A 57671-nucleotide genomic window follows, 5' to 3' on the forward strand; every position below is an offset into this window, starting at 1 on the left:
CCCCGCGCGGCTCAACTGCCGTGCGGGGCTTCTGTGTTCCTGGGGTCTTGTTAGCTAGACTCTGCATAGAGGGGATTGGCGGTCGGCGACCTTGAAGTACCGGATCTCCTCGACGTCGTCGCCCCAGAACTCCACCCGGAGGGGGTGCTCCTCGGTCGGCGGGAAAACGTCCAGAATTCCACCGCGTACGGCGAACTCGCCACGCTTCTCGACCAGTTCCACCCTCTGGTACGCGGCCGCCGCGAGCGCGTCGGTCACGTCCGCGAGGTCGGCCGTCTGCCCCGACCTGATGGACACCGGGACCAGGTCCCCGAGCCCCTTCACCTGCGGCTGGAGCACGGACCGTACGGGGGCGACGACCACGCTGACGGGACCTGCGGCCGGGTCGTCCGTGCTCGGATGCGCGAGCCGGCGCAGCACCGCGAGCCGCCGCCCGACCGTGTCCGACCGGGGCGAGAGCCGCTCGTGCGGCAGCGTCTCCCAGGCCGGGAACTCCGCCACGGAGTCCTCCGGCAGCAGGGTCCGCAGGGTGGCGGCCAGCTCCTCGGCCTCCCGGCCGGTGGCGGTGACCGCCAGCACGGGCCGGCCGGCGTCACGGGCGAGGGCGGCGAGGGCGAAGGGGCGGGCGGCGGAGGGTCCGACGAGGTCGACGTGCATGCGGTTGCCGTCGACGGCGGCCTTGACCGCTTCGGCGAGCGCCGAGTCTCGTACCACTGCATCCAGCAGGCCGTGCAAGCTCATGAAGGGCATCCATCCGAACGCTTGGATCACTGAGGTGGTCGCGCGGGCCCGTGGCCGGGGGCCGAGCGGGCAACGCGAGCCGCCCGACACGTCGCACGGGCCGGGGGCTCCCAGCCTACGACGCGCGCAGCGGGGCCGCTGGCTGGAAGGGTGCTGCGAAGCAGCCCCTTCCAGGGGCGCGGGGAACTGCGCGAGCAACCAAACAACAAGCCGCGCGGCGAGCGCTTTAGGGAATGGGGCGGGACCGGGGCCCCAACCGGGGGTCCGGGGGCAGAGCCCCCGGCCTGAACCGCAACCCGGCACCGGACGTGCGGGCAAGGGCCGGAACCGGGGTGGCCCGGTATCGGGCGGGCCGCCCCCTTGCCCGCCCGTTCCGCCCCCCCGGGGGGGGCGGCCCCGCCGCCCAAGGGGACGGGGGGGGCCGCCCCGTACAGCCCCTCAGTCCGTCGCGATCGCGTTCAGGATGTTGAGCCGCCCCGCCCGGAACGCCGGCACCAGCGCCGCCAGCAACCCCACCACCGCCGACGCCACGAACACCACCCCGATCGTGCCCCACGGAATCTCCAGAATCGTGATCCCGTCCAACGCCATCAGCTTCTGCGCCGCCGTCCCCCACGCCAGCCCGAGCCCCAGCCCCAGCACTGCCCCGAACAGGGCGATCACCACGGACTCCAGCCGGATCATCCGCCGCATCTGCCGCCGCGACAGCCCGATCGCCCGCATCAGCCCGATCTCCCGGGTCCGCTCGACCACCGACAGGGCCAGCGTGTTGACGACGCCCAGCACGGCGACCACGATCGCCAGCCCCAGCAGCCCGTACACGATGTTCAGCAGCTGATCGATCTGCGCCTTCAGGTCCTTCTTGTAGTCCGTCGAGTTGAGCACCTTGTACTGCGGGTACGGCTCCACGGCCTTCTTCATCGCCGCGTAGGCCGTGTCCGCCTGCCCGTCGGCCGCCTTCGCGAAGAGCATCACGTCCTGCGGCATGCTCGCCGCCGGAATGTGCTGCACAGCGGTCGCGATGCTCAGATACATCGCCCCCTTGTCGACATTGACGTCGTCGGACGTCACCGCCGCCACCCGCAGCTTCGCGCTCTTCCCGCCGGGGAAGACGACCCCGACCGTGTCGCCGACCTTCACCCGGTGCTGCTTGGCGTACTCCTCACCCACGGACATCGCCCCGGGTTCGTACGCATCCGCCAGCTTTCCGCTGACCGTCTCGCGCTTCAGGTCCTGCATGTACGAGGGGTCGGTGGCCGACAGCATGCGCCGCCCCGAGGTCCCGTCCGGTGCGGTGACCTTCGCATCCACCCCCTTGTAGTGGGTCACGTGGGCCAGCCCGTCCACCTTCTCCACGGCCGCCCGCGCCTGCGGAAGCACCGGCTGCCCGTTGTTCGCCCGTACGGTGAAGTCCGCCCCCACCGAACGGTCCAGCTCGTCCGTCGCCGAGGCGACCATCGAGGACGCCCCCACCGACAGGCAGGCCACCAGCGCGAGCCCGATCATCAGCGCGGAACCGGTGGCCCCGGTGCGCCGCGGATTGCGCAGCGCGTTGCGCTCGGCCATCCGCCCCACGGGCCCGAACACCCGCAGCACCACGGCGGACAGCCCCTTGACCACGAACGCCACCAGCAGCGGCCCGAACACCACGAACCCGACCAGGCTGCACACCACACCCACACCGAGCAGCAGCGCACCCTGCCCCGCCTGGGTCGCCTGCGCCGCCGCGTACAGACCGGCCGCACCGGCGAGCGTCAGCACCGCGCCGAGCACGGCCCGTACCCGCCCTGACTTCCCGTCCGCCGGGACTCCGACGTCCCGCAGCGCGGCCATCGGCGACACCTTCCCCGCCCGCCGCGCGGGCAGATAGGCCGCCACCACGGTCACCACAACCCCCAGCACCACACCGATCACCGGGGTCGGCCACCGGAACGTGAGATCCGCAGTGGCCAGGTTCATGCCGATCGCGCCCATGAACTTCATCAGCCCGACGGCCAGCCCCACCCCCGCGGCCACCCCGAGCACCGACCCCACCACACCCAGCAGCAGCGCTTCGAGCAGCACCGACCGGTTGACCTGCTTGCGGCTGGAGCCGAGCGCCCGCATCAGCCCGATCTCGCGGGTGCGCTGGGCGACCAGCATGGAGAAGGTGTTGATGATCAGGAAGATGCCGACGAGGAGGGCGATCCCGGCGAAGCCGAGCATCGCGTACTTCATGACGTCGAGGAACGAGGCGAGGTCGCTCTTGTTCGCCGCCGCTTCCTCCGTCTTGGTCTGGTACGTGTACGTGCCCGCCCCGAGCGCGGCACTCACCCGGTCCTTGAGCTGTGTCTCGCTGATCCCCTCACCAGCGGTGACATTGATCCCGGTGAACAGCCCGATGCCACCGAGCAGTTGACGCTGGGCGGTCGCGGTGTCCAGGAAGACGAGGGTCGCACCGGGGTTGGTCGTACGGAAGGTGGCGATCCCGCTGATGCGTGCGCTGTGGTCGCCGGTGACGGCGATCGTGCGCAGTTCGTCGCCGAGCTTCAGCCCGTGCTTGTCGGCGGTGTCGGCGTCGACCATGACCTCGGTGGGCCCGCGCGGGGCGTGCCCGGATGTGATGTCGAGGGAACGGGCGCTACTGGAGGACCAGTTGCCGGCGAAGGTGGGGGCGCCGTTCTCGGTGCCCATGTTCTTGTTGTCGGCGTTGACGACGGTGACCGACTCGCTGCTGACGGTACCCTCGGCGTCCTTGACGCCGTCCGCCTGCTTCAGCGTGCCGACGGCGGCGGCCGGAATGGTCAGCGGGCGGCCGGAGTTGCGCGCCGACTGGTCGTCCTTCTCCTTCTTCGGCGTCACGGTGACGTCGGCGGAGGTGGTCGCGAAGAGCTTGTCGAAGGTGGTGTTCATGGTGTCGGTGAAGACGAGGGTCCCGCAGACGAAGCCCACCGACAGCAGGACGGCGACGGCGGAGAGCACCATGCGTCCCTTGTGCGCGAAGAAGTTGCGCAGCGACGACTTCCAGACGGTCATGACGTCCGCCCCCGGCCGTCGAAGGCGGGGGTCTGGGGGTGTCCCCCAGAAAGACGCAGCATGCGGTCGAGTACGAGTTCGGCGGTCGGCCGGCGCATCTCGTCGACGATCCGGCCGTCGGCGAGATACAGCACACGGTCCGCGTACGAGGCGGCCACCGGGTCGTGGGTGACCATCACGATGGTCTGGCCCAGCTCGTCCACGGACAGCCGCAGGAAGTCCAGCACCTCGGCGCCGGAACGGGAGTCCAGGTTCCCGGTCGGCTCGTCACCGAAGATGATCTCGGGCCGGGCCGCCAGCGCCCGCGCCACCGCCACCCGCTGCTGCTGACCGCCGGACAGCTCGGTCGGCCGGTGCTTCAGCCGGTCCCCGAGCCCCACCGTCTCCACCACCCGCCGCAGCCACTCGGCGTCCGGCTTGCGGCCGGCGATGTCCATGGGCAGCGTGATGTTCTCCAGGGCGTTGAGCGTGGGCAGCAGGTTGAACGACTGGAAGATGAACCCCACCCGGTCCCGCCGCAGTTGAGTGAGCCGCTTGTCCCCCAGCCCCGTGATCTCGGTGTCGGCGAGGTGGATCTCGCCGGAGGTCACCGTGTCGAGTCCCGCGAGGCAGTGCATCAGCGTGGACTTCCCGGAACCCGAAGGGCCCATGATCGCCGTGAACTCCCCGCGGGCGATGTCCACGTCGACGTGGTCGAGCGCGACGACACGGGTCTCCCCCATCCCGTACGCCTTGACGACCTGCCGTGCGCGCGCCGCGACGGCCGCGTTCCCGTGTGCGCCCCCGTGCTGGGGAATGCCTACCGCCGTTGTCATGCCAAGTCCCCTTATTCGGTCCCGTACTTCCCCGTGCTTCACCTAAAACCAAGCTAAGGACGGGACCGTCCGGGCACGTCGCCCCTGGGTACCAAGCGGGCACGGCACCGAAGTAGGGGAATTCCACCCGCGGTTCTCAACCCTGGGGTGGAGCGCGGGCGGAGGGCTCTCCACCCGCTGCGCGCCCTCCCCGGCCCGACCTGCGGGTGAGACGCTGTGCCGAGAAAATACGTGCAGGGGGAAGGGATTTCGGTGGCCGACAAAGATGTAAGTGGCACGGGCGAGGAGGGCGCTTCGGGCGCGGGCTCCGGGAACTCGGGCGCGGGCTCCGGCACCGGCGCGGGCTCCAATACGTCCGGTACGAGTGGGCAGGCCGCCCCCGCGACCGTCGCGCGCGCCGCGGCCCGTCGCGGACCCGTCGTCGCCGCACTCATGCTGGGCATGGCCCTCGCCGCCCTCGACGGCACGATCGTCTCGACGGCCGTCCCCCAGATCGTCGCCGACCTGGGCGGGTTCACCGTCTTCTCCTGGCTCTTCTCGGGCTACCTGCTCGCGGTGACGGTCACCCTCCCCGTCTACGGCAAGCTCTCCGACACCTTCGGCCGCAAGCCGGTCCTGATCACCGGCATCGCCCTCTTCCTCCTCGGCTCCATACTCTGCGCGCTGGCCTGGAACATGCCGGCGCTGATCGCGTTCCGCATCGTGCAGGGCCTGGGCGGCGGTGCGATACAGGGAACCGTCCAGACCATCGCCGCCGACCTCTACCCCCTGAAGGAACGCCCCAAGATCCAGGCCAAGCTGTCGACCGTGTGGGCGGTGTCGGCGGTGGCCGGCCCGGCTGTGGGCGGTGTCCTCGCCACATACGCCGACTGGCGCTGGATCTTCCTGATCAACATCCCCGTCGGGGCGGTCGCGATGTGGCTGATCGCGAAATTCCTACGCGAGCCGGGACGCGTCCGGGAACCCGGGTCGTCTCCCGTACGTTCTCGTATCGACTGGCCCGGAGCACTTGCCGTGTTCGCCTGCGGCGGGCTGCTGTTGACGGCGCTGGTGCAGGGCGGGGTCGTCTGGCCGTGGCTCTCCGCCCCGTCCCTGACGCTGCTGGCGGCGAGCGCCGTGCTGGTCGTGGTCGTCGTCCTGGTCGAGCGGCGCGCCGCCGAGCCGATCCTCCCCGGCTGGGTGTGGCGCCGGCGCACGATCGCGGCGGTGAACGTGGCGCTGGGGATGCTCGGGCTGCTCATGGTCGCCCCGATGGTCTTCCTGCCCACGTACGCCCAGTCGGTCCTGGGGCTCGGCCCGACCGCCGCGGGCTTCGTGCTGTCCATCATGACGCTGAGCTGGCCGGTGTCGGCGGCGCTCAGTCAGCACGTGTACGGGAGGATCGGCTTCCGCCAGACGGCGATCATCGGCATCTCCCTGGCCACGCTCATCCTGCTGGCGTTTCCGTTGTTGCCCTTCCCCGGCTCGGCGTGGATGCCCGCCCTGATCATGCTGCTGCTGGGCGGGGCGCTCGGCCTGTTCCAACTCCCGCTGATCGTGGGGGTGCAGTCGACGGTGGGCTGGTCGGAGCGGGGGACGGCAACGGCGTCGATCCTCTTCTACCGGCAGTTGGGGCAGAGCGTGGGGGCGGCGGTGTTCGGGGCGGTGGCCAACGCGACGCTCACGGACCGGCTGTCCTCGGCCCCGCCCGGGCTCCGGGAGGGCCTCCCGGGCGACCTCGACGCGGTCTCCCACGCACTCACCGACCCGGACTCGACGCTGGGGGCCGGGGCGGCGGAGTACCTGCGCAGGGCCGTGGACGCGGCGGTGGACCACGTCTACGTGGGCGCTGCGGCCGCGGGCTTCCTGGCCCTGCTGGCCCTGGTGCTGCTGGCACCGAGACGCTTCCCGGTCCTGACCGATCCGGCGGTGGACGCGCCCCTTCAGGAGCGCGGGGAACTGCGCGAGCAACCAGAGAACAAGCCGCGCGGCGAGCGCTTTAGGTGAAGGGGCGGGACCGGGGCGAAAACGGGGGCCCGGGGGCAGAGCCCCCGGCATGAACCGCACCCCACCACCGGCCCGCACGGAAGACCCTCCCCGCCAGACCGAGACACCGGGCAACGGCACGTACCCGCACCCCCGCCCCGGAGGGGGGCTACCCCTCCGCCACCGCCCGCCCCGTCAGCGCCGCCAGGCTGTTCCGTACATGCGCCATGTGCGCCTGCACTTCCTCCCGCGCCTCCTCGTGCTCCCTCAGCACCCGCTCCGTCTCCCGCTCGACCCCCGCCTCGACACCCCGCGCCTGCGCCACCAGCTCCGCGCCCCGCGCCTCCGCGTCCTCCTGCCCGTGCCGGGCCTCCTCCTCGGCCTCGGCCAGACCCCTGCGGGCCGCGGCCAGCACCGCCTCCGCCCGCGAGGTCAGCGCCGCGAAGTGCTCGTCGGCCTCGGCCTCGCGCTCGGCGAGGGCCCGCTCGCCCGCCTCCCAGCGTTCGGCGTGCTCCTTCTCCTGGTCGGTACGGATGCCCTCGCTCCGCTTGCGGGTCTCCTTGAGGGCGGCCTGCGCCCTGGTCCGCCACTCCTTGGCGTCCCGGCGGGCGGCCGTCCGTACCCCGTCCGCATGCGCGGCCGCCTCCGCGAGCAGCCGGGACGCGCTCTCCTCGGCCTCCGCCCGGACCCGCTCGGACGCCGCACGAGCCGCGTCCCGTACCGAAAGCCCCTCGGCCTCCGCCGCCGACATCACCTCGGACGCCTCGTCCTCCGCCCCGGCCCGCAGCTCGTCGGCCGCCTCCCGGGACAGGGCCAGGATCGTCTGCGCGCGCTCGCCCAGCGCCTCGTACGTCTGCGGCGGCAACTGCGCGACCCGCTCCCGCAGGGCGCCCGCCTCGGCCTCCATCTGCTTGGCCAGCACGGTCAGCCGCGCCGCCCGCTCCCACGCGTCGTCGCGGTCCCTGAACAGAGCGTCGATACGGCGGTCCACCTGCTCCGGGCGGTAGCCGCGGCCCCGCACCGTGGTGAAGCCGTGGGGTGACGTCGATGCGTTCATCCTGTTTTCCCCTTCTCTGCGGTTCTCTGCGGTTCTCCGCGGCGACCAGGAAACGGGCCGGAGATTCCGGCGGATCCTGATGTATCGGACTCAAGTGTCCATAACCGAACACTCTGCCTGATGGCCGCCCCCGTTCGGGGCAGGAAAACGGCCGGGGCGCACGACCTGAATCAACAGGTCGTGCGCCCCGGTCCAACCAACGGATCCGCCGCTACAGCAGCCCGTCCCACATCTGCTCCAGCAGCACCGACCACCAGCTCTCCGGCGACGCCAGCGCCGCCGGGTCCAGCGCCGCGAGCTGCGCCTGGAAGTCGACGGTCCAGCGGCCCGCCTGCTCGGGGTTGAGCCCGAACCGCAGCCGCCACATCCGTCCCAGCAGAGCCAGCGACCGTACGAACTCGGGCAGACCGGTGTTCACGAACTGCGGCGGCACCGGCGCCCCGCCCGGACCCGCCTCGACCGGTACCGCCACGATGTTCGCCGTGCCGTACTGCACACAGATCGCACGCCCGAAGTCCGAGCCCATGACCAGGTACGAACCCGCGTCCGACGCGGGCTGCACCCCGCGCTGCTGCGCCAGCTCGGCCAGCGTCGGCACCGGCTGGCCCGGCACCGCCTGCGCCCAGAAGAACGGCCCGAAGTCGACCGGCAGACCGGCCCACATCAGCGTCACCGCCACGGCCTCCGGCACGCCCTGGCGCGAGACCGCGTTCTGGTCGTACCGGAAGATCGCCTGCGGACCGAACGCCGAGACCAGCTCGTGCGCCACACCCTCCGGCATGGCAGGGGGGATCTGCGGCAGCTGGCTCGGGTGCGGCAGCGGCGCCCGCACGGGAGCGGGCCGCGCCGGACCGTCGGCGACCTGGTGCAGCTCGCCCTGGTGGGTGAGCAGGTGCCGCATGCCCTGCTGGCGCGAGGTGTGGTCGGTGCCGTACGGAGCCACGCTCGTGATCCGCACCTGCGGCCAGGTCTCGCGGATCATCCGGGCGCAGTAGCCGCCGGGCAGCTCGCAGGACGCCAACTCGGTGTGCAGTTCGAGGACTTGCTGCGGCGGGACCTGCATCGCGCGCAGCTCGTGCAGCATCTGCCACTCCGGGTGCGGCGTGCCGGGCGCGCTGCGGCGGATGAGCTGCTGCTCGGAGCCGTCCTGGGCGCGGTAGCGCAGCACCGCCTGGTAGCCGGGGCCGACCGTGGGCAGCCCGGGCGGGGGCTGCTGCGGGTAGCCGTAGGCGGGCTGCGGCTGCTGCCCGGCGTGCGGGGGCGGCATGTTCGGCGGCGGCATGTTCGCGGGCGGCGGCGACATCTGCCCGTGCGGGGGCGGCATCGCACCGGGCGGACCGGGCGGCTGCGGAGCCCCGGGACCGCCGGGCGGCGGACCGGCGAGCATGGTGGCGGCGTGGTGCACACCACCGCCGGGCGGCGGGGTCGCACCGGGCGGACCGGGCGGCTGGGGCGCACCCGGGGCCCCGGGCGGGCCCGGGGGCTGCACGTTCCCACCGCTGGACGGCGGACCCGAGAGCATCGTCGCCGCGTGGTGCACCCCGCCGCCGGGCGGCGGCGGGGTCGAGCCGGGGGGCCCGGGCGGACCCGGCGGCTGCGGGGCACCGGGACCGCCCTGCCCCGGGCCGGCCAGCATGGTCGCCGCATGGTGGACACCACCGCCGGGGGGCGGCGGGGTCGAACCGGGAGGCGCCGGCGGACCGGGCTGCTGCGGGGCGCCGGGACCGTCGCCGGAGCCCAGGTGCGGAACCATCGCAGTCGGTACGTAACCGCCTGCCGGAGCACCGGGCGCGCCCGGCCCCGAGGGTGGGGGCACCGCGCCGGGACGCGCGCCCGGGGTGCCGGGGGCGCCGGGCGGCGGAGGGGTCGTCGAAGCGCTGCCGCGCCGGGCACCGGGCGGCAGGGTGGCCTTGCTGGTCGCCGCGTCGGCGATGTCCTCGGCCCCGGCGGAGAGCCCGGGGCGGCCGGGAGAACCCGGGACACCGGGGGCCGCGGGCGGCTGCGCACCGGAAGCACCAGGGGCACTGGGAGCGCTGGGAGCACCGGGAGCGCTGGCGGCACCAGGCCCCCCGGGAGCCCCCGGAGCTCCAGAACCGGAACCCGCTCCCGGCCCCGAAGCGGAATCCGCCCCCGGAAGCGGCTGCGGCGCCGACGGGTCGGGCAGCGCGGGCGCGACGGCGGTGCGGGGAAGCTGACTGCCGCCCTGGATCAGCGAGGTCTTGGCCTCGGGTCCCACGCCGGGCGGCGGGGTGTCGTCGTCGTCCGCCCCGACGAGCGGGGGCGCGAACACGGTGGCCGGCAGCGGAACACCGCCCGCGTCCGAGGAGTTGGTGTCCGTCCCGGCCCACGGGGTGGCCCCGGCGGGCGGCGGGGTGGGGGCGGGAGCGGCACCGGGCCCGGGAACACCGGCGGCACCGGCCCCGGGGGCCGGGCCCGACCCCGTACCGGAAGCCGACCCCGACCCCGTACCGGAACCAGACGCAGCCGAGGAACCGGACGCACCCGAAGAACCCTCCGAGCCGCCCCCCGACGTCCTGCGCCCCGCGAGGCCGACCTTGTCCGCCGCCTCCTGCAACCACTCGGGGGGCGTCAGCAGGAAGGAGGTCTGTTGCAGGTCGACGCGTTGCGGCGGAGCCTGAGCAGGTTCCTCCGGTTCGCCCGCCGGGCTTCCGTAGGCCTCCTCGTACCGCCTGATCACCTCGCCCACCGGCATCTCCGGCCACAGCGTGGCCTCGCCGCTGTCGCGGGCGATGACCAGGCGCTGACGCCCTCCGTCGGAGACCGGACCGTTCTCCCGGTCCTCCGCCCACACCACGAAGCCGAGGTCGAACTCCCGCACCCGCACCTCACGGTGCTGGTACGCGGGCACGTCCCCGTTGACCCACTCGTCTGCGCGTTCCTGCGCCTGCGCGAAAGTCACCATCGGACCGTCACCCCCGTCGTACTCGTACACATACCCGTCACGTCACACCTCGTCGGAGACGGGGACCGCGCGGGCGAAGCCGCCGTCCACCATCAGGTCCGCCACCGTCTGCAACTCCGGCGGGCTGCCCGCCAGCCGCTGCAGGAATTCGTCGAAGTCCTCGCCGCAGGGCAGCAGCAGCCGCTCCACCCGCTCCTGCACCGACCAGCCGTCCTGGTCGCGCGCGTCGTCGTACGCGCAGAACCACACCGAACCGGCACTCTCCCCGCGCACCTTCACGGCGAGGATCCCGCCCTGCACGAAGGTGACGCCGAGGTAGTCCTTGGTCAGGTGATCGCGCAGACACTTGTTGACGTACACCAGATCGTTGACGCCCGCCTCGTCGCGGACGGTGAAGAACGGCTGGTCGACCAGCAGCCCCAACTCCGCGTCCAGCGCCGCCCCGACGGGCGCGCAGCCGCCCGCCGCCTTCAGGAACGAGCGGTACGCACCGGGCAGCCGGTAGCCCAGGTCCTCCTCCACGCCCAGCACCTGCGACTCCGACACCGCGACCGTCCCCTTCGGCAGGCCGAAGTGCACGGGCCGGGTCTCCTGGAGTGGGCGGGTGCCGCGCTTGTCCTGGTCGACCTCCGTCGTCGCGAGCCCGCCGTGGTGGCGCAGCAGCGCCTTCACCTCGACCGGGATCAGATGCATACGACGGGTGTGCGGTACGTGGTGCCAGGTCCAGCCGTGCGGGGTGGCGACCGGGTCGAGCGTCTCCCACAGCTCGTGGCCCTCGGCGTGCAGCGCGGCGTTGGCCGACACGTAGTCGGTCAGCCGCAGCTCGTCCACGCCGAAGCCCTCGGGGGGCTCGGCGATCTCGGCGGCGGCGCGCGCGTAGGGCGCGAAGTCCGGATAGCCGTCCCCGTCCACCCGCACACCCTGGGGGTGGCGGGCGGCCCGGACCGGGTCCGGGAAGTTCACGAGCTGCCCGGCGTAGGCCGCGTTCGGTGGCGCGGCCTCGTGCCCGAGCCGACCTGTCGTCATGGCTGTTGCCCCCTGCTGCGTCCGGCGGATTCACCACAGCCTATGCGGTGGTGCAACAGGGGGTCCTGCCCCTGCCGGGCTGCCACGACGCACGTACGAAGGGGTCGTGACCGGTGGTCGACCACCCCTCCACGGGCCGTCACTCGCAGGCGTCCCGGCCCTCACTCGCGCACCGGAAGCGGGCGGCGTATCGGGGGGACTCGCCCGAAGCGGTGCCCCAGCTTCCCCACGACAGGGCACATTTGGCAGGCTGTCCCCGCAACTCGGGGGATTGCAGGGAGGGAACGCACCACCATGCACACTGCACAAACAGGAAAACCGCCCACAATGCGGGCAACGGGGACAACAGAGGCGACAGGAGCCGCGGGCACACCAGCAAGCAGGACCGGAAGCACCACCACCGAAAGCTCCGCAGGGAACACCACCCACCCCACGCTCCACCTCTCGGGCGACCGCGACGAGGCACCCGCTGCCTCCCCCGCGGACCGCCCCACCGGCGACCCCCGACTCAGCTGGAGCAGCACCGCCACCCAGGCCGCGCCGCCCACCCTGCGCCACCGCCGCGACGGCATACTGCCCACCGTCGCCGCCGCCCTCTCGGTGCGCGGCGCGGACACACTCACCTGCACCGCGGGCAAGGGCGACCAACCGCCCGCGCTGCACCCCCTCGTCCAGGACTTCCTGGACACCCTCACCAGCAACCAGCGCACCCGCTCCACCGGCCGCTGCCCCGAAGCGATCCTGCTCTCCCGGCACATCACGGCCGCCGAATCGGGCCGCTCCAAACGCGCCGCCCGCAAGCCGCTCACGGCCAACGAGGCGCGCCGCTCACTCAAGCACTCCAAGCTCACCGCACGCCGCATCCGCGAGGACGGCGACCCGCTGCACGGCAGTTACGCACCCCCCTGCCGCTCCTGCGCGCCGCTCCTCGCCCACTTCGGCGTACGTCCGGTGGACCCCACGGCCGAGAAGGGCTGACCCGCACCCCATGCCCCCCACCACCCCCAACGGGCCCGCCCACCTCAACACCAGCACGACCCGCTTCCCGGTCGCCGTCGACGCGGCACTGCGCGAAGCGGGCTGGCAGCCGGGCCGCTGGGACATAAAGCAGGCCGAACACTGGGCCGACACCCTGCGGGCCCACGAGTCCCCCGCAGGCCACCACCACAGCGTCTTCCCCGCGGCGGTCGAGGCCTGGGCCGAATTCGGCGGCCTGCACATCACACCCCCCGGGGCGGGCCGCCAGATCGCGCCCACCGCCGTCCACCTGGACCCGCTCCACGGGCTCCACCTGGCCCGCACCCTCGCGGACCTGGGCCGCGCCCTGGACACCCAGATCTGCCCGCTGGGCCAGGAATCCACCCCGGCAGGCGACCCGCAGGCCACCCTGGCGATCGACGCGGAGGGCCGGGTCTACAGCCTGGACCACACGGGCGACTGGTTCCTGGGCCACACGGTCGACGCGGCCCTCGCCACCCTGATCACGGGCACACAGCCACCCCGCCTGACCACGGGCTGACCCGCCACGGGCGACGGGGACGCCTTCCCTTTCCGCCGAGCCCCCCTGGGCGGCGGGGCCTTTCCGCCGAGCCCCCTTGGGCGGCGGGGCCGCCCCCCGGGGGCGGAACGGGCGGGCAAGGGGGCGGCCCGCCCGACACGGGCCCAGCCCCGTTCCGGCCCTCTCGCCACCGGCCCACCGGGGCACCCCCCGCCCAACCCCCGCACCGGACGCGCGTCACCGCAAGAGCCAAGCCCACCCCGTACCGCCCCCAAAACCCCCTACACCGGCAACACCGCCGACACCCGAAACCCACCCGCCTCCGTACCCCCCGCCACAAACACACCCCCAAGCGCAGTCACCCGCTCCCGCATCCCCACCAACCCATTCCCCCCGCTGGGCAGCCCGACCTCCACCGCCCCCGCATCCGAGACCCCGTTCTCCACCTGCATCGCGACCTCCCCCTCCCGATAGGCCAGCCGCACCCACGCCTTGGCCCCCGCCGCATGCTTGTGCACGTTCGTCAGGGCCTCCTGGACCACCCGGTACGCCGTCTGCTCGACCAGCGCCCCGCACTCCACCGGCTCACCGTCCACGGACAGCTCCACGACCATCCCCGCAGCCCGCGACTGCTCCACCAACATCTCCACATCGGCCAGACACGGCCCGCCCTCCGCCGCCGCAGCCGCAGCCGCAGCAGCCGCCCCGACCGCCTCCAACGGCTTCGGCCCGGCAGCCGCCGCCTCCCGCACCACGGCCTCCCCCGACCGCAGCACCCCGAGCATCTCCCGCAACTCGGTCAACGCCTGCCGCCCCATGTCCCCCACCAACGCGGCGTTCTTCACCGCCTTCTGCGGATCCTTCAACGCCACCGCCTGCAACGCCGCCGCATGCACCACCATCAAGCTCACCCGATGCGCCACGACGTCATGCATCTCCCGCGCGATCCGGGTCCGCTCCTCCGTACGCGCCCACTCGGCCCGCTCCTCGGCCCGGTCCGCGAGCAGGGACAACTCCCGCTCCAGCGAATCGGCCCGCTCCCGCAAGCTCTCCATGAGCCGCCGCCTGGCACCTATGTACAGCCCGAGCAACACCGGCGGCGCGGCCATCCCGAGCGACAGCACGAACGCCATGATCGCCGTGGCCCCGGCCCCCGGGTTGAACTCCGCCGCGTCATCCCCCGCCAGCGTCCGCATCCGCACCCACGACGCCACCAGCGTCCCCACGAACGACATCGACGCCAGCAACGCAGTGATCCGACGCGGCACCTCGGACGCCGCCAGGGTGTACAGCCCGATGATGCTCATCAGGAAACCCATCTCGGCCGGCGTCACCGCAATCGACACCAGCACCACAGCGATCGGCCACCGCCGCCGCACCAGCAACGACGCCCCGACCACCACCCCCAACAGCACCCCGAGCACCATCGGCACACCGGTCTCGCCCGCGAACGAGACCCCCTCGACCGCGCACTCCGCCGCCGACACCGCAGCCAGCCCCGCATCGAGCACGACACTGCGCCGCCGCTCCCACCACCAGAACCGCGGACTGGTCAGGCCCACGTCGCCCCGGATTTCCCCCGTAACGGTCATACGAACCAGCCTACGGGCGACCCCCGCCCCATTTCCTGCGACTTCCCCAGCCCCCGCCGCAGCACGGAAGAGATCACACCGCCACCGTTTCGGCCACAGTCCACCCGAATCCCTGAATCGCCCGCATTTTCGGCACACGCGTCCGCTTGGCGAACAAAGCTGCCCGCATGACGACCACCCCGCACTCGAAGTACGCGGACTTCGAAGCCCTCCGCGAGCAGGCCGTCGCGCTGCGCCGCGAGGGGCTCAGCCTCAGCCAGATTCGTGACCGCCTGGAGGTCTACAACAACGACGTGCTCACCCAGCTCGTCAAGGGTGAACCCGCCCCCGAGTGGACGAAGCGTCCCAGGGCCAAGGACGAGCTGCGCGAAAGGGCACGCGAGCTGCGGCTCAGAGGGATGACGTACAACCAGATCCAGACCGAACTGGGGTGCTCCAAAAGCTCGGTCTCCCTCTGGGTACGGGACCTCCCTCAACCCGATACAGAGACTTCCACCGACCGGGCAAAGCGTGCTGCCAGAACACGCTGGGACCGCGAACGCCCTCTCCGCGAGGCCGAACGCCAGCGGACCAAGCAGGATGCAGCGCAGGAGTTCGACCCGCTCAGCGAGCAGACGCTACTCGCCACAGGTGTAGCCCTCTACTGGGCCGAGGGAACAAAGGACAAACCCCATGCACGACGGGAGCTCGTCGAGTTCATCAACAGCGCCCCCGACGTCATCCGCCTCTTCCTGCGTTGGCTGACCCTGGTGGGTGTTGAACCCGACCGCCTCCGCTGTCGGGTCTCCATCCACGAGACGGCCGACCTATCGGCCGCCGAGGACTTCTGGGCCGAGCTTGTCGGCATTCCGCGCGCATCATTCGGCAAGCCCGTGATCAAGAAGCACAACCCAAAGACCGTCCGCAAGAACACCGGAGCCGCCTACCGAGGCCGCCTGGTCATCCGCGTGACCAAAAGTGCGGAGCTATACCGTCGCATTGAGGGCTGGTGGTGCGGCATAGTGTTGGGGTCGCAGCCCACAGCCTGACGCAATGTCCGGTTTGGGTCACTATGGTCCCCCATGGTGTAATTGGCAGCACTGTGGCTTTTGGTGCCATCTGTCCGGGTTCAAGTCCTGGTGGGGGAGCTGTCGCATTTGTCGGGTCCCGACCTCACCAGGTCGGGACCCGCCCTCGTTTCCCCCTCGTAACCCCCCGGTATCCTGCGAAGGTCCACCCCGGAACCCCCGCGAGTCCCCGTACTCCCCGGAGCGTCCGCCGGAAGATCCCCGAAGTAGCCGAAGGGCACCACCGTGAGCGCCAATAGCCCGGCAGCCGTCGTCGTCCTCGCAGCGGGTGAGGGCACCCGCATGAAGTCGGCCACCCCGAAGGTCCTGCACGAGATCAGCGGGCGCTCGCTCGTCGGTCACGTCGTCGCCGCCGCGCGCGAGCTGGACCCGGCCGACCTGGTCGTCGTCGTCGGCCACGCCCGCGAGAAGGTCGTCGCCCACCTCGGCGAGATCGACTCCGACGCGCACACCGCCGTGCAGGAGCAGCAGCTCGGTACGGGTCACGCGGTGCGGATGGGCCTGGAAGCCCTCGGCGGCAGCCCCTCCGGCACGGTCGTGGTCGTCTGCGGCGACACCCCCCTCCTCACCGGCGCGACGCTGACCGCCCTCGCCGCCACGCACTCCGCCGACGGCAACGCCTGCACGGTGCTGACCGCCGAGGTTCCGGACTCCACCGGGTACGGCCGTATCGTGCGCGACCCGCAGACGCAGGCCGTGACGGCGATCGTCGAGCACAAGGACGCCTCCGAGGCCCAGCGCGCCATCCGTGAGATCAACTCCGGCGTCTTCGCCTTCGACGGCGAGCTGCTCGCGGACGCGCTGGGCAAGGTCCGTACGGACAACAGCCAGGGCGAGGAGTACCTGACCGACGTCCTCGGCATCCTGCGCGAGGCCGGTCACCGTGTCGGCGCGTCCGTGGCCGCCGACCACCGCGAGATCCTCGGCATCAACAACCGCGTGCAGCTCGCGGAGGCGCGTCGCCTGCTGAACGCGCGTCTGCTGGAGCAGGCCATGCTCTCGGGCGTGAGCATCATCGACCCGCAGTCGACGTTCGTCGACGTGACGGTGACCTTCGGCCAGGACGCGATCGTCCACCCGGGCACCCAGCTCCTCGGCACCACGCACATCGCCGCGGACGCCGAGGTCGGCCCGAACACCCGCCTGACCGACACCAAGGTCGGCATCGGCGCGCGTGTGGACAACACCGTGGCGGTCCAGGCCGAGATCGGCGCGGCCGCCAGCGTCGGTCCGTTCGCGTACCTGCGTCCGGGCACGAAGCTGGGTGTGAAGTCGAAGATCGGTGCGTACGTCGAAGCGAAGAACGCGTCGATCGGCGAGGGCTCCAAGGTCCCGCACCTGTCGTACGTGGGCGACGCGACGATCGGCGACTACACCAACATCGGCGCCGCCAGCGTCTTCGTGAACTACGACGGCGAAGCCAAGCACCACACCACCATCGGCTCGCACTGCCGCACGGGTTCGGACAACATGTTTGTGGCGCCTGTCACTGTCGGGGACGGTGCCTACACCGCTGCCGGGTCCGTGATCACGAAGGACGTGCCGGCCGGTTCGCTGGCCGTGGCCCGGGGCCAGCAGCGGAATATCGAGGGTTGGGTCGCTCGCAAGCGTCCCGGCAGCGCCGCCGCGCAGGCCGCTCAGGCGGCCTCTTCCGAGGCGAACAGCGAAAGCTGACCGGAAACGGGTGCTCCGTGCACCGCGTACCGTGATAGATGCACACCATTTCGGCTGGCTCGCAGGCTGCTGGCGGCCAGAAACACTCTGAGGAGACCGTGCTGTGACCGGGATCAAGACGACCGGCGAGAAGAAGATGATGCTCTTCTCCGGCCGCGCACACCCCGAGCTGGCCGAGGAGGTCGCACATCAGCTGGGCATCGGCGTCGTGCCGACGAAGGCCTTCGACTTCGCCAACGGTGAGATCTACGTCCGCTTCCAGGAGTCCGCGCGCGGCGCCGACTGCTTCCTGATGCAGAGCCACACGGCTCCCATCAACAAGTGGATCATGGAACAGCTCATCATGATCGACGCCCTGAAGCGTGCTTCGGCCCGTTCGATCACGGTGATCGTCCCGTCGTACGGCTATGCCCGTCAGGACAAGAAGCACAAGGGCCGCGAGCCGATCTCGGCCCGTCTGGTGGCGGACCTGCTGAAGACCGCGGGCGCGGACCGCATCCTCACGGTCGACCTGCACACGGACCAGATCCAGGGCTTCTTCGACGGCCCGGTCGACCACCTCACCGCGCTCCCCGTCCTCGCGGACTACGTGGGTGCGAAGGTCGACCGCTCCAAGCTGACGATCGTCTCCCCGGACGCCGGCCGCGTGCGCGTCGCCGACCGCTGGTGCGACCGTCTGGACGCGCCGCTGGCGATCGTGCACAAGCGCCGTGACAAGGATGTCGCCAACCAGGTGACCGTCCACGAGGTCGTCGGTGAGGTGAAGGGCCGTGTCTGCGTCCTGGTCGACGACATGATCGACACGGGTGGCACGATCTGCGCCGCCGCCGACGCCCTGTTCGCGCACGGCGCGGAGGACGTCATTGTGACGGCCACGCACGGCATCCTGTCGGGCCCGGCCGCGGACCGTCTGAAGAACTCCAAGGTGAGCGAGTTCGTCTTCACGAACACGCTGCCGGACCCGTCGGACCTGGAGATGGACAAGATCACGGTGCTGTCGATCGCGCCGTCGATCGCCCGCGCGGTGCGTGAGGTCTTCGAGGACGGTTCGGTGACGAGCCTCTTCGAGGAGCAGTCCTAGTACGACGCCTTAGCTGTACGAGGAGGGGCCGCCCGGTGGTGCACCGGGCGGCCCCTCCTGCGTATCCCGGTGTCCCGGTGTCCCGGTGTCCCGCACCGAAGATCGATTGGGCGAGTGCGGACCACCCCGGGTACAGTGGCGAAGTTGCTCGGCGAGGGAGGCTCGTACCTCCGTTATCGACGCGCTCTTCGTAGCAGGCTCCGCAGCGGGCCGTTCGTGTGGCCGGGTGACGACCAACCCCGTTTCCACCATTACGAGGAGTGCAGTCATGGCTGAGGTCAAGCTCACCGCTGAGGTCCGTACCGTGTTCGGCAAGGGCGCTGCCCGCCAGACCCGTCGTGAGAACAAGGTTCCCGCGGTCATCTACGGTCACGGTGCCGAGCCGGTCCACGTCTCCCTGCCGGGCCACGAGCTGATGATGGCGCTCAAGACCCAGAACGTGCTCATCTCCCTCGACATCGAGGGCCGCAACGAGCTCGTCATCCCGAAGGCCGTCCAGCGTGACGCCATCAAGCGCACCCTGACCCACGTCGACCTGCTCGCGGTCAAGCGCGGCGAGAAGGTCACGGTCGAGGTCGCGGTCATCTCCGAGGGTGACCTGGCGCCGGGCGGCAACCTCCTGGAGAACGTGCTCAACACCCTCTCCGTCGAGACCGAGGCCACCCACATCCCCGAGTCGGTCACCGTCTCGGTGCAGGGTCTGGACGCCGGTGACGCGATCCACGCCAAGGACATCACGCTGCCCGAGGGCACCACGCTGGTGACCGACGCCGACGCCGTCGTCATCCAGGTCGTCTCCGCGCAGGCAGAGGAGCCGGCTGCGGACGCCGACGCCGAGGGCGCCGAGGCCTGAGCCTCGTAGCTTTTCGTTGTACGGTTTCGGCCGCCGCCCGGCGCCCTTCGGGGTGCGGGGCGGCGGCTTCCGTATGTGCGGGCCACCGGTAGGTACGAAGGAGACATGCAGATGACGACCCCGAGCCAGGCCGCCTCTTCGGCCGACCCGGATCCGTCGGCCCCCTGGCTGGTCGTGGGCCTGGGCAACCCGGGCGGCGAGTACGCGGCCAATCGCCACAACGTGGGCTGGATGGTCGCCGACCTCCTGGCTTCGCGGATCGGCGGCAAGTTCAAGTCGCACAAGGCGCGTGCGCAGGTGCTGGAGGGCCGGATCGGTCCGCCCGGCCCGTACAACCGCCGCGTGGTCCTCGCCAAGCCGCTGTCGTACATGAACCTGTCGGGCGGCCCGGTCACGGCGCTGCGCGACTTCTACAAGATCCCGACGGCGAACATCGTCGCCATCCACGACGAGCTGGACATCGACTACGGGGTGCTGCGCCTGAAGCTGGGCGGCGGCGACAACGGTCACAACGGTCTGAAGTCGATGACCAAGTCGATGGGCCCCGACTACCACCGTGTCCGCTTCGGCATCGGCCGCCCGCCGGGTCGCATGCAGGTCGCCGACTTCGTGCTGAAGGACTTCTCCTCGGCGGAGAAGAAGGAGCTCGACTACTTCGTGGACCGCGCGGCGGACGCCGTGGAGGCCCTGGTCATCGAGGGCCTGGAGCGCGCGCAGTCAACGTACAACTCGTAGGCGGGCGTTCGTAGGACCGGTTGTCGGTCACGTGCATGGCGACCGGTTGTCGGTCACGTGCATGGTCACCGGTTGCCAGTCGTACGCATTGCCACCGGTCGTACGAGAAGGGCGCCCCCGGAATGCTCCGGGGGCGCCCTTCGGCATGTCACCGTGTGATCAGCCGGTGTTGCGCAGGCCCGCTGCCACACCGTTGACGGTGAGCAGCAGGGCGCGGGCCAGCAGCGGGTCCGCGTCCTGGCCTGCGGCGGCGGCGTCGCGCTGGCGCTTGAGGAGGGCGACCTGGAGGTAGGAGATCGGGTCCAGGTAGGCGTCGCGGATGGCGAAGGTCTGCTGGAGGACGGGGCTGGTGTCCAGCAGTTCGTTGCCGCCGGTGATGCGCAGGACTTCCTGCACGGTGAGTGCGTGCTCGGCCTCGATGTCGGTGAAGACGTGCTTCAGCTCCTCGGGGACGAGGGTGTCGACATAGTGACGTGCGATGCGCAGGTCGGTCTTGGCGAGCGTCATCTCCACGTTGGAGAGGAAGTTGCGGAAGAAGTGCCAGTGTTCGTGCATCTCCTCCAGGACGCTTTCGAGGCCGGCTTCGCGCAGTGCCTTGAGGCCGGAGCCGACGCCGTACCAGCCGGGGACGATCTGCCGGGACTGGGTCCAGCCGAACACCCACGGGATGGCCCGCAGTCCGTCGAGGGAGACGCCGGAGCCGGGGCGGCGGGAGGGCCGGGAGCCCAGGTGCAGGTCGGCGAGCTGGTCGACGGGGGTGGAGGCGAGGAAGTACGTCGGCAGGTCGGGGTCCTCGACCAGCTTGCGGTACGCGGTGTGGGCGGCCTCGGAGACGGTGTCCATGGCCGCGTCCCAGCGGGCGAGTGCCTCGTCGGACTGGCGGGGGGAGGTGTGCAGGGCGGAGGCCTGGAGCGTGGCGGCGACCGTCAGTTCCAGGTTTTCGCGGGCCAGTGACGGCACGAGGTACTTGTCGGAGATGACCTCGCCCTGCTCGGTGACCTTGATCTCGCCTTCGAGGGTGCCCCACGGCTGGGCGAGGATCGCGTCGTGCGAGGGGCCGCCGCCGCGGCCGACGGTGCCGCCGCGGCCGTGGAAGAGGCGCAGGCGCACTCCGTACCGGTGGGCGACGTCGCGCAGTCGGCGCTGGGCGCGGTGGATCTCCCACTGGGAGGTGGTGATGCCGCCGAACTTGGAGGAGTCGGAGTAGCCGAGCATGACCTCCTGCACGTCACCGCGCAAAGAGACAAGTCGACGGTAGGAGGGGTCGGCGAGCATCTCGTCGAGGATGACGTCGGCGGCGCGCAGCTCGTCGGTGGTCTCCAGGAGCGGCACGATGCCGATCTTCGCCCAGCCGGCGTGCAGGTCGAGCAGCCCGGCCTCGCGCGCGAGCACTGCGGCGGCGAAGACGTCGTCGGCGCCCTGGCACATGGAGATGATGTAGGACTCGATGACCTCGGGTCCGAAGCGTTCGAGGGCTTCCTTGACGGTGAGGAACACCCCGAGGGTCTTCTCCCCCGCCGCGTCGAGCGGTGCCGGTACGGGTGCGAGCGGTCGCCGGGAGCGGAGTTCCTTGGCGAGGAGCTTCTGCCGGTAGTCGCGCGGCATGTCGGCGTACCGCCAGGACTCTTCGCCGAGGCGGTCGAAGAGCTGGCCGAGTGCGTGGTGGTGGGCGTCGGCGTGTTCGCGTACGTCCATGGTGGCGAGCTGGAGGCCGAACGCGGCGAGCGTGCGGATCGTACGGTCCATGCGTCCGTCGGCGAACAGCCCGGCCTTGTGCTCGCGCAGCGAGGTCTGGATGAGGGTGAGGTCGTCGATGAGCTGGCCGGTGCCGAGGTAGTCGCAGCCGGGCTTGTGGGCGGCGCCCTTGGCGAGGCGCTCGCGGGTGTTGACGAGCTTCTGCCGGATGCAGGTGGCCTTGAGCCGGTAGGGCTCTTCGGCGTTCAGCCGCTTGTAGCGGGGGCTGATCTCGGGGAGGTGCTCGAGGTCGGACTGGAGCGATTCGAGCAGTTCGTCGGTGGCGCCGGTGTAGCGGATGGAGTTCGACAGCTGGCCGCGCAGCTTGTCGACGAGCTGGAGGGCGTCCTCGATGCCGTGCTCGTGCTGGAGGATCAGGACGTCCCAGGTGACGGCGGGGGTGACGTTCGGGTTGCCGTCGCGGTCGCCGCCGATCCAGGTGCCGAAGGTGAGGGGGCGGGTGCCGGCGGGGAGCTCGACGCCGACCCGGTCGAGCTCGGCGGCGAGGTCTTCGAGGACGTCGCCGACGGCGTTGGCGTGCAGTTCGTCGAGGTAGTAGATGGCGTTCCGGGCCTCGTCGGCGGGCTCGGGACGGACGACGCGCAGTTCGTCGGTCTGCCAGATCAGGTCGATGTTCTCGGCGAGACGGACGTCCTGGCGGCGCCGGTCGGAGGCGATGACCGGGGTTTCCAGGAGTTCGGCGATGCGCCGCAGCTTGTTCAGTACGGAGCGCCGTGCGGCTTCGGTGGGGTGCGCGGTGAAGACGGGCCGTACGTTGAGGTTCTTGACGGTCTGCTTGAGGTGCTCGGGGTCGGCGTCCTTGAGCAGGTCGGCGGTGCGGGCGAGCAGCCCGCCCTCCTGGGCGCGCAGTTCGCGCATTTCGCGGCCACGGTGCACCTGCTCGGTGACGTTCGCGAGGTGGAAGTAGGTGGAGAAGGCGCGCACGAGGCGTGCGGCGGTCTCCAGGTCGGTGTCGCCGAGCAGCTCTGCTGCGGCTTCGCCGTCGGTACGGGTCAGGGCCCGGACCCGCTCCACGAGCTCCAGCAGCTCGGGGCCCTCCTGCCTCACGAGCGTCTCGCCGAGGAGATCGCCGAGTCGGCGGATGTCGGCGCGCAGCTCGGGGCTGGTGTTGGGGGTCTGGTCGGCACTGCTCACAGGTGCGGCTCCTTGCAGTGGGGAGATACGCGTACGGCAGGAACTCGGACCGCGCTGTCCGACGGGTCCAGGATATGTGTCCCCTCCTGGGGGTACTCGCCGCCCTGGTGTGGCGGGCCTCATATTCGCGGGGTCGGGGGACCTGGGACTGGCGTAGCCACAGGACCTCGGATTCCGGGCTCCGCCGCCCTCGTGTGGCGGGCCTCACCGCTGCCATACTTACGAGGCCGTAGGTTACGGAACCGTAGCCAGGCGTCACCCGCTTTCTCACCCCACAGGGGACCTTCATGACCATCAGCCCCGATCTACTCAATGAGGCTCCGGAGTCTCCCGACGGCCGTAAGCCGTCCGCCGCCTCTCCCGCACCTGCCGTCACTCCGGTACCGCTGGCGACGCGCGGCGGCGAGGCGAAGCGCTCCATCGAACAGATCGCGTTGCTCCTGTTCATCACCGTCCCCTTCGTCGCGCTCCTCGCGGCGATCCCGTTGGCCTGGGGTTGGGGGGTCAGCTGGCTGGACCTGGGCCTGATGATCTTCATGTACTTCCTGGGCTGCCACGGCATCACCATCGGCTTCCACCGCTACTTCACGCACGGCAGCTTCAAGGCGAAGCGCCCGCTGCGCATCGCGCTCGCGATCATGGGTTCGATGGCGGTCGAGGGCCCCCTGGTCCGCTGGGTGGCCGACCACCGCAAGCACCACAAGTTCTCCGACGCGGAGGGTGACCCGCACTCGCCGTGGCGCTTCGGCGAGGACCTGCCGTCGCTGATGAAGGGCCTGTGGTGGGCGCACATCGGCTGGATGTTCGACGAGGAGCAGACGCCGCAGGAGAAGTACGCCCCGGATCTGATCAAGGACCCGGCGATCCGCCGCATCTCCCGCGACTTCATCTACTGGACGATGCTGTCCCTGGCGCTGCCGCCGCTGATCGGCGGTCTGGTGACGATGTCCTGGTGGGGCGCGTTCACGGCCTTCTTCTGGGGTTCCCTCGTCCGCGTCGCGCTCCTCCACCACGTGACGTGGTCCATCAACTCCATCTGTCACGCGGTCGGCAAGCGCCCCTTCAAGTCCCGTGACCGTTCCGGCAACGTGTGGTGGCTGGCGGTCCTGTCCTGCGGCGAGTCGTGGCACAACCTGCACCACGCGGACCCGACGTCCGCGCGCCACGGTGTGATGAAGGGTCAGATCGACTCCTCGGCCCGCTTCATCCGCTGGTTCGAGCAGGCGGGCTGGGCGTACGACGTGCGCTGGCCGACGGAATCGCGCCTGGCCTCCCGGCGCAGGGAAGCGGACTCCCCCGACAAGACCAACGCGACAGAAACGGCATGATGGAGCCTGTGGCGACCGAAGGCAGCAGCACCGCAGGTACGAATCCGAACGCGAGCGGCGACAAACCCCGCACCGCTCCCCGGCGGACCCGCCGCGTCCGCATGACGGGCGCGGAACGCCGCGAACAACTGCTGGACATCGGCCGCACGCTCTTCGCGGCGAAGGGTTTCGAGGGCACCTCGGTGGAGGAGATCGCCGCCAAGGCGGGCGTCTCGAAGCCGGTGGTGTACGAGCACTTCGGCGGCAAGGAGGGCCTGTACGCGGTGGTCGTCGACCGCGAGATGCGCTCCCTGCTCGACATGGTGACCAGCGCCCTGACCGCCGGCCACCCCCGCGAGCTCCTGGAGCAGGCCGCCTTCGCCCTCCTCGACTACATCGAGACGTACACGGACGGCTTCCGCATCCTGGTCCGCGACTCCCCGGTCGCCCAGTCCACGGGCACCTTCGCGTCCCTGATCTCCGACATCGCCACCCAGGTCGAGGACATCCTGGGTCTCGAATTCAAGGCCCGCGGCTTCGACCCGAAGCTGGCCCCGCTGTACGCCCAGGCCCTGGTCGGCATGGTGGCGCTCACGGGCCAGTGGTGGCTGGACGTCCGCAAGCCGAAGAAGGCGGAGGTGGCCGCCCACCTGGTGAACCTCTCCTGGCACGGCCTGGAGAACCTGGAGGCGAAGCCGCGCCTGATAGGGCACCGCAAGAACTGATCTGTCGGGTACGCGTACGGAAGGGGGGGGCCGCCCCCGGTGTCATTCAACCGGGGGCGGCCCCCCCCCTTTCCGTACGTACGGGTCAAGCCCCGGTGATGTCCTCCCCGACGACGAAGCCCTCGGCGGGCCCGGACGGAATCACCGCGTCCTTGCCGTACGGGACACGGTGCTCGTCGGTGTAGGCGGCCTCGCCCGGACGGGGCGAGGTCAGCAGGACAACCGCCCCGTCACCGTCGAAGTCATCCACAAGGACGTAGACCGGGATTCCGGCGCGGGCGTACTCCCGCCGCTTGCGGATGCGGTCGCGCTGGGTGTTCTGACGGCCTGGCGAGACGACCTCGATCACCATGGAAACGCCGTGGGCGGCGACCCCCAGCCCGTCCTCGTCCGGGAGCTCCTCCAGATCGAGCGGAGCGACGAAGAGGTCGGGGATCCAGGACTTGCGCTGATGAATGACGTTGCCGTCCTGGTACGGTGCCTCACTGCTGCCCGCCAGGTGAGCCTCCAAGGCCCGGCGAAGGCGATTGACGAGAACCAGATGACGACGGCGACCAGTAGGTGACACCTCGATGGACCCCTCGATGATCTCGGCCCGGTAGCCCTCGGGAAGGTCCATGGCCTTCCACGCCTCCCACAGGACCTCGTCCAGTTCGGAAGCAGAGTGGTCGGTCACCGTCGGGGACACCTCGTGTGCGAGTGCGGTCATCGTGAAGCACCTCCTCCGTCAGTGTGGGCGTCGGTGCCACAGCGGCACAAGCGACACCGGCAGGCTAGGAACCGACAGTGCCCGTACGGCCCGGAACGATCTCCATTCACCCCCGCGAGGAAACAGCTCTTGGCATATCCACCCGCTCACCCCCGCCCGAGCACACCCTCCAGGTGATAGCCCAGCACACCCTCGGCCTGGGCCACGGTCCGCATTCCGAGGGCGACATCCACTCCCAGCCCCGACGCCACCGCCCAGCAGATGTCCGCGTCGATGCGGGGATCGCCGGCGACCTGCGTACCGCGTTCGGCCCGGGCGCCGACGATCAGGCCGGCCGTGAAGTCGAGGAGTTCGCCGTCGCCGGGCGCGAGCACCAATGTCATCGCCGGGTCCGAGATGGAGCGGCCGAGGACGGCCACCGACAGCCGCAGCAGCCGCGCCCCCTCCTCGTCCCGCCCGAGCATCGCGTACAGGCACTCCCGCAGGATCATCTCCGGACCGGCCCCCTCCCCCGCCGCCGCGGCCTTCACCGACGCCTCGATGCGGGCGTTGAGCGCGGCCATCGCCCGCGCGACCGCGTCGCGGACCATGTCCTCCCGCGACGAGTGGTAGTGCTGCACCTGCCCCATCGAGACGCCCGCCTCGGCCGCGACCTTCCGCAGGGTGACGCCCTCCAGCCCCTCGCGCAGGGTCAGTTCCCAGACGGCCTCGGCCAGCCGCTGCCTGCGGTCCTCGTGGTCCACAACCTTGGGCATGAGCGCACCCTCCTCCTTTTTCCATGCGATCGCATTGCAGCCGCACCCGTCACTCAATACAATGCAAACGCATTGTATTAGCCGCACTTCCGCACAGGGAAAGGCCGTACGCCATGAAGTTCGACATCCTGCAGATCATCGGCGCGGTACTGGTGGTCATCGGCGGCCAGGGCGCGATCCGCCTCCTGATCGACCACGGCAACACCGGCCTCCTCGGCGGCCTGGGCGCACCCTTCGCCGTCAACCTGACCACGTACCTCACCTCCACCCTCTTCGGCGTGATCCTCGCCAGCTGGGCCCACGACCGCGCGAAGGCACTGGGCCGCCGCAAGTAACCTCCGCACCCGGACCAAGTCACTGCGCCGCACACTCGCCGGGCACAATCCACCCCGTGACCAGGTCCGACCTGCACCCCCTCCGCCGCCTCTGCAAGGCGCACGCCCGTGCCCCCTTCCCGCCGCAGCTGCGCGGTGCGGAGATCGAGGGCGAGGATCTGGTGGAGCTGGACGCGTACATCGCCGGCTGTGTGCCGACCCTGCTGTCGGACCCGCCCGCCACGCACCAGCACACGATCCGCCTCGCCTGCCTGGCGGCCGTCGAGAAGGTGCTGCCCTCGGTCGAGGACGAGGCGGGCGCGGTCGAGTACTGCACCCGCCTGCGGGACATGATCGCGCTGGCGGTGGAGATCGCGGGCGCGCCGGAGGAGGGGGCGCGTCACTCTTTGTGAGTACGTGGTGCGATCTCGGCCGCGACCGTGAGAGGGCAGGCCCAGAATCCCGTCCATGGGAGGAACCACCATGACTGCCGAGTCGGGTTGCCGCTGGCCGGTACCGCCGCAGGACGGCTACACCGTGGACGACCTGTTTACCCTGCCCGAAGACCTGAAGGTCGAACGGGAGATGACCGTCGTGCTCGACCGGCGCAACGGCCCCGAACCGGACCTGTAGGTCGTCCTGGCCGAGGCCGTGACCGGGCTCGACCAGTCCCGCTTCGAGGCTGCCGACGTCCGGCTCGCCGTGGAGGTCGTCTCCCTCGAGTCCGAGGCCCGCGACCACGACACCACGCCTCGCAAGTACGCCGCCGCAGGCATTCCGCACTTCTGGCTCGTCGAGATGGCCCGCGACGATGCGCAGCCCGTGGTGCGGGTCTACGAGGCCGACCCGTTGTCGAAGACGTACGCCCTCACCGGCATCCATCGCGACCGGCTCAAGGTCAGCAGCCCGTACGAGATCGACATCGACATCTCCCTCAGCGCCCTCAAGAAGCTGTGACCGGCTCCAGGAACTCCAGCCTGTTGCCCGCCGGGTCCTCCGAGTAGAAGCGTTTGTGGCCCGGGAGGTTGTCGTCCCAGACGACCGTCGCGCCGTGGGAGGCCAGGCGGGCGCCGTACGCCTCGATGTTCGTGACGCGGATTCCCGGGTGGGCCTTTTTGGCCGGTACGAAGTCCTGCTCGATGCCCAGGTGGAGCTGGACCGTGCCCGACTGGAACCAGCAGCCGCCGCGTGCGGCCAGGACCGGGGGCTTGGGGATCTCGTGCATGCCGAGGACCGCGGTGTAGTAGGCGCGCAGGGCGGGCTCGGAGCCGGGTGGGGCGGCGAGTTGGACGTGGTCGAGGGAGGTGATCACCGGCGGGCTCCGATCGCGAAGATGCGACGGAAGGGGAAGACCGTTCCGGCGGGGGTCGGGGGGTAGGCCCGGCGGAGGGCGGTCGCGTAGTCGGCGGTGAAGGCGGTCGCGGCCTCCGGGTCGTCGGCCAGGGCGGTGAGGACCGGGCGCAGGGCCGTGCCCTTGACCCAGTCGAGGACGGGGTCCTCGCCGGGGAGGAGCTGGAGGTAGGTGGTCTCCCAGACGTCCGCCTCGCAGCCGAGGGAGGTGAGGAGGGAGAGGTAGGAGGCCGGGGAGGAGACCGCGCCCGCCCGGTCGCCGACGCCGGTGAGTCGGGAGCGCCAGCGCGGGGATTCGCGCAGCTCCGCGAGGATCGTGTGGCTCGGGGCGTCGAAGTTGCCCGGGACCTGGAAGGCGAAGGTTCCGGTGGGGGTGAGGCCCTCCAGCCAGCCCGGCAGCAGGGCTTCGTGGCCCGGGACCCATTGGAGGAGGGCGTTGGAGACGATCAGGTCGTACGAGGCGGGGGCGGGGGCCCAGGTGGTGGCGTCGGCCTCCGCGAAGGTGAGGCGGGGGCCCGCGTGCTCGGCCGCCTTCGCGAGCATCTGGGGGGAGTTGTCGAAGCCCGTGACCTGGGCGTTCGGCCAGCGCTCGGTGAGGAGGCGGGTCACGTTGCCCGCGCCGCAGCCGAGGTCGGCGATGCGGGTGGGGTCGTGGGGAGGGGTGATGCGGGCGAGGAGGTCGAGGAAGGGGCGGGTGCGGTGGCCCTCGTGGCGCAGGTACTGGGTGGGGTCCCAGACGGGCACCGCCGGGCCGGCCGAAGTGGCCCCGGCGGGAGTGACTGCGGCGGGAGTGGCCCCGGGGGGAGTCGCCCCGGCAGGTGAGGTCGCGGGTTGGGTCGTCATGACCGCAAGCCTGACCGTACAAGTATCTTGATGTCAAGAGACTTGAAGTGAAGAGACTTCATGTCGACAGACCCCCTACACTGATCCGCATGGAGGACGAGGTCGACCGACTGGTCGCAGCATGGCGCCGAGAGCGCCCCGACCTCGACGTGGAGCCGCTTGAGGTGCTCAGTCGGGTGTCCCGTCTGGCGCGCCATCTCGACCGGGCGCGCCGGTTGGCGTTCTCCGAGCACAGCCTGGAGCCCTGGGAGTTCGACGTGCTGACGTCGCTCCGGCGGGCCGGGGATCCGTACCAGCTCTCGCCCGGGCAGCTGTTGACGCAGACCCTGGTGACGTCGGGGACGATGACCAACCGCATCGACCGGCTCGCGAAGAAGGGCCTGGTCGAGCGGCTGCCGGATCCCAGCGACCGGCGCGGTGTGCTCGTACGACTGACCGTCGAGGGGCGCGACCGGGCCGACCAGGCGCTCGCCGGACTGCTGGAGCAGGAGCGGGCGATCCTCGGTGAGCTGTCGCGCACCCAGCGAGGCGAACTGGCCGGTCTGCTACGCCAGTTGACCGCCCCGTTCGACAACATCCCCGGGAACTAGGTCCGCCGGACCCACCCCCGCCCGGCGCGCGAGCGCGACGGCGGCGAGGGTGGAGTGGACGCCCAGCTTGCCCAGCACGTTCTGCATGTGGGTGCGGACCGTGTGGGGCGAGAGGAAGAGGCGTTCGGCGACGGCTTTGCGGCCGAGGCCCGCGACCATGCAGCGCAGCACCTCGCGTTCGCGCGGGGTCAGCGACTCCACCAGGCGCTCGCTCTCGGTGCGGTGCTTGCGCGCGGCGGTCAGCTCGCGGAGCACCCCGGTGAGCAGGGCGGGCGGCAAATGCGTCTCGTCGCGCAGGACGCCCCGGATGACGGCGAGGAGCCGTTGCAGCGAGCAGTCCTTGGCGACCCAGCCGGAGGCCCCGGCCTGGAGGGCGAGGGCGGCGCGGCGCGGGTCGTCCTTCTCGGCGAGCACGACCGTACGGACGCTTCCGTGGCCCGTGCGCACGCCTGCGACCAGCGAGATGCCGTCGACCAGGCCTTCCTGGTCGGTGCCCGGATGGTCGGGGACGGCGACCGGGTGGTGGCCCAGGTGGCCACCCTGCGGAAGGGCGGTGCCGAGGTCGGTGTCGATGAGCATGACGTCGAACCTGCGGCCTTCCGCCGCGCCCCGTTCCAGACAGCGCAGGGCGGCAGGACCGCTGCCGGCGGCTGCCACGTCGACGTCGGGTTCCGCCGCGAGGGCGGCGGCGAGCGACTCGGCGAAGATACGGTGGTCGTCGACCACCAGGACCCGGATACGAACCACTGCCTCAGACACCCCCATGGGTCGGAGGACGGACCTGCGCGGATGCGACGCCCGGAACGGGGCTCGGGTGGTGCGTGTGCACACACGGCCGCCGCCGTGCGCGATCGATCCTTACCCCGGCCCCGGGCGCCGTATCCGACTGTCTCGCCCCCTGATCAGCACCGGCCCCCACCGGTGCTCAAGCCTCAGAGTACGGGTGGGGGCGTTGATCGGAAGGGTATTTGCAGAACTGTTTGGCCTCGGGGGTCGGCGTGGGCTTCCTGTGTCGGGTTGTGGCCGAAGGAGAGAGGGAATGGGCGATTTGTGAACGGGGACGATCTCTCCGGGCCCTCCGCCAGCCCACCCGCCGGGCCCCCGTCAGCCCACCCGCCGGGCCCTCCGTCGGTCCACCCGCCTGCCCCCCCGTCAGCTCACCCGGTGGGCCCCCCGCGACGGGCTGGCCGGGAAGACCCGGGGCGCCTGGTGGCCCGCCTCCGCGAGGGCGGCAACGACGGCCGCCGTCACGGCAGTTGCCGCCGCGGACTCCACCAGCACGACCGCCGAGCCGCCGAAGCCGCCGCCCGTCATCCGCGCCCCGAGGGCCCCCGCCGCCACCGCCGAGGCGACCACCAGGTCCAGCTCCGCGCACGACACCCGCAGGTCGTCCCGCAGCGAGGCGTGCCCCTCGGTGAGGATCGGGCCGAGGCCCCGCAGGTCGCCCGCGTCCAGGCGCTCCGCGACCCGGGTCACCCGGTGGTTGTCGCTCACGACGTGACGTACGTAGCGAAGGACGCGCTCGTCGCTCAACTTGCCGAGGAAGGCGGGGAGTTCCTCGTACGGTACGTCCCTGAGCCGGTGCACGCCGAGTTGCCGCGCCCCCTCCTCGCACCCCTCGCGCCGTTCCGCGTACGCCCCGTCGCCCAGGGCGTGCTGGACCCGGGTGTCGACGACCAGCAGTTCCAGGCCCTGCGCGGCCGGATCGAAGGGGACCTGACGCCGCGACAGGTCGCGGGTGTCGAGGTGCAGGGCGTGGCCCGCCTCGCAGCAGGCGGAGGCCGTCTGGTCCATGATGCCGGTCGGCACGCCGACGAAGGCGTTCTCGGCGCGCTGGCAGAGCAGCGCCAACCGGGGCCGGTCGAGCGGGAGTTCGTACAGGTCGGCGAGGGCGAGGCCGACGGAGACCTCGATCGCCGCCGAGGAGGAGAGTCCCGCCCCGGTCGGCACGGTGGACCGCAGGTGCACGTCCGCGCCGCCCGCGACCGCCTCGTGTCCCGCCTCCAGGAGCGCCCAGACGACGCCCGCCGGGTACGTCCACCAGCCGCCGCCGGGCTGCGGGGCGAGGTCGGCGATCCGCAGTTCGGTCACTCCGGCGTCGATGTCGCCGGAGTGCAGTCGCAGCAGGCCGTCGGTGCGGCGGGCGACGGCGACGCGGGCCGTGTGGGGCAGGGCGAGCGGCATCACGAAGCCGTCGTTGAAGTCCGTGTACTCGCCGATCAGGTTGACCCGCCCGGGGGCCGCCCAGACGCCTTCGGGCTCGCACCCGTACAACTCCTCGAACTCGCCTATGAGTTCAGTGGTACTCATGCCTGCTCCCCCTTGGCGAGGTCCTGCGCGAAGGCCCACGCGTCGCCGATGATGTCCGTCAGTTCCGTGCGGGAGGGCCGCCAGCCCAGCAGGGTGCGGGCGCGGTCCGCCGAGGCGACCAGGGTGGCCGGGTCGCCGGCCCGGCGCGGGGCGACGACCTCGGGGATCGGGTGGCCGGTGACCTTGCGGACGGCGTCGATGACCTGCCGTACGGAGAAGCCTTCGCCGTTGCCGAGGTTGCAGATGTGGTGGACGCCGTGCTCGGCTGCGGTGAGGGCGAGGAGGTGGGCGTCGGCGAGGTCGGCGACGTGGATGTAGTCGCGTACGCAGGTGCCGTCGGGGGTCGGGTAGTCGTCGCCGTACACGGAGATCGAGGCGCGGCGGCCCTGGGCGACCTGGAGGACCAGCGGGATGAGGTGCGACTCGGGTTCGTGGCGTTCGCCCGAACTCCCGTACGCACCCGCCACGTTGAAGTAGCGCAGCGAGACGGCGGCCAGGCCGTGGGCCGCGCACTCGCCGCCGATCATGTGGTCGACGGCGAGCTTGGAGGCGCCGTAGGGGTTGGTCGGGGCGGTCGGCACGTCCTCGGTGATGGGCGTGACGGATGTTTCGCCGTACGTCGCGGCCGTGGAGGAGAAGACCAGGCGGCGCACGTCCGCGTCGCGCATGGCGGCGAGGAGGTCCATGGTTCCGCCGACGTTGTTGCGCCAGTACTTCTCGGGGTTGACGACGGACTCGCCGACCTGCGAGAACGCAGCGAAGTGCAGGACGGCGTCGTACGACGCGTCCAGCACCCGGCCCGCGTCCTGGATGCGGCCCTCGACGAACTCGGCGCCCGCCGGGACGCCTTCGCCGAAGCCCGTGGAGAGGTCGTCCAGGACGGTCACCTCGTGACCGGCCTCCAGCAGGTGCGCGGTCACGACGCTCCCGACGTATCCCGCGCCGCCCGTCACCAGGTATTTCGAAGTCCCGGCCGTCATTTGCCTGCCACCTCTCGGATCCGCTGTGCCGCGCTCTCCGGCGACACGTCGTTGATGAAAGCACCCATTCCGGACTCGGAGCCCGCGAGCGCCTTCAGCTTGCCCGGGGTGCGGCGCACCGTGAACAGTTCCAGGTGCAGGGCGAACTCGGATCGCAGCGGGTGGCGGAAGGGCGCCTGGTGCCAGGCGGCGATGTACGGGGTGGGGGGCTGGCCGGGGCCGAAGATGCGGTCGAAGCGGCGCAGCAACTCCAGGTAGACGCACGGGAGTTCGGCCCGTGCGGCGTCGTCCAGGTCGCGCAGGTCGGGGACCCGGCGCAGGGGGTAGAGGTGGACTTCGTAGGGCCAGTGGGCGGCGTACGGGACGAAGGCCATCCAGTGTTCACCCTCAAGGACGACGCGGGAGCCGTCGGCGCGTTCACGGGCGACGACCTCGTCGAAGAGGTTTCCGCCCGTGTGCGCTTGGAGGCTGCGGAGCATCAGGGAGGTGCGCGGGGTGACGTACGGGTAGCCGTAGATCTGGCCGTGCGGGTGGCCGAGGGTGACGCCGATCTCGGCACCCCGGTTCTCGAAGCAGAACACCTGCTCGACGGAGGAGAACCCGGCGAACTCGGCGGTCCGGTCGGTCCACGCCTCGACGACGAGGGCGGCCTGTTCCTCGGTGAGGTCGGCGAAGGAGGCGTCGTGGTCGGAGGTGAAGCAGACCACCTCGCAGCGGCCGGAGTCACCGGCGAGGGAGGGGAAGCGGTTCTCGAAGACGGCGACCTCGTAGTCGGCGGCCGGGATCTCGCTCTCGTGGCCCGGCCGGGTGGGGCAGAGCGGGCAGGCGTCGGCGGGCGGCAGGTGGGTGCGGTCCTGGCGGTGCGAGGCGATGGCCACGCTGTCGCCGAGCAGCGGGTCGTACCGGACCTCGGAGGTGGTGGCGACGGGGGTGAGCGGGCGCAGGTCGACGGCGTCGCGGACGCGGTCGTCGGCCGTGTCGTAGTAGAGGAGTTCCCGCCCGTCGGCGAGCCGGGTCGACGTCTTCTTCACTGCCACCTCACACATCAACACCCACCAACAGAATCGAACACAACAAACCACAGGCGCACAGCATCGTCAATGCGGTGCGCCCGTGTGACCGAAATGCCGTGTCGGTGACGGGTGTTGAGGGCCTCGGGTCTACTGCTCGCGCTGCGGCACGGTGGCCCGGTCGAGCAGTCCCGTACGGGCCGCGAGGGCGGCCGCCTCCAGACGGGAGCCGACGCCGAGCTTCATCAGGACGCGCTGGACGTGCGTGCGCGCGGTGCTGGGTGCGATGCCCATGCCCGCCGCGATCAGCCGGGTGTCCTCGCCGTCGGCCACCCTGACCAGCACTTCCACCTCGCGCGGGGTGAGCATGTGCAGCAGCCGCTGCCCCTCGTCGTCGGGCTGGGCGGCGGGGTTGAGCAGTTCCGCGAAGGCTCCTTGCAGGAGCCCCGGCGCCACCGCGGCCTCGCCCGCCCGCGCCTTCACCATCGCGCGCTCGACGCCCTCTATGCGCTCGTCGTGGCGTACGTATCCGGCCGCCCCGGCAGCGAAGGCCGCGGCGATGCCGCGCGGGCTGGGGACGGGGCCCAGGACCACCACCGCGACCTGGGGGCGCTCGCGTTTGATCCGTACGATCGGGTCGAAGGTGCCCGGCACGGCGGGCGTCGCCGTACCGAACAGGCAGACCTCCGGGGCCCGGCTCACCACGAGTTCGGCGGCGCCCGCGGTGGGCGCGGCGGCGGCGAGCACGCGGTGCCCGCGGAGCTTGAGGGCGGAGGCGAGCGCCTCGGCCAGCAGTCGGTGGTCGTCGACGACCATGAGCCGCACACCCATCGGACAACCCCCACATTCCCCCAGGAGCAGGCCCCCCGGCCTCCTGACCCGGCAAGCTACACGCTTGTTCGACGCTGCGCGCCCCTTACCCGTCAGGTACCCCCCGATGTGGCCAATGTTCCTTGCTCCGGGCCCTGTTGGGGAGAGGTCGCACGATATGGGCCCGGGCACGCCAAAGGGGCGGTGACGGACATGCCGTCACCGCCCCTTTGGTGCAGCTCTACTTGGCCGGGACGAAGGCCAGGGCCAGGTACTTCTTGTACGTGGACGAGGAGTCGCTGATCAGCTGGGTGCCCATGTACAGACGGCCCTTGTGGAAGCGGACCTCGCCCAGCTTGAGCGTCATCGTCTGCTCGGCGTCCCGCACCGCGCGGTCGGCCGGGTTGTCCAGCAGCAGGGTCTGCTTGCCGGAGCCGCCGTCGATGCTGGCGATCTGGCCGCCCTTGTCGTACGGCGGGAACTTGTAGACGATCAGGTTTCCGCCGTCCATCCGCAGCGGCGCCATCGTGTACCGCTCGCCCGAGGAGAAGTTGTCGCTGGTGGGCTTTCCGGTGGCGAGGTCGAAGGAGACGATCTCGTTGGTGCGGCCGGTCTCGGCCTGGCCCCGGTGCTCGGCGGTGGACAGGTAGACGCGGCCGTTGCCGACGGCGACCCGGGTGCAGGCGGCGACGTTGTCGCTGTCGCAGTCGATGGTGAACTTCGAGCTGTCGACGCTCATCTGGGCACGCAGCTTGCCGGTCTTCTCGTCGACCGAGAAGAGGTGGCTCATCTTGGTCTTGTACTCGCCCGACTCACCCACGTTGGCGCCGACGAGCAGCGGCTTGGTGGAGAGCACCGAGACGTACTTGGAGTTGGCCGGCATCTTGTAGCTGCTCGTCGGAGCGCCGTCGGCCTGCTTCACGTTCTGGATGGTGATCTGCGGGTTGTCGTAGTCACCGCACTCGCGCACCGCGATCAGGTTCTCGCCGCCCGCGTAGCCGATGTCCTTGCACTGGTCGGCGGTGGGCTTGGGGGACCACAGCTCCTTGCCGTCGGCCAGGGCGAAGGCGCCGCCGCCCGAGTAGCCCGCGGCGGCCACGGTGTTGCCGGAGATGGTGACCATGGACAGCCGCATCTTGCGGTCGCCGTTCGGAAAGCTCTTCTGCCAGAGCAGCTTGCCCGCGTTGAGGTCGATCAGGCCGACCTCGGAGCAGTCGGCGACCTTCGCGCCGGGCTGCTTCTTGCCCTCGAAGACGATCGCGGCCTTGTTGTCCGGGGTGACCTGGAGGGAGCCGCCGCAGGGCGAGCCGTCGAGCGGGATCTTCCACTTCTCGGTGCCGTTCAGCGGGTCGTACCCGATCACGCTGTTGACGGCGCTCTTGGCGTACACGGTGTCGGTGGCCCAGGCGCCCTTGACCGTGGTGATCTCCTTGACCACCGGCAGCGGCACCTGGAAGCCGACCTTGGCCGTGGCGACCGGCGGGGCCATCTCCTTGCCCGCACCGTCCGGGGCCTTGGGGGCGTCGCCGCCCTTGGGGTCGCCGCCTCCGGTGGAGTTGCCCGCGACGTCCTTCGGGTCGTCGCCGCCGGTCGCCTTGATGACGACGCCCACGCCGACGATGAGGACGACGGCCAGTACCGCCGCGATGATGATCTTCATCTGGTTGGTCAGGCCGCCACCGCTGTTGCCGGTGGAGTTGCCCTGGACGACCGTCTGCGGGGCCGGGCCCTGGGGCGGATGCATGCTGTACGAGGCGGGCTGGCCGGGCTGCTGTCCGGGCTGGCCGGGGTAGCCGTAACCGGGCTGCTGCTGGCCGCCGTACGGATTCGGCTGGGCCTGACCGGGCTGCCCCGGGTAGCCGTAACCGACCGGGGGCCCCTGCGGGGGCTGGCCCGGGGCGGGCGGCGGCGGGGTCGCGGGCGCGCCCTGCGGGGGCTGGCCGGGGGCCTGCGGGTAGCCGTAGGCGGGCTGGCCGAGCTGGCCGGGCTGCTGGCCCGGAGGGGGCGGGGTGGGCGCGCCGAAGCCGCCGGCGACGGTGGGCGGCGGGGTCGGGGCGCCGAAGCCCGGTGCGGGCGGCGTCGGGGCGCCGAAGCCACCGGCGACGGTGGGCGGCGGGGCGTCCTGCGGGGCAGGGGCAGGGGCCGGGGCCTGGGGGTTCTGGCCGGACTCCTGCGACTTGCTGAACGGCGAGGGCGGCGGGGCCCCCTCCCCGTTCTGCGGGGGCTGGTTGGGCGGCTGCGTCATGGTGGTTCTACCTCTGGGGACGAAGGGTGCTGGCAGGTCGAGGGCGCGCGGGCCCCCGGAAGTCAGTACGGGCGCGGGGCGGGACCGGCCGCGATGGGCCGAACTCCCGCCCCGTACACCTCAGTTGCCGAAGACGAGAATGGCCTGCGGCTTCTCGTCGTCCTTGCCGGAGATCCGGTCGGAGGACATGAACAGCCGGCCGCCCTCGTAGGCGAGCAGCTTGGAGAAAATGTTGCGCTCGATGGGCGTCACCGAAGACGGGTTCTTCAGCACGGGGGCCGGGCTGCCGCCCGTCACCGGGATCTTCACGACGCCGCCCGGCTTGTCGTACGACGCCTCGGTGTACGCGAAGAGACTGCCGCCCTCGACCTTCAGCGGCTGCATCGTGCGCTCGCCCGGGGAGACCCACTTGCGCTTGCCGGTGTTGACGTCGTAGGCGCGGATCTCATTGGTGCGGCCCGAGTTGCCGGTCTTCGACTCGCTCTGCACGAACAGGGTGTTCGCGTCGGCGACGACACCCGTGCAGCCCTGGAGGTCGGAGGAGGACAGGAAGAGTCCGCCGCAGGACAGGGCGGGCAGCGGCTCGCCCGCGGCGATCTGCGCGGCCATCGTGCCGTTCGGCTTGAGGAAGGTGATGTTGCCTGCTTCCTTCTTGCCCTTCTCCAGGTAGACCACCAGCGGCTCGACCGAGAGGACGCGCTTGACGGTCCACTCCTTGGGCACCTTCCAGGTCCACCGGGCCTTGCTGGTGGCCGGGTCGATCTCACGGAGCTGCGAGGTGGGGTTCTTGGTGTCGCCGCAGGTGTCGGCCACGAGAAGCTTGGTCGGCGAGGAGGCGAAGCCGCCGCCCATCCGGCAGGGACCGGTACGCACGTCGCCGAACAGCTTCGCGCCGTCGCTGATGCGGTAGGCACTGGGGAAGGTGCGGTCCACCACGACGGTGTCGCCAGACACGACCAGGTTGAGGCCGGACATGATGTCGAAGAGGTTCTCCTTCGCGACCTCCTTCCGCCATCCCGCCTTGCCGGTCTTGAGGTCCACCTGCTGGAGCTGGTTACAGTCGGCGTCGCTGGTGTTGTTGTTCTCGACCGCGATGACGATCTTGTCGCCCTTGCCGACGAGCTTCGGCGCCGCGCACACCTCGTTCGGGAACGGCAGCTCCCACCGCTTCTTGCCGTCGGCCACCCCGTACGCCGTCATCCTCTTGTAGTACGTGTGGATCACGGTGTCGCCGACGAACCACATCGGCATGACCTTGCCGCCGCCGCTGGGCAGGTCGACGTCGTTGACGTGGTTCCACAGGACCTTGGAGTCGCCGGGCTGGCGGCCGGAGTTGAGGTCCGTGCCCGCGTCGCGGCCGGGGGCGTCGCCGCCGTTGCCCTTGCCGTCGCCCTTGTCGACACTCGGCGCGCCGGTCGGCTTGGTGGCCCCGGTGGGCTTGGCGACGGGTTCCTTGTCGCCGCCGGAGACCAGGTAGATGCCGCCCGCGATGACGATCAGGGCGGCCACGGCCGCGCCGATGATCAGCATCAGCTTCTGCTTGTTCTGCGGGCCGCCGCCGTTTCCGTCCGGGCCGGGCATGCCCGGGTAGGTGGCGGGCTGCTGGGGCGGCTGGCCGGGGTAGCCGTAGCCGGGCTGGGGCTGCTGGCCGTACGGATTCGGCTGGCCCGGCTGGGCGGGCTGGCCCGGGTACCCGTACCCCTGCGTCGGCTGCGTCGCGTACGGGTTGTCCGCGGCCGGAGGCGGTCCCGGCGGCGTCTGCGGATACCCGTAGCCGGGCTGCTGGCCCGAGGGGGCCGGGGCGCCCGGGGGCGGTCCCGGCGGCGGCTGCGGTGCTCCCGGAGGCGGGCCCTGCGGAGCCCCGGCGGGCGGGGTCTGCGGGTCCTGCGGTGCGCCGAAGCCCCCCTGCGGCGGCTGGTTGGGCGGCTGAGACATCAGCACTTACCTCTTCACACGGGTGTCCCGCCGCCCGGTCGGTCTCCCCCGCGATTCCGGGCGGTCAAAACCCCCCGGAAAGGAGCGAATCGGGCTTGGGTCCCGTAGATCTACGTCAGTCGAGCGGGGCTTCTTTCTATCACTGGAGTCACATCGAACAAGGGGCCGGTCCGCCCCTGTTCCCAAGGGAGGACCGGCCTGTGATGCGCTCGTTATGAGGTCTGTACGTCTTCTCTACGACTGGCCCGGGGGCGGATCCACGTCCCGACCGGACCCGCGGCCGACCTGACGGAATGCCAGATTCGCAGCCCTTGCGAACCGCGGGCTCAGGCGTCCTCGGCCAGTTCCAGCCAGCGCATCTCCAACTCGTCGCGCTCGCCGATCAGTTTGCGCAGCTCGGCGTCGAGCTCGGCGACCTTGCCGAAGTCGGTGGCGTTCTCGGCGATCTGCGCGTGCAGCACGGTCTCCCGGTCGGACATCTTGCTGAGCTGCCGCTCGATCTTCTGGAGCTCCTTCTTCGCGGCCCGTACGTCACCGGACGACTTCTCCGGCTTCGCCGCGGCCACGGGAGCGGGGGCGGCGGCCGCGGCGGCGTCGACGACCTTCTGGCGGCGCTCCAGGTACTCGTCGAGTCCGCGCGGCAGGTTGCGCAGGGTGGCGTCGCCGAGGAGTGCGTACACCTTGTCGGTGGTGCGCTCGATGAAGAACCGGTCGTGGGAGATCACGACCATCGACCCAGGCCAGCCGTCGAGGAGGTCTTCGAGCTGGGTGAGGGTCTCGATGTCGAGGTCGTTGGTGGGCTCGTCGAGGAAGAGGACGTTGGGCTCGTCCATCAGCAGCCGCAGGATCTGCAGGCGGCGGCGCTCACCGCCCGAGAGGTCCCCGACCGGCGTCCACTGCTTCTCCTTGGTGAACCCGAACTGCTCGCAGAGCTGCCCGGCGGTCATCTCGCGGCCCTTGCCGAGGTCGACGCGGTCGCGGACCTTCTGCACGGCTTCGAGCACGCGCAGGTTCGGGTCGAGCTCGCCGACCTCCTGGGAGAGGTACGCGAGCCTGACGGTCTTGCCGACGACGATCTTCCCGGCGGCGGGCTGGACGTCGCCCTGGGTGCGGGCGGCCTCGGCCAGGGCCCGCAGGAGGGAGGTCTTGCCCGCACCGTTGACGCCGACGAGACCGATGCGGTCGCCGGGGCCGAGCTGCCAGGTGAGGTGCTTGAGCAGCACCTTCGGCCCGGCCTGGACGGTCACGTCCTCCAGGTCGAAGACGGTCTTCCCGAGCCGGGCGTTGGCGAACTTCATCAGCTCGCTGGTGTCGCGCGGCGGCGGAACGTCGGCGATCAGCTCGTTGGCGGCCTCGATGCGGTAGCGCGGCTTGGACGTACGGGCCGGGGCACCGCGCCGCAGCCAGGCCAGCTCCTTGCGCATCAGGTTCTGTCGCTTTGTCTCCTCGGTGGCCGCGATGCGCTCGCGCTCGGCACGGGCGAAGACGTAATCGCTGTAGCCGCCCTCGTACTCGTGGACAGCCCCCCTCTGCACGTCCCACATCCGCGTGCAGACCTGGTCCAGGAACCAGCGGTCGTGCGTCACGCACACGAGGGCGGAGCGGCGCGACTGGAGATGCTTGGCGAGCCAGCTGATGCCCTCGACGTCGAGGTGGTTGGTCGGCTCGTCGAGGACGATCAGGTCCTGGTCGGCGATGAGCAGCTTGGCGAGCGCGATGCGCCGGCGCTCGCCGCCGGACAGCGGACCGATGACGGTGTCGAGCCCCTGCCCGAAGCCGGGCAGGTCGAGCCCGCCGAACAGCCCGGTGAGCACGTCACGGATCTTCGCGCTGCCCGCCCACTCGTGGTCGGCCATGTCGCCGATGACCTCGTGCCGGATGGTGGCGGCGGGGTCGAGGGAGTCGTGCTGGGTGAGGACGCCGAGGCGCAGTCCGCCCACGTGCGTCACACGCCCGGAGTCGGCCTCCTCCAGCTGGGCGAGCATGCGGATCAGGGTGGTCTTGCCGTCGCCGTTGCGACCGACGACGCCGATCCGGTCGCCCTCCGAGACGCCGAGGGAGACGCCGTCGAGCAGGGCACGGGTGCCGTACACCTTGCTGACTGCCTCGACATTGACCAGGTTGACGGCCATGAGTGGGTGCTCCAGGGGGCGGGGACGGATAGACCTCCCAGCCTAGTCGCCGGGGGGAGGTGGGTCGGGGCGCGGGTCGGGGCGCCCCTATAGGGGCGCGGGGAACTGCGCAAAACGCCGGCCCCCCACCCAGCCGCGCGGCGAGCGCTTCAGGTGAAGGGGCGGGGCTGGGGCCCCCGGCCCGGCGGGACACAGCCGAACGCCCCGGCGCCGGAAGCCGCGCACCGGAGCTCACGAGGGCCCGGAAGCCACCCGTACGGCCGTACCCGACAGGCCGAACCCCTCCCCCGGCGTTCTGCTGGACCCGTACCCCCGGTACCGACCCAGAGGCAGGACGTCATGCACACCCCCACCTCCCGCTCCCGCACCCGGATATCCACCGCCACGGCCGCCGCGGGCCTACTGCTCGCCCTCGGCGTCGGCAGCGGCACCGCGTACGCGCTCGACACCCCCACCGACCCCGGTGAGCTGACCGTCATCGACACCTCCGAGGGCAAGGCCCTCGCGGACAAGGACGGCAACGCCCTGTACACCTGGGCGGGCGACGAGAAGGACAAGTCGAACTGCACCGGCGACTGCGCCAAGACCTGGCCCGCCGCGACCGGCTACCCGACCAAGTCCTCCGACGTCACCGGTGACACCAACCAGATCGACCTCGCGGGCAGCGACAAGAAGCAGGTCGTCCTCGACGAGAAGCCGCTCTACTACTTCAAGGACGACGCCAAGCCCGGCGACACCAAGGGCAACGGTGTGAAGGGCCCCGACGGCAAGGTCTGGAGCCTGGTCGGCCCGGACGGCAAGGTCCTGGGTGCGGCGGCAGCCGCCGAGCCGGACGCGAGCGAGTCCCCGTCGGCCGACGCGAGCGAGTCGCCCTCCGCCGACGCGAGCGCCTCTCCCTCGGACGACGCATCGGCCTCGGCATCGGCCTCCGAGTCGGCCGCTCCCAGCGAGAGCACCGGCACGGGCACCGCCAAGCCGACCGCCCCGGTCGCCCCGGTCGCCCCCGGCGAGGCCACCAAGCCGGCCAAGCCGTCCCAGCCCGGCAAGGCGACCCCGTCCGGCGCGGTCAAGGCCGGCGCGGAGGTCACCGAGTCGAACGACAGCACCGGCATCCTGCTCGGCCTCGGTGCCGCGACGGCGATCGCAGCCGCCGGCACCACCTATGTCGTACGGCGCAGGAACGCGGGCCAGCACTGACACCGGCCCCCGGGGCGGGGGCGCTCAGGCCCTCGCCCCACTCCTGCCGGGGCCACCCCTGCCGGAACCACCCCTGCCGGGACTACCCCTGCTGCCGGGACTACAGCGCCACGGCCCCCGGCGCGGGCGCCACCGCCACCCGGGCCGCCACGCACGTTCCCGACGCCAGCAGCGCCTCGGCGATCCGGCCCGCCCCCTCGGCGTCCTTCGCCAGGAAGGCCGTCGTCGGCCCCGACCCGGACACGAGCGAGGCCAGCGCCCCGGCCTCCACCCCCTTCGCGAGGGTCCCGGCCAGCGAGGGACGCAGCGAGAGGGCCGCAGCCTGGAGGTCGTTGCTCAGGCTCGCCGCCAGCGCGGTCGCGTCTCCCGTACGCAGCGCCGCCAGCAGCTCCTCGGAAGCCTCCGGCTCCGGCACCTGAACCCCTGCGGTGAGCCGGTCGAACTCCCCGTACACGGCAGGGGTCGACAGCCCCCCGTCCGCGACGGCGAACACCCAGTGGAACTCCCCGCCCACCTCCAGCGGCGTGAGCTGCTCGCCCCGCCCGACGCCGAGCGCCGCCCCGCCGACGAAGGAGAAGGGCACGTCACTGCCCAGGTCGGCGCAGATGGCGAGGAGTTGTTCGTACGGGGTCTTCGTGCCCCACAGCACGTCGCAGGCCAGCAGCGCGCCGGCCGCGTCCGCGCTGCCGCCCGCCATGCCGCCCGCGACGGGGATGTCCTTGGCGATGTGCAGGTGGACGTCGGGGGTGAGGCCGTGCAGGTCGGCGAGGGCGACGGCGGCGCGGGCAGCGAGGTTGGTGCGGTCGAGCGGCACGTGCTCGGAGCCGGGTCCGGTGCAGGTGATCGTCAGCTCGTCCGCCGGGGTCGCCGTCACCTCGTCGTACAGGCCGACGGCGAGGAAGACGTTCGCCAGCGGGTGGAAGCCGTCACCGCGCACCCCGCCGACCGCCAGCTGCACATTCACCTTGGCGGGCACCCGTACGGTCACGCCCCGGCCTGCTTCCCTCACGCCTTGGCCTCCGCGATCCGTGCGAACTCCTCGACCGTGAGCGCCTCGCCGCGCGCCTGCGGCGAGATCCCGGCGGCGACGAGCGCGGCCTCGGCGGCGGCGGGCGAACCGGCCCACCCGGCGAGCGCGGCGCGCAGCGTCTTGCGGCGCTGGGCGAAGGCTGCGTCGACGACGGCGAACACCTCCTGGCGGGTGGCGGTCGTCGCGACCGGCTGGTCGCGCTTCACCAGCGACACGAGCCCGGAGTCGACATTCGGCGCGGGCCAGAAGACGTTGCGCCCGATGGACCCGGCGCGCTTGACGTCCGCGTACCAGTTCGCCTTGACGGACGGCACCCCGTACACCTTGTTGCCCGGCTTGGCGGCGAGCCGGTCGGCGACCTCCGCCTGCACCATGACCAACGTGCGCTCGATGGTCGGGAAGTGCTCCAGCATGTGCAGCAGTACGGGGACCGCCACGTTGTACGGGAGGTTGGCGACCAGCGCGGTCGGCTCGGCGGGCAGCTTCTCGACGAGCATGGCGTCGGAGTGCACCAGGTCGAACCGGTCGGCCTTCTGCGGCATCCGCGCCTGAATGGTGCTGGGCAGCGCGGCCGCCAGTACGTCGTCGATCTCGACGGCGACGACCCGGTCGGCCGCCTCCAGCAGGGCGAGCGTCAGCGAACCGAGCCCGGGCCCGACCTCGACCACGACGTCGTCGGGGCGCACTTCGGCCGTGCGGACGATGCGGCGGACGGTGTTGGCGTCGATGACGAAGTTCTGCCCGCGCTGCTTGGTGGGGCGTACGCCGAGGACTTCGGCCAGCTCGCGGATGTCGGCGGGGCCGAGGAGGGCGTGCTCCTGGGGGGCGGGGTGTTCAGGGGTGCTCACCGCACCAGCCTAAAGGGGCCCGCCCCCGGGAGCGGGCCCAGCGGGTTGCCATGCACGCGCATGGCAACCGACAGGCTGACGGTCACCATGCGTTCGCATGGGAACCGCCCGCCGACGGTGACCACGCACCCTCATGGCAGCCCACCGCTGACGGTCACCATGCACCTGCATGGGAACCGCCCACCACCAGTCACCATGCACCCGCATGAAAACCGACGTCGGCACCTACAGCTTGCGACCGCAGTGCGGCCAAGGACTCGCCCCGCGCTGGACGTACAGCTTCTTGGCGCGGAAGGTCTGCTCGGCGGCGGGGGCCTCGTGCGCGGCGCCCGTTCCGCCCAGGGACTGCCAGGTCTGGCGGTCGAACTGGTAGAGGCCGCCGTAGGTGCCGGTCGGGTCAGTGACGTTCGCCCGGCCCCCCGACTCGCACTGCGCGAGCCCGTCCCAGTTCAGGCCGTCCGCGCCCGCCACCGATGTCGGCATCGGCTTGGTCCCGACCCGTACCACCTGGTCGACGGGCTCCCGGGCGATCTCCTCGGAGAACTTCTTCGGCTTCTGCTTGACCCCGTTGACCGTCCTCAGCACGTACGTGACCTTGCGGGACCCCTTCACCCCGGCCCGCTCGACCTCCTCCGTGCCCTTGAAGATCGACGCGTCGTCCTTGCGGATCACCTTGAAGTCGATGGGCTCCTCACGGATCTCCTTGCTGCCGGTGATGCGCATGACGGTGACCGTCTGCCCGTCGCGCGGGAAGCTGTCCATGGGGACGGACGTGGTGTCCTCGGTGCCCAGCGAGATGCCGGCCTCGCCGACCGCCTCCTCGACGGTCGCCGCGTTGGTGCGGATGGTGTGCTCGCGGCCGTCGGCCATGACGGTCAGGGTGCGTTCCGTACGGACGTCCAGGGTCAGCCCCTTGCGCCCGATGGCCGCCGACCGGGACGCCGACAGGTAGGCGCCCTCCGCCCGCACCCCGAACTGCTTGAGCGCACCGTCGACGGTCTGCGCCGTCGTCCACACCTGCCGCCGCTCGCCGTCCAGCGTGAGGACGACCGGCCGCCCGTACCGGACGACGACCTCGTCGCCGCTGGCGAGCGTCTGCCCCGGGCCGGGGGCCACCAGGTCGTGCTCGCCGATGTGGAGGCCCTCCTTCTCCAGGAGTTCGGTGACGTCGTCGGCGAAGGTGTGCAGGGTGCGCGGCGCACCGTCGACGCTCAGTTCGATGGCCTTGTCGTTGGCGACGAACGCGGAGGTGCCGCCCGCGAGGAACGCCACGACCAGCGCCTGCGGCACCAGCTTGCGGAAGGTGTCGGGCTTCTCGGTCCCGGCCGCCGCGCCCGCGCCGCCCTTGCGCCGCCGGGCCGCCCGCCGCCCGTCGCCGGCCCGGCCACCGTCGCCGTCGCCGTCGCCCTCGGGGTCGTCCACGTCGTCGGGCCGGGCGGCCTGGAGCGCGGCGGAGACGGGGTGCTGGCGCGGGAGGAGCGGTTCGTCGGTGGCGGGCGGGGTGCGGTCGTAGAGGCCGCTCGCGGAGCCGGGCCCGGCGTCGCACTCCGCCGTGTACGGCTCGTACGCCCTCGGCGCGTCCAGGCCGTGGTCCGGCCCGTGGCTCTGTCCGTGGCTCTGGCCCTGCGGGTAGGTCACGTACGGGTCCTGCACGGCGGTCCCGTAACTCCCGTACGCGTCGTACGCGACCGGGGCGCCCTGCTGCCCGGCGCCGTACCCCTCGTAGGAGGACGCCCCTTCGTAGGGGGACCCCTCGTACGGGCCAGCCCCGTACGCCGCCCCCTCGTGCCCGGTGGCGTACGGCTGCGGCTCGTACTGCGGCTTGTACGTCCCGTACTGCGCGTCGTACGACAGCGCACCACCCTGCGTATTGCTCACGTCGCTCCCGGTCCGCGCGAATCCGCCCGACGGGCAGACCGGTGTCCCGGCCTGCCACTGCTGCGGGCCGGGACACTAGCGGAGCGACCGTCACTCTCCAAAGCGACGCGGCTACGCAGGGTTGCGCGACGAACTGCCGTGCGAAGGCGGCGGAGCTGGGGCTCAGTAGCCGAACGCGCGTGCCGTGTTGGCGGCGATCGCCGTCGCCATCGCGTCCTCGTCGACACCCTTGACGGCGGCCATCGCGCGCACGGTGATCGGGATGAGGTACGGGGCGTTGGGCCGCCCTCGGTAGGGGGCCGGGGTGAGGAACGGTGCGTCGGTCTCCACCAGCACCCGGTCGAGGGGGGCGACGGCCAGCGCGTCGCGCAGCGGCTGCGCGTTCTTGAAGGTGACCGTGCCGGCGAAGGACAGGTAGTAGCCCTGGGCCGCGCAGATCTCGGCCATCGCCGCGTCCCCGGAGTAGCAGTGGAAGACGGTCCGTTCGGGCGCGCCCTCCTCGTCCAGCACGCGCAGGACGTCCGCGTGGGCGTCCCGGTCGTGGATGACGAGCGCCTTGCCGTGCCGCTTGGCGATCTCGATGTGGGCGCGGAAGGAACGCTCCTGCGCAGCCTTGCCCTCCGGTCCCGTACGGAAGTAGTCGAGGCCGGTCTCGCCGACGCCGAGCACGTGCGGGAGGGCGGCGAGGCGGTCGATCTCGGCGAGCGCGTCGTCGAGCGCACCGTCGCCGCCGCCGGGGCGGGCGCCCTGCCGGGACCAGCCGTCGGGGTCGCCGAGGACGATGCGCGGGGCCTCGTTGGGGTGCAGGGCGACGGCCGCGTGGACGTTGTCGTACGTCGCCGCCGTCTCGGCTGCCCACTGGGAGCCCTTCACGTCGCAGCCCACCTGCACCAGGGTCGTCACCCCCACCGAGGCGGCCATGGCGAGGGCCTGCTCGACGGTGGTGTCCTGCATGTCCAGGTGGGTGTGCGAGTCGGCGACCGGCACGCGGAGCGGCTCGGGCGCGGGCGGCGCGGTCTTCTTGTCGGCCGCTGACTTCTTGTCGACCGCTGTCTGCTTGTCAGCAGCAGTCTTCTTGTCGACATTGTCGCCGACAGGGCGGGGGCTCATGCGGTCGATCCTACGAAAGCGCCGCCGGCCCCCGGACCTCCACGGGACTAGTGCTGCTTGCGGTGGAAGGGGTGCAGCAGGTCAGAGAGGTGCCAGTGGTGCGGCTCGCGCGGCTGCGGGACGTCGGCGTCCTCGGACTCCGCGGGAACGGGTCCGGCGGCGGAGACGGTCTCGGCGTTGCGCCGCTGGAGGTCCTGGATGGACGACACCTGGCCGGAACGCATGATGCGCACGACCGTGCCGCCGCAGTTGAGGCAGGAGGGACGGGACAGCGGGGAGGGCACGCGCTCGCCGTTCGCGCGGTACACGACGAAGGGGTGACCGGAGCCGTCCGTGTGGTGCTCTATCTCGTACGCCTGCTCCCAGCCGTGGCCGCACTTCATGCACGCGAAGGCGTACGCCTCCTGGACCGAACCGTGTGCCGAGCCGTGTGCCGTGCTCTGCTTCGTGCCCTGTGCCGCTGCGCCCTGCGCCGTGATGCTGCCGGCTGCGCTCTGCGCGATCTCGCTCATGCCAGCTCCTTTCCACTCACCTCCAGTGGACGCCTTTTCGGACCGGGGCGCGACAGACCTGTCAAAACGTGGGGAGCATTTGACGTCCGCCTGAGAAAGTTGGCTTATACACGGGATTCGCTTTGCTTTTCAAGACGCGCCTTTACCTTCCCCCGTCCCGGCGCCCTGCGCCCGAGCCGCGTTCTTTGCCGCGACGACCGCATCGAACACCTCTCGCTTGGGCAGCCCGGCCTCGGCGGCGACAGCGGCGATGGCCTCCTTGCGCCGCTCCCCCGCCTCCTCGCGCACCTGCACCCTGCGCACCAGCTCATCGGCGTCGAGCTCGGCGGGCCCGGCCTCGGGCGCACCCTCCACGACGACGGTGATCTCGCCGCGCACGCCCTCCGCCGCCCACTCGGCCAGCTTCTTGAGGGGCCCGCGCTTGACCTCTTCGTACGTCTTGGTCAGCTCGCGGCAGACGGCCGCCCGCCGGCCCTCGCCGAACACCTCGGCCATGGCGGCGAGGGTGTCGTCGAGCCGGTGCGGGGCCTCGAAGTACACGAGGGTGCGCCGCTCGTCGGCGACCTCCCGCAGCCTGCCGAGCCGCTCGCCCGCCTTGCGCGGCAGGAACCCCTCGAAGCAGAAACGGTCCACCGGCAGCCCCGACAGCGCGAGCGCGGTGAGCACGGCGGACGGACCCGGCACGGCCGTGATCTTCAGGTCCTTCTCGACGGCGGCCGCCACCAGCCGGTACCCGGGGTCGGACACCGACGGCATCCCGGCGTCCGTCACCAGCAGCACGCGTGCGCCGCCCTCCAGGGCCTCGACCAGTTCGGGCGTGCGCGCCGACTCGTTTCCTTCGAAGTACGAAACGACCCGCCCGGTGGTGAACACGCCGAGCGCCTGCGTCAGCCGCCGCAGCCGACGGGTGTCCTCGGCGGCGATGACGTCGGCGGCCTCCAACTCCTTGGCCAGCCGGGGCGGGGCGTCGGAGACGTCCCCGATGGGCGTCCCGGCGAGGACGAGGACCCCCGCGGAGGCGGCGGAGGCGGACGCGGTGGGTGCAGTCGATCCAGTCACGCCCCCATCCTCCCAGGGGATGCACGAAGCCTCCGCCCGCGAGCATCCACGAGAGCCGTCCACGAGAGCCCGCCGGAGCGCCTGCCGACACCCGCCCCCGCCCCGCCCGGCCTGACGGGCGACGCGCACAGCCTCGTTCCCTACCATGGCGCGGTGACGAGTACAGCGCCCCCAGCCCAGCACGGACGGGCCCCGCAAGAGGAGCCGCCCTCCTGGCAGCGAAGGCTGCGCCGGTTCGGCTACGTGCCCCGGACGACGACGGGACTGCGCGAACGCCTGGTCCCCCCGTACGCCGTCATGCCGTACCGCGCACACGTGTGGCACTTCCTGCGCGTCTCGCCGACGGCCTTCCACGCCGTACTGCGCCTGATGCCGTGGGGCGGGCCGCTGCTGGTCGCCCTCCTCGCGGGCGTGCTGCGCTTCTGGAATCTCGGCAGCCCCAAGGCGGTGATATTCGACGAGACGTACTATGCGAAGGACGCGTGGGCGCTGGTCCACCAGGGCTACGAGGGCAGCTGGCCGAAGGACATCGACAAATCGGTTTTGTCATCGCCGGGGTCGGTGGTGATCCCCACCGACCCCGGGTACGTCGTCCACCCCCCGGTCGGCAAATGGCTGATCGGCTGGGGCGAACAGCTCTTCGGCTTCACCCCCTTCGGCTGGCGCTTCGCGGTCGCGGTGCTCGGCACGCTCTCCGTCCTCCTGCTGTGCCGCATCGGCCGCCGCCTGTTCCGCTCGACGTTCCTCGGCTGCCTGGCGGGTCTGCTGCTGGCCGTCGACGGCCTGCACTTCGTGATGAGCCGCACGGCGCTGCTCGACCAGGTGCTGATGTTCTTCGTGCTGGCGGCGTTCGGCTGCCTGCTGGTCGACCGCGACCGCAGCAGGCAGCGGCTGGCCGACGCACTGCCGGTGGACGCCGACGGCATCCTGCGCCCGTCGTCCGAAGTGGCCTCCCGGCTACGGCTCGGCCTGCGCCCGTGGCGTCTGGCGGCCGGCCTCTGCCTGGGCCTCGGCTTCGCCACCAAGTGGAGCGGCCTCTACACACTGGTCGTGTTCTGCCTGCTCACCGTCCTGTGGGACGTGGCCGCACGCCGTACGGCCGGGGCCCGGCGCCCGTACACCACCGTCCTCAAGCGGGACGTCCTCCCCGCCTTCCTCTCCACGGTCCCGGTGGCAGTACTGACGTACATCGCCTCCTGGACGGGCTGGATCCTCACCTCGAAGGGCTACTTCCGCGACTGGGCGAAGGGCCGCGCCGGCCTCTCCCCCGACCACCTCGGGCCGATCCCGCTCCCGCAGTTCGACATGACGTGGGTGCCGGAGTGGCTGCGCAGCCTGTGGCACTACGAGAGCGAGGTCTACACCTTCCACATCGGCCTGACCTCGGGCCACACCTACCAGTCCAACCCCTGGTCGTGGATCCTGGTCGGCCGCCCGGTCTCGTACTACTACGAGTCCCCCAAGCCCGGCTTCTCCGGCTGCCCGCGCACGGAGACCGAGAAGTGCGCCAGCGAGGTCCTCGCCCTCGGCACCCCCCTCCTCTGGTGGGCGGCAGCCTTCGCCCTCCTCTACGTCCTGTGGCGCTGGTTCTTCCGCCGCGACTGGCGGGCGGGGGCGATCCTCGCGGGGGTGGCGGCGGGCTGGCTCCCCTGGTTCCTCTACCAGGAACGGACGATCTTCTTCTTCTACGCAGTCGTCTTCGTCCCCTTCCTCTGCCTCGCCGTCGCGATGATGGCGGGCGCCATGCTGGGCCGCCCGGGCGCGGACGAACGCCGCCGGGCGGTGGGGGCGATCGGGGTGGGCGTGCTGGTGCTGCTCATCGTCTGGAACTTCATCTACTTCTGGCCGATCTACACGGGCCAGACGATCCCGATCGACGAGTGGCGGCACCGGATGTGGCTGGACACGTGGATCTAGCGGGCGGCTCTCCGGGGGCAGGTGAGGGGCCGCACTCGCGGTGACGAGGGGCCGCACTCTCGGTGTAGCCCGCACGTACCAGTCGCATAACGCGCAGCACTCCTGTCACCCCCACCCCGTAGAGTCACTCCCCGATGACTGCCGGGCAGCACAAAGGCTCCCGGTGAGCTCCTGGGGAGGGGACTGCGCATGCGCAGCGGAGCCAAGGTCGCCGTCGTGGGCGGCGCATTTGTCCTGGTCGCGGGTGGTGTCGGCTACGGCGGCTACAACCTGTACACCGGCATGACCGGAGGCAGCGGGTCCGGCAGTTCGGGGCAGAGCAACATCAGTACCCAGAACGAACCCGCCAAGACCGGCCCCCCGTCCCAGGACGAGATCCGCACCGCCTCCCAGGCCTTCTTCGCCGCCTGGTCCAAGGGCGAGCCCGAGACCGCCGCGCAGCTCACCAACAACGCGGTCGAGGCCACGACCGTCCTGGCCGCGTTCGCCGACGAGGCCCACATATCGGGCCTGAAGATCACCCCCGGTACGGCGACGGGCGCGAAGGTGCCGTTCACCGTCACGGGCAAGGTGGGCACCGAGGACGCTGCCGCCAAGCCCCTGTCGTACCAGAGCGCACTGACCGTCGTACGCGGAAAGACGACCGGCAAGGCGCTCGTCGACTGGCAGCCGACCGTCATCCACCCCGAGCTGAAGAAGGGCGAGACGCTCAAGACGGGCACCGCCTCCGCGCCGCCCATCAAGGCCGTCGACCGCAACGGCAAGGAGCTGACGAAGGAGGACTACCCCTCCCTCGGCCCGGTCCTGGAGCAGCTCCGCAAGAAGTACGGCGAGCAGTCGCACGGCAAGCCGGGCGTCGAGCTGTACATCGAGCCCGCCCAGCCGGAGCAGCCCGCGCGCACGCTCCTCACGCTCTCCAAGGGCGAGCCGGGCAAGCTGCAGACGACCATCGACGCGGGGGTGCAGGCGGTGGCGGAGAAGGCGGTGAAGCGGTTCAAGGGCAGTTCGGTCGTCGCCCTGAACCGGCAGACCGGCGCGATCCGGGCCATCGCCGACAACCACGACTCGGGGTTCGGCGTGTCGGTCGGCGGCACCACGCCCCCCGGTTCGACCCTCAAGATCATGACCGCCGCGATGCTGCTCGAAAAGGGCATCGTGAGCCCGGGCTCGACGGTCGAGTGCCCGGCGGACGTGACGTACGAAGGCCGCACGATCAACAACCTGAACCACAAGGGTTACGGGAACATCCCCTTCTCCAGGGCCTTCGCCGTCTCCTGCAACAGCGCCTTCATCAAGCAGATCGTCAAGGTCAAGGACGACGGTGCGCTGCCCGCCTTCGCCGCGTCGCACTTCGGAATCGGTACGGAGTGGAAGACCGGCATCGCCACCTTCGACGGCAGGATTCCGCCGGGCCAGGGGGGCGAGGCCGCCTCCCAGTACATCGGCCAGGGCCAGACCCAGTTCAACCCGCTGAACATCGCCTCGATCACCGCGACGGCGACCACGGGCCGGTTCCGCCAGCCGTACGTCGTCCCCGCCGAGCTCGACGACCGCCCCTTCGCGAAGGCCTCGCCCCTGTCCCCCGCGACCGTCCAGGGCATCCGCTCGATGATGCGCCTGACCGCGACCTCCGGCACGGCCGCCAAGGCGATGGGTTCGGTCGGCGGCGACAAGGGCGCCAAGACCGGTTCCGCCGAACTGGACGGCCAGAAGACGTCCGACAGCTGGTTCACCGGGTACGCGGGTGACCTGACGGCGGCGGCGATGGTCCTCAAGGGCGGCCACGGCGGCGACGCCGCAGGCCCGATCGTGGCAAATGTCCTCAACGCCCGCTGACGTCCCCAACCCCCCTTGATCCACCACGACTTACCGAATAATCATTCCCAAAGTCATCCCCTGGTCACGCTTTAGTCATTCCTTGGGTCATTCCTTGGAACACACTCGCCCGGCCCGCACGCAGAGCAGTAGCGTGCGGGCCATGAGCACTTCACAACCCCCTCCCGTTCACCCCCTGTTCGCCACCGCACTGGCCGAAATCGGGCTTTCCTCGCTCACTTCGGACGTACGTCACTTCCCCGACGCAACCCGCACCGCCGCCGAGGCGGCCGCCGCGATCGGCTGCGACACCAGCGAGATCGTCAAGTCCCTGATCTTCGAGGCGGACGGCGAACCGGTCCTCGTCCTGATGGACGGCTCCTCGCGGGTGGATGTGGATCTCGTACGTTCCGAACTCGGCGCGCAGAAGGTCAAGCGGGCGGGCGCCGACCTGGTGCGCGCCACCACCGGTTACGCGATCGGCGGCGTGCCCCCCTTCGGCCACATCACCCGCACCACCGTCCTCGCGGACCGCGGCCTGCTCACCCACCCCGTGGTGTGGGCAGCGGCCGGCACCCCGCACTCGGTGTTCCCGATGCCGCCGAAGGACCTGATCGCGCACGCGGGCGCGAAGCTGGCCGACGTGCGCGAGGGGTCCGCGTCGTGACCCCTCTCGTCATAGCCGCCGTCCTGCTGGCCGCCGTCACGCACGCGAGCTGGAACGCCATCGCGCACAACATCAAGGACCAACTGGTCTCCTTCACCCTGATCTCCGGCGGCGGCCTGCTGATCGGCCTGGTCATGGGCATCTTCGTGCCCTTCCCGGCCGCCGAGGCGTGGCCCTACCTGATCCTCTCCGCCGCGCTGCACGTCGCGTACATGCTCCTGCTGATGCGCTCCTTCACGCTGGGCGACTTCGGCCAGATGTACCCGATCGCACGCGGCACGGCCCCGCTCGCCGTGACCGCACTGGCCGCGGTCTTCGCCGACGAGATCCCGACCGGCTGGCAGCTCGCGGGCGTTGCGGTGGCCTGCACGGGTCTGGTCGGGGTGGCCCTCTGGGGCATCCGAGGCTCGGGCAAGAAGCCCCAATGGGCCGCGATCGGCGCCGCGTTGGCCACGGGCCTCGCCATCGCCCTCTACACGACCGTCGACGGCCTGGGCGTCCGCGCCTCCGGCACCTCGCTGGGCTACATCGCGTGGCTGATGGTCCTGGAGGGCATCTCGATCCCCGCCTACGCCATCTACCGCCGCCGCGCCCAACTGGTCTCCCAGGTCAAGCCCTTCGCCGTACGCGGCTTCATCGGCGCGGCCCTGTCCGTCGCCGCGTACGGCCTGGTCCTGTGGGCCCAGACCCGGGCCCCGCTCGCCCCGATCGCGGCGCTGCGCGAGTCGAGCATCATCGTGGGCGCGGCGATCGGCGCGATCTTCCTGAAGGAACGCTTCGGCGGACCGCGCATCGCCGCCGCCGGCCTGATGGTGGTGGGCATCGGCCTGATGCTGCAGGCGAGTTGACCGGCACGCTCGTACGTTCGCGAGGGTTACGGCCCCGGGGCCGACGTGCGGTCCGGGGCGTACGTCACCCGCCCGGGGGACCCCTGTGCACCTCAAGAACCGCATCCGTGCCGCGACCGTCCCCGGCACCGTCTCGGTCCTGGCGGCCACCGCCCTCGCCCTCGCGCCTGACGCGCGCCCCTGGCCGGGTGCGGCGGGCAGGCCCCCTCGCCCCCGCACCTCACCGCCACCACCACCGCCCCGAGAAAATCCGTACGGCATGTAAGTCTCGGCCGTCCCCCGACACAAAGAGGGTGGAGGGGATGGTGATTCCGATCGACGACGAGCAGTCGTACACGGACTCCTACCGACTGCACTTCGCAGCCGTCGAGTCCTACATACGCAGGCGGGTGAACGCCGACGCCGCGCCCGACGTGGTGGCCGAGGTCTTCACCGTCGCCTGGCGCCGCTGGCACGAAGCGCCCCGGGAGCGGTTGCTGCCCTGGCTGTACGGAGTGGCCCGGCTGACGCTGGCCAACGCCTACCGCGACGAGCGGCGGCGCGCGCAGCTCGCCGGGAGCCTCGCCGAGGTGACGGCCGAGCACGTCGCCGACCATGCCGCCGACGTGACCGAACGGCTCGCCGTCGCCGCGGCCTTCGACGGGATGAACCCCGCCGACCAGGAAGTGCTGCGGCTGGACATCTGGGAGGGCCTGCCGCCGCGCGACGCGGCGGTGGTCCTGGGCTGTACGACGGCCGCGTTCCACGTACGTCTGCACCGGGCGCGGCGCCGGTTCCGGCAGGCGGTGACGACGGCGACCGAACCGTTTCCGGCGCAGCAAGAGGTCCTCGCGGCCGAATGGGGGGCACGATGATGAACGGCAATGCTCTGCACACGTTGAAGGCGCTGGATCCGGCGGGCGGGTCCCAGGTGCATGCCTCGCCCACGGATCGCGAGCGGCTGCTGGCGAACGTACTGAACACGTCCAGGCCCGCACCCGGCCCCGCCGCCGGACTCCTGCGCCGGTGGCGGTGGCCGCTGGCCGGAGTCGCGGTGGCGACCTCGCTCGCGGTGGCCGTGTCGACGTACACCCTCTTCGGACCCAACGCCCAGCCCGCACAGGCGATGACGCCGCCGCCCCTGCGGTACGCCCCGGGCAGCGAGTCGCCCCGGGCGGTGCTGGAGCGGCTGGCGGTGGTCGCGCTCAAGGACACCTCCCGGGTGCCTGCCGGGAGCAGCCTGTACCTCAAGCACCAGGGGTGGGCGCTGTCGACGCGGATCGGCCAGATCCAGGTCACCTCGGCGATCGTGCCGTCGGAGCGGGAAACCTGGAAGAAGGCCGACGGATCGATGAGGTGGAAGCAGCGGACGCTGCCTCCTCGCTTCCAGAACGCCCACGACGAGGAGGTGTGGTCGGACGCGGGCGCCGTCGGCGAGGATCCGCAGTTCACCGAGGACGCCACGGGGCCGGTGAACGCCAACGACCCGCTCAACCGGCCCGCCCCGGAAGAACCGCGGGCCATGGGCAAGTGGCTGCTGGCCAGCCAGGAGTACGCCGGCACGGCCGAGGCCTTCGACTCCGTGGCGGCCCACAACCTGGACGAGCTGTGGAACGGCCGGCAGCGCGCGGCCATGCTCCGCTTCCTCGCCACCCGTACCGACGTCACGTACCGCGGCAAGGTCACCGACCGCGCGGGCCGCGCGGGGCAGGCGGTCTCCGTCGACTCCGCCTACGGCGGCCTGCCGACGAAGTACACCCTGATCCTCGACGAGTCGAACGGCAAGGTGCTCGCGTACGAGGAGGAGCTCACCACGACCGCCGGGGCGCTCAACGTGAAGGTGCCGTCCGTGATCTCGTACTTCTGCTTCCTGACCGCACGTGTCGACTGACACGCCGGGGGCGGAGGGTGACACGCCGGGGCGGAGTGCCGTCCGACGGTCCGGCCGAACGGTCCGGCCGACGCCGTACAGCAGCAAGCGGGTCGGCCGGACCGGGTGTCAGGACGCGGTGAAGCAGTCCGCGATGTTGTTCATGGATCCCACGGAGGCGGCTCTGGTGTGCGCGGGCTCCGTCCAGCGGTGCTCGACGCACGAGTTGCTGTCACCTGCGCGGGTTCTGCTGTAGACCCTGACGTTCAGCTCGCCCCTGTTGGACCAGGACGAGGTCTTGTTGATGAAGCCGTAGTCGCCGAAGTCCACGTCCCAGGTGTGCGGGGCGTTCCACTGGAGGCGTCGCCCCGTGTAGCTGGTGCCGTCGTAGAAGCAGTACCAGTCGTTGCCGAAGGTCTCGGTGGGGCAGCTGTCGGCGGCCGGCGCGGCGGACGGCTTCTCCCTCGTCGTGGCGGGCAGGCCCGCGATCTGCGCCTGGAGCTTCTGGGCGGCGGGGCTGCTCACCCGGGCCCGCTCCTCCCCGGGGAGGGTGAAGGACATGATGGCCCGGCCGCCGTGCCAGGCGATCTCGTTGCGGCTGATCTGCACGCCGCCCTTGGTGGTGGCCAGGACCTCGTCGATCTCCTGCTGGAGCGTGTCCGCGGAGGCCGCCGGGGCTGCCGCGCCCGCCTGGGACGTACCGAAGACGGTGGCCGCCACGACGGCGACCGCGCAGATGGAGCGTGCTTGCCTGCTGAGCCTGAGCATGAAACATCTCCCTGCTCCCGGGCCACTCACCCGAGGACCACGAGATGCTCACACGAGGTGCAGACGTCACCCCAGCCTCTTTTCCCCAACCCCGTCCGACTCATTTGCGCCAACAACCCCCCACACAAAGGGCATTGACTGCTCGGCGCACACGTGTTCACATCACGGAAAGGTAAGGATCCGGTAAAGACCCACGTCGCACCACATCCATTCGACCTTCACAGGCGTCACACGTGCAGGCGGCCCCCTCATGCGGCCCCCCATTAAGGGCATTTGGAGCATCCACGTTGAAAACTGGAATCAAGACGATCTGTCGCATAACGGCGACGCTCGTCACCGCCGGCTCGGTCATGACCGCCGGGGCGCTCGTCGCTCCGGCCGCTCAGGCCGCGGCTCCCAAGGCGCCGTCGATCGTCGCCAAGGGCGGCTTCCTGATGGACAGCGCATCGGGACGCACGTACTTCTCGAAGGCCGGCGACACCCGGCTCTCGACCGGTTCCACGACGAAGATCATGACCGCTCAGGTGGTGCTCTCCACCAAGGGGCTGAACCTCGACACCAAGGTCACGATCCAGAAGGCGTACAGCGACTACATCGTCCGCAAGGGCGCGTCGTCGGCGCGGCTGATCGTCGGTGACAAGGTGTCGGTGCGGTCGCTGCTGTACGGGCTGATGCTGCCGTCGGGCTGCGACGCGGCGTACGCGCTGGCCGACAAGTTCGGGTCGGGCTCGACGCGTGACGCGCGGGTGAAGTCGTTCATCGGGAAGATGAACACGACCGCGAAGAGCCTGGGGATGAAGAACACGAAGTTCGACTCCTTCGACGGCATCGGCAACGGCGCCAACTACTCGACGCCCCGCGACCTTTCGAAGCTGGCGACCGCCGCGCTGAAGAACAGCAACTTCCGGGCGATCGTCAAGACGAAGTCGACCACGCAGCGGACCACCACCAAGAACGGTGGCTACCGCAACATGAGCTGGACCAACACCAACAAGCTGCTCGGCAGCTACAACGGTGCCATCGGCGTGAAGACGGGCTCCGGCCCGCAGGCGAAGTACTGCCTGGTCTTCGCGGCGACCCGCGGCAAGCGGACGGTGGTGGGCGCGGTGCTCGCGTCGACCAACGAGGCGAACCGTACGGCCGACGCGAAGAAGATCATGGACTACGGCTTCAAGCTGTAGGTCCGGTACGGCCTGATGTGGCTGTGGGAGCAGGGGCCGTCCTTCG

General features: G+C 71.1%; 47 protein-coding genes, 1 tRNA gene and 2 pseudogenes. 23 read left to right on the plus strand and 27 right to left on the minus strand.

Features of this window, described 5'->3' with window-relative positions; all coding sequences use genetic code 11:
* Positions 1 to 72: 72 nt before the first annotated feature.
* The 3 genes and pseudogenes from IE269_RS23440 to IE269_RS23450 form a co-directional block, all read right to left on the minus strand.
* Positions 73 to 741 (minus strand): annotated as a pseudogene (locus IE269_RS23440) (transcription-repair coupling factor); the annotation flags it as partial.
* A 438-nt stretch (positions 742 to 1179) separates the two neighbouring features.
* A complete protein-coding gene (locus tag IE269_RS23445) occupies positions 1180 to 3756 on the minus strand; it encodes an ABC transporter permease (RefSeq protein ID WP_189825090.1) in 2577 nt (858 codons plus the stop codon).
* On the minus strand, positions 3753 to 4571 hold the full coding sequence (locus IE269_RS23450; RefSeq protein WP_189825091.1) for an ABC transporter ATP-binding protein: 819 nt from the start codon (positions 4569 to 4571) through the stop codon (positions 3753 to 3755). Before IE269_RS23450 ends, IE269_RS23445 begins: the two co-directional genes overlap by 4 nt.
* Positions 4572 to 4823: 252 nt before the next feature.
* Between IE269_RS23450 and IE269_RS23455 the strand changes: the two genes are divergently transcribed.
* Positions 4824 to 6557 (plus strand): MDR family MFS transporter, encoded by a 1734-nt coding sequence (locus IE269_RS23455; protein WP_472941436.1) that lies wholly within the window; start codon positions 4824 to 4826, stop codon positions 6555 to 6557.
* Positions 6558 to 6705: 148 nt separating this feature from the next.
* Here IE269_RS23455 and IE269_RS23460 read toward each other — a convergent pair whose 3' ends face one another.
* From IE269_RS23460 to IE269_RS23470, 3 genes are all read right to left on the minus strand, one after another.
* A complete protein-coding gene (locus IE269_RS23460; RefSeq protein WP_189825092.1) occupies positions 6706 to 7593 on the minus strand; it encodes a coiled-coil domain-containing protein in 888 nt (295 codons plus the stop codon).
* Positions 7594 to 7804: 211 nt separating this feature from the next.
* The gene (locus IE269_RS23465) at positions 7805 to 10516 is read right to left on the minus strand and encodes an SUKH-4 family immunity protein (RefSeq protein WP_189825093.1); all 2712 of its coding nucleotides are present in this window, start codon (positions 10514 to 10516) and stop codon (positions 7805 to 7807) included.
* 42 nt (positions 10517 to 10558) lie between these two features.
* Positions 10559 to 11542, minus strand: a complete 984-nt coding sequence (locus IE269_RS23470; RefSeq protein ID WP_189825094.1) for an HNH endonuclease — start codon at positions 11540 to 11542, stop codon at positions 10559 to 10561.
* 327 nt (positions 11543 to 11869) lie between these two features.
* On the opposite strand from IE269_RS23470, the gene IE269_RS23475 reads away from it, so the two are divergent.
* Positions 11870 to 12520, plus strand: a complete 651-nt coding sequence (locus IE269_RS23475) for a YwqJ-related putative deaminase (protein ID WP_189825095.1) — start codon at positions 11870 to 11872, stop codon at positions 12518 to 12520.
* A gap of 10 nt (positions 12521 to 12530) precedes the next feature.
* Positions 12531 to 13061 carry an SUKH-3 domain-containing protein gene (locus IE269_RS23480; RefSeq protein WP_189825096.1) on the plus strand — a complete coding sequence of 177 codons (531 nt, stop codon included), beginning with the start codon at positions 12531 to 12533 and terminating at the stop codon, positions 13059 to 13061.
* A 260-nt stretch (positions 13062 to 13321) separates the two neighbouring features.
* On the opposite strand, the gene IE269_RS23485 is transcribed toward IE269_RS23480, so the two are convergent.
* Positions 13322 to 14632 (minus strand): sensor histidine kinase, encoded by a 1311-nt coding sequence (locus tag IE269_RS23485; protein ID WP_189825097.1) that lies wholly within the window; start codon positions 14630 to 14632, stop codon positions 13322 to 13324.
* 167 nt (positions 14633 to 14799) lie between these two features.
* Between IE269_RS23485 and IE269_RS23490 the strand changes: the two genes are divergently transcribed.
* The 6 genes from IE269_RS23490 (at position 14800) to pth (ending at position 20042) form a co-directional block, all read left to right on the plus strand.
* Entirely contained in the window at positions 14800 to 15660 is an 861-nt protein-coding gene (locus IE269_RS23490; RefSeq protein WP_189825098.1) for a hypothetical protein, read from the plus strand.
* Positions 15661 to 15687: 27 nt separating this feature from the next.
* Positions 15688 to 15759 (plus strand) — tRNA-Gln (locus IE269_RS23495).
* A 165-nt stretch (positions 15760 to 15924) separates the two neighbouring features.
* Positions 15925 to 17373: a bifunctional UDP-N-acetylglucosamine diphosphorylase/glucosamine-1-phosphate N-acetyltransferase GlmU gene (gene glmU, locus IE269_RS23500; protein WP_189825099.1), complete on the plus strand. Its 1449-nt coding sequence runs from the start codon at positions 15925 to 15927 to the stop codon at positions 17371 to 17373.
* 103 nt (positions 17374 to 17476) lie between these two features.
* Entirely contained in the window at positions 17477 to 18454 is a 978-nt protein-coding gene (locus tag IE269_RS23505) for a ribose-phosphate diphosphokinase (RefSeq protein ID WP_189825100.1), read from the plus strand.
* A gap of 268 nt (positions 18455 to 18722) precedes the next feature.
* Complete coding sequence (locus IE269_RS23510; protein WP_189825101.1) at positions 18723 to 19307, plus strand: 50S ribosomal protein L25/general stress protein Ctc; 585 nt, start codon at positions 18723 to 18725, stop codon at positions 19305 to 19307.
* Positions 19308 to 19418: 111 nt separating this feature from the next.
* Positions 19419 to 20042 carry an aminoacyl-tRNA hydrolase gene (gene pth, locus IE269_RS23515; protein WP_189825102.1) on the plus strand — a complete coding sequence of 208 codons (624 nt, stop codon included), beginning with the start codon at positions 19419 to 19421 and terminating at the stop codon, positions 20040 to 20042.
* A 159-nt stretch (positions 20043 to 20201) separates the two neighbouring features.
* Here the strand turns inward: pth and ppc are convergent, their stop codons facing one another.
* A complete protein-coding gene (ppc, locus tag IE269_RS23520; RefSeq protein WP_189825103.1) occupies positions 20202 to 22931 on the minus strand; it encodes a phosphoenolpyruvate carboxylase in 2730 nt (909 codons plus the stop codon).
* Positions 22932 to 23218: 287 nt separating this feature from the next.
* Here ppc and IE269_RS23525 point away from each other — a divergent pair, with 287 nt between their 5' ends.
* A complete protein-coding gene (locus IE269_RS23525; RefSeq protein ID WP_189825104.1) occupies positions 23219 to 24259 on the plus strand; it encodes an acyl-CoA desaturase in 1041 nt (346 codons plus the stop codon).
* The gene (locus IE269_RS23530) at positions 24259 to 24963 is read left to right on the plus strand and encodes a TetR/AcrR family transcriptional regulator (RefSeq protein ID WP_189825388.1); all 705 of its coding nucleotides are present in this window, start codon (positions 24259 to 24261) and stop codon (positions 24961 to 24963) included. The genes IE269_RS23525 and IE269_RS23530 overlap by 1 nt, the downstream gene beginning before the upstream one ends.
* A gap of 85 nt (positions 24964 to 25048) precedes the next feature.
* Here the strand turns inward: IE269_RS23530 and IE269_RS23535 are convergent, their stop codons facing one another.
* Together IE269_RS23535 and IE269_RS23540 are read right to left on the minus strand one after the other, a co-directional pair.
* Positions 25049 to 25672, minus strand: coding sequence for a Uma2 family endonuclease (locus IE269_RS23535; RefSeq protein ID WP_189825105.1), 624 nt, complete (start codon positions 25670 to 25672; stop codon positions 25049 to 25051).
* 146 nt (positions 25673 to 25818) lie between these two features.
* Positions 25819 to 26427: a TetR/AcrR family transcriptional regulator gene (locus IE269_RS23540; protein ID WP_189825106.1), complete on the minus strand. Its 609-nt coding sequence runs from the start codon at positions 26425 to 26427 to the stop codon at positions 25819 to 25821.
* A 113-nt stretch (positions 26428 to 26540) separates the two neighbouring features.
* Between IE269_RS23540 and IE269_RS23545 the strand changes: the two genes are divergently transcribed.
* The 3 genes and pseudogenes from IE269_RS23545 (at position 26541) to IE269_RS23555 (ending at position 27698) form a co-directional block, all read left to right on the plus strand.
* Entirely contained in the window at positions 26541 to 26762 is a 222-nt protein-coding gene (locus tag IE269_RS23545; RefSeq protein WP_189825107.1) for a hypothetical protein, read from the plus strand.
* 56 nt (positions 26763 to 26818) lie between these two features.
* Positions 26819 to 27154 carry a hypothetical protein gene (locus IE269_RS23550; protein WP_229898169.1) on the plus strand — a complete coding sequence of 112 codons (336 nt, stop codon included), beginning with the start codon at positions 26819 to 26821 and terminating at the stop codon, positions 27152 to 27154.
* 70 nt (positions 27155 to 27224) lie between these two features.
* Positions 27225 to 27698: pseudogene (locus IE269_RS23555) on the plus strand (Uma2 family endonuclease).
* Here the strand turns inward: IE269_RS23555 and IE269_RS23560 are convergent.
* Positions 27685 to 28053 carry a VOC family protein gene (locus IE269_RS23560; protein ID WP_189825108.1) on the minus strand — a complete coding sequence of 123 codons (369 nt, stop codon included), beginning with the start codon at positions 28051 to 28053 and terminating at the stop codon, positions 27685 to 27687. The pseudogene IE269_RS23555 and the gene IE269_RS23560 overlap by 14 nt on opposite strands.
* Positions 28050 to 28934, minus strand: a complete 885-nt coding sequence (locus tag IE269_RS23565; protein WP_189825109.1) for a trans-aconitate 2-methyltransferase — start codon at positions 28932 to 28934, stop codon at positions 28050 to 28052. Before IE269_RS23565 ends, IE269_RS23560 begins: the two co-directional genes overlap by 4 nt.
* A gap of 89 nt (positions 28935 to 29023) precedes the next feature.
* Between IE269_RS23565 and tamR the strand changes: the two genes are divergently transcribed.
* On the plus strand, positions 29024 to 29524 hold the full coding sequence (gene tamR, locus IE269_RS23570; protein ID WP_189825110.1) for a MarR family transcriptional regulator TamR: 501 nt from the start codon (positions 29024 to 29026) through the stop codon (positions 29522 to 29524).
* On the opposite strand, the gene IE269_RS23575 is transcribed toward tamR, so the two are convergent.
* The 8 genes from IE269_RS23575 to IE269_RS23610 all read right to left on the minus strand — a co-directional run bounded on the left by IE269_RS23575 (position 29480) and on the right by IE269_RS23610 (position 40946).
* Positions 29480 to 30271 carry a LuxR C-terminal-related transcriptional regulator gene (locus tag IE269_RS23575; protein ID WP_229898170.1) on the minus strand — a complete coding sequence of 264 codons (792 nt, stop codon included), beginning with the start codon at positions 30269 to 30271 and terminating at the stop codon, positions 29480 to 29482. The genes tamR and IE269_RS23575 overlap by 45 nt on opposite strands.
* Before the next feature lie 405 nt (positions 30272 to 30676).
* Positions 30677 to 31834 (minus strand): galactokinase, encoded by a 1158-nt coding sequence (galK, locus tag IE269_RS23580; RefSeq protein WP_189825112.1) that lies wholly within the window; start codon positions 31832 to 31834, stop codon positions 30677 to 30679.
* Complete coding sequence (gene galE / locus IE269_RS23585; protein WP_189825113.1) at positions 31831 to 32814, minus strand: UDP-glucose 4-epimerase GalE; 984 nt, start codon at positions 32812 to 32814, stop codon at positions 31831 to 31833. Before galE ends, galK begins: the two co-directional genes overlap by 4 nt.
* Positions 32811 to 33845, minus strand: a complete 1035-nt coding sequence (gene galT / locus IE269_RS23590) for a galactose-1-phosphate uridylyltransferase (protein WP_189825114.1) — start codon at positions 33843 to 33845, stop codon at positions 32811 to 32813. The genes galE and galT overlap by 4 nt, the downstream gene beginning before the upstream one ends.
* A 129-nt stretch (positions 33846 to 33974) precedes the next feature.
* Positions 33975 to 34655: a helix-turn-helix transcriptional regulator gene (locus tag IE269_RS23595; protein WP_189825115.1), complete on the minus strand. Its 681-nt coding sequence runs from the start codon at positions 34653 to 34655 to the stop codon at positions 33975 to 33977.
* A gap of 220 nt (positions 34656 to 34875) precedes the next feature.
* Complete coding sequence (locus IE269_RS23600) at positions 34876 to 36879, minus strand: outer membrane protein assembly factor BamB family protein (protein ID WP_189825116.1); 2004 nt, start codon at positions 36877 to 36879, stop codon at positions 34876 to 34878.
* Positions 36880 to 36999: 120 nt separating this feature from the next.
* A complete protein-coding gene (locus IE269_RS23605) occupies positions 37000 to 38814 on the minus strand; it encodes an outer membrane protein assembly factor BamB family protein (RefSeq protein ID WP_189825117.1) in 1815 nt (604 codons plus the stop codon).
* A gap of 326 nt (positions 38815 to 39140) precedes the next feature.
* A complete protein-coding gene (locus IE269_RS23610; protein WP_189825118.1) occupies positions 39141 to 40946 on the minus strand; it encodes an ABC-F family ATP-binding cassette domain-containing protein in 1806 nt (601 codons plus the stop codon).
* 339 nt (positions 40947 to 41285) lie between these two features.
* Between IE269_RS23610 and IE269_RS23615 the strand changes: the two genes are divergently transcribed.
* Complete coding sequence (locus IE269_RS23615; RefSeq protein WP_189825119.1) at positions 41286 to 42143, plus strand: COG4315 family predicted lipoprotein; 858 nt, start codon at positions 41286 to 41288, stop codon at positions 42141 to 42143.
* Between the two features lie 100 nt (positions 42144 to 42243).
* Here IE269_RS23615 and IE269_RS23620 read toward each other — a convergent pair whose 3' ends face one another.
* The 6 genes from IE269_RS23620 to rsmI all read right to left on the minus strand — a co-directional run bounded on the left by IE269_RS23620 (position 42244) and on the right by rsmI (position 48580).
* Positions 42244 to 43152 (minus strand): 4-(cytidine 5'-diphospho)-2-C-methyl-D-erythritol kinase, encoded by a 909-nt coding sequence (locus tag IE269_RS23620; RefSeq protein ID WP_189825120.1) that lies wholly within the window; start codon positions 43150 to 43152, stop codon positions 42244 to 42246.
* Positions 43149 to 44021, minus strand: a complete 873-nt coding sequence (rsmA, locus tag IE269_RS23625) for a 16S rRNA (adenine(1518)-N(6)/adenine(1519)-N(6))-dimethyltransferase RsmA (protein ID WP_189825121.1) — start codon at positions 44019 to 44021, stop codon at positions 43149 to 43151. Before rsmA ends, IE269_RS23620 begins: the two co-directional genes overlap by 4 nt.
* Positions 44022 to 44246: 225 nt before the next feature.
* Positions 44247 to 45899, minus strand: a complete 1653-nt coding sequence (locus IE269_RS23630) for a resuscitation-promoting factor (RefSeq protein ID WP_438817617.1) — start codon at positions 45897 to 45899, stop codon at positions 44247 to 44249.
* Positions 45900 to 46061: 162 nt separating this feature from the next.
* Positions 46062 to 47009, minus strand: a complete 948-nt coding sequence (locus tag IE269_RS23635; protein WP_189825122.1) for a TatD family hydrolase — start codon at positions 47007 to 47009, stop codon at positions 46062 to 46064.
* Between the two features lie 47 nt (positions 47010 to 47056).
* Positions 47057 to 47392, minus strand: coding sequence for a hypothetical protein (locus IE269_RS23640; protein WP_189825391.1), 336 nt, complete (start codon positions 47390 to 47392; stop codon positions 47057 to 47059).
* Positions 47393 to 47650: 258 nt separating this feature from the next.
* Positions 47651 to 48580 carry a 16S rRNA (cytidine(1402)-2'-O)-methyltransferase gene (gene rsmI / locus IE269_RS23645; RefSeq protein WP_189825123.1) on the minus strand — a complete coding sequence of 310 codons (930 nt, stop codon included), beginning with the start codon at positions 48578 to 48580 and terminating at the stop codon, positions 47651 to 47653.
* A gap of 153 nt (positions 48581 to 48733) precedes the next feature.
* Between rsmI and IE269_RS23650 the strand changes: the two genes are divergently transcribed.
* The 6 genes from IE269_RS23650 (at position 48734) to IE269_RS23675 (ending at position 55697) form a co-directional block, all read left to right on the plus strand.
* Positions 48734 to 50497 (plus strand): dolichyl-phosphate-mannose--protein mannosyltransferase, encoded by a 1764-nt coding sequence (locus tag IE269_RS23650; RefSeq protein WP_189825124.1) that lies wholly within the window; start codon positions 48734 to 48736, stop codon positions 50495 to 50497.
* A gap of 189 nt (positions 50498 to 50686) precedes the next feature.
* The gene (locus IE269_RS23655; RefSeq protein ID WP_189825125.1) at positions 50687 to 52333 is read left to right on the plus strand and encodes a penicillin-binding transpeptidase domain-containing protein; all 1647 of its coding nucleotides are present in this window, start codon (positions 50687 to 50689) and stop codon (positions 52331 to 52333) included.
* A gap of 142 nt (positions 52334 to 52475) precedes the next feature.
* A complete protein-coding gene (locus IE269_RS23660; RefSeq protein WP_189825126.1) occupies positions 52476 to 52979 on the plus strand; it encodes a YbaK/EbsC family protein in 504 nt (167 codons plus the stop codon).
* Positions 52976 to 53827 (plus strand): DMT family transporter, encoded by an 852-nt coding sequence (locus IE269_RS23665; protein WP_189825127.1) that lies wholly within the window; start codon positions 52976 to 52978, stop codon positions 53825 to 53827. Before IE269_RS23660 ends, IE269_RS23665 begins: the two co-directional genes overlap by 4 nt.
* Positions 53828 to 54129: 302 nt before the next feature.
* Entirely contained in the window at positions 54130 to 54681 is a 552-nt protein-coding gene (locus tag IE269_RS23670) for an RNA polymerase sigma factor (protein WP_189825128.1), read from the plus strand.
* Entirely contained in the window at positions 54681 to 55697 is a 1017-nt protein-coding gene (locus IE269_RS23675) for a hypothetical protein (protein ID WP_189825129.1), read from the plus strand. The genes IE269_RS23670 and IE269_RS23675 overlap by 1 nt, the downstream gene beginning before the upstream one ends.
* 108 nt (positions 55698 to 55805) lie before the next feature.
* On the opposite strand, the gene IE269_RS23680 is transcribed toward IE269_RS23675, so the two are convergent.
* Positions 55806 to 56444, minus strand: coding sequence for a peptidase inhibitor family I36 protein (locus tag IE269_RS23680; RefSeq protein ID WP_189825130.1), 639 nt, complete (start codon positions 56442 to 56444; stop codon positions 55806 to 55808).
* A gap of 287 nt (positions 56445 to 56731) precedes the next feature.
* Here IE269_RS23680 and IE269_RS23685 point away from each other — a divergent pair, with 287 nt between their 5' ends.
* Positions 56732 to 57625 carry a D-alanyl-D-alanine carboxypeptidase family protein gene (locus IE269_RS23685; RefSeq protein ID WP_189825131.1) on the plus strand — a complete coding sequence of 298 codons (894 nt, stop codon included), beginning with the start codon at positions 56732 to 56734 and terminating at the stop codon, positions 57623 to 57625.
* The last annotated feature ends 46 nt before the right edge of the window (positions 57626 to 57671 follow it).

The sequence above is a fragment of the Streptomyces spiroverticillatus genome (assembly GCA_014650415.1).
In the GTDB taxonomy this organism is placed as follows: Bacteria; Actinomycetota; Actinomycetes; order Streptomycetales; family Streptomycetaceae; genus Streptomyces; species Streptomyces spiroverticillatus.

What these genes read in the sequence shown, in the direction of transcription:
- IE269_RS23445 (WP_189825090.1), bottom strand. Translation starts at nt 3,756, where the DNA reads ATGACCGTCTGGAAGTCGTCGCTGCGCAACTTCTTCGCGCACAAGGGA.
- IE269_RS23450 (WP_189825091.1), bottom strand. Translation starts at nt 4,571, where the DNA reads ATGACAACGGCGGTAGGCATTCCCCAGCACGGGGGCGCACACGGGAAC.
- IE269_RS23460 (WP_189825092.1), bottom strand. Translation starts at nt 7,593, where the DNA reads ATGAACGCATCGACGTCACCCCACGGCTTCACCACGGTGCGGGGCCGC.
- IE269_RS23465 (WP_189825093.1), bottom strand. Translation starts at nt 10,516, where the DNA reads ATGGTGACTTTCGCGCAGGCGCAGGAACGCGCAGACGAGTGGGTCAAC.
- IE269_RS23470 (WP_189825094.1), bottom strand. Translation starts at nt 11,542, where the DNA reads ATGACGACAGGTCGGCTCGGGCACGAGGCCGCGCCACCGAACGCGGCC.
- IE269_RS23475 (WP_189825095.1), top strand. Translation starts at nt 11,870, where the DNA reads ATGCGGGCAACGGGGACAACAGAGGCGACAGGAGCCGCGGGCACACCA.
- IE269_RS23480 (WP_189825096.1), top strand. Translation starts at nt 12,531, where the DNA reads ATGCCCCCCACCACCCCCAACGGGCCCGCCCACCTCAACACCAGCACG.
- IE269_RS23485 (WP_189825097.1), bottom strand. Translation starts at nt 14,632, where the DNA reads ATGACCGTTACGGGGGAAATCCGGGGCGACGTGGGCCTGACCAGTCCG.
- IE269_RS23490 (WP_189825098.1), top strand. Translation starts at nt 14,800, where the DNA reads ATGACGACCACCCCGCACTCGAAGTACGCGGACTTCGAAGCCCTCCGC.
- IE269_RS23510 (WP_189825101.1), top strand. Translation starts at nt 18,723, where the DNA reads ATGGCTGAGGTCAAGCTCACCGCTGAGGTCCGTACCGTGTTCGGCAAG.
- pth (WP_189825102.1), top strand. Translation starts at nt 19,419, where the DNA reads ATGACGACCCCGAGCCAGGCCGCCTCTTCGGCCGACCCGGATCCGTCG.
- IE269_RS23525 (WP_189825104.1), top strand. Translation starts at nt 23,219, where the DNA reads ATGACCATCAGCCCCGATCTACTCAATGAGGCTCCGGAGTCTCCCGAC.
- IE269_RS23530 (WP_189825388.1), top strand. Translation starts at nt 24,259, where the DNA reads ATGGAGCCTGTGGCGACCGAAGGCAGCAGCACCGCAGGTACGAATCCG.
- IE269_RS23535 (WP_189825105.1), bottom strand. Translation starts at nt 25,672, where the DNA reads ATGACCGCACTCGCACACGAGGTGTCCCCGACGGTGACCGACCACTCT.
- IE269_RS23540 (WP_189825106.1), bottom strand. Translation starts at nt 26,427, where the DNA reads ATGCCCAAGGTTGTGGACCACGAGGACCGCAGGCAGCGGCTGGCCGAG.
- IE269_RS23545 (WP_189825107.1), top strand. Translation starts at nt 26,541, where the DNA reads ATGAAGTTCGACATCCTGCAGATCATCGGCGCGGTACTGGTGGTCATC.
- IE269_RS23565 (WP_189825109.1), bottom strand. Translation starts at nt 28,934, where the DNA reads ATGACGACCCAACCCGCGACCTCACCTGCCGGGGCGACTCCCCCCGGG.
- tamR (WP_189825110.1), top strand. Translation starts at nt 29,024, where the DNA reads ATGGAGGACGAGGTCGACCGACTGGTCGCAGCATGGCGCCGAGAGCGC.
- galK (WP_189825112.1), bottom strand. Translation starts at nt 31,834, where the DNA reads ATGAGTACCACTGAACTCATAGGCGAGTTCGAGGAGTTGTACGGGTGC.
- galE (WP_189825113.1), bottom strand. Translation starts at nt 32,814, where the DNA reads ATGACGGCCGGGACTTCGAAATACCTGGTGACGGGCGGCGCGGGATAC.
- IE269_RS23595 (WP_189825115.1), bottom strand. Translation starts at nt 34,655, where the DNA reads ATGGGTGTGCGGCTCATGGTCGTCGACGACCACCGACTGCTGGCCGAG.
- IE269_RS23600 (WP_189825116.1), bottom strand. Translation starts at nt 36,879, where the DNA reads ATGACGCAGCCGCCCAACCAGCCCCCGCAGAACGGGGAGGGGGCCCCG.
- IE269_RS23605 (WP_189825117.1), bottom strand. Translation starts at nt 38,814, where the DNA reads ATGTCTCAGCCGCCCAACCAGCCGCCGCAGGGGGGCTTCGGCGCACCG.
- IE269_RS23610 (WP_189825118.1), bottom strand. Translation starts at nt 40,946, where the DNA reads ATGGCCGTCAACCTGGTCAATGTCGAGGCAGTCAGCAAGGTGTACGGC.
- IE269_RS23615 (WP_189825119.1), top strand. Translation starts at nt 41,286, where the DNA reads ATGCACACCCCCACCTCCCGCTCCCGCACCCGGATATCCACCGCCACG.
- IE269_RS23635 (WP_189825122.1), bottom strand. Translation starts at nt 47,009, where the DNA reads ATGAGCCCCCGCCCTGTCGGCGACAATGTCGACAAGAAGACTGCTGCT.
- IE269_RS23640 (WP_189825391.1), bottom strand. Translation starts at nt 47,392, where the DNA reads ATGAAGTGCGGCCACGGCTGGGAGCAGGCGTACGAGATAGAGCACCAC.
- IE269_RS23655 (WP_189825125.1), top strand. Translation starts at nt 50,687, where the DNA reads ATGCGCAGCGGAGCCAAGGTCGCCGTCGTGGGCGGCGCATTTGTCCTG.
- IE269_RS23660 (WP_189825126.1), top strand. Translation starts at nt 52,476, where the DNA reads ATGAGCACTTCACAACCCCCTCCCGTTCACCCCCTGTTCGCCACCGCA.
- IE269_RS23670 (WP_189825128.1), top strand. Translation starts at nt 54,130, where the DNA reads ATGGTGATTCCGATCGACGACGAGCAGTCGTACACGGACTCCTACCGA.
- IE269_RS23675 (WP_189825129.1), top strand. Translation starts at nt 54,681, where the DNA reads ATGAACGGCAATGCTCTGCACACGTTGAAGGCGCTGGATCCGGCGGGC.
- IE269_RS23680 (WP_189825130.1), bottom strand. Translation starts at nt 56,444, where the DNA reads ATGCTCAGGCTCAGCAGGCAAGCACGCTCCATCTGCGCGGTCGCCGTC.